This is a genomic window from Hylemonella sp. P2_B10 (genome assembly GCF_056404875.1).
The window spans coordinates 171315-225673 of sequence record NZ_JBFUDE010000007.1; the positions used below are offsets into that span (position 1 = coordinate 171315).

The 54359-nt window shown below is 65.6% G+C and carries 56 protein-coding genes (2 of these 56 cut by a window edge); 16 read left to right on the plus strand and 40 right to left on the minus strand.

What is annotated here, in order from left to right; all coding sequences use genetic code 11:
* The 4 genes from AC1DX2_RS25215 to argS form a co-directional block, all read right to left on the minus strand.
* Positions 1-173: the beginning of a thiol:disulfide interchange protein DsbA/DsbL gene (locus tag AC1DX2_RS25215; protein ID WP_477199187.1), read on the minus strand. Its footprint begins 478 nt before the window's first position; the window shows 173 of its 651 coding nt (coding positions 1-173); it begins with the start codon at positions 171-173; its stop codon lies off the left edge, out of view.
* Positions 174-234: 61 nt separating this feature from the next.
* The gene (locus AC1DX2_RS25220; protein WP_477199188.1) at positions 235-885 is read right to left on the minus strand and encodes a thiol:disulfide interchange protein DsbA/DsbL; all 651 of its coding nucleotides are present in this window, start codon (positions 883-885) and stop codon (positions 235-237) included.
* A gap of 72 nt (positions 886-957) precedes the next feature.
* Complete coding sequence (locus AC1DX2_RS25225) at positions 958-1638, minus strand: SPOR domain-containing protein (RefSeq protein ID WP_477199189.1); 681 nt, start codon at positions 1636-1638, stop codon at positions 958-960.
* Positions 1639-1646: 8 nt separating this feature from the next.
* On the minus strand, positions 1647-3320 hold the full coding sequence (gene argS / locus AC1DX2_RS25230; RefSeq protein ID WP_477199190.1) for an arginine--tRNA ligase: 1674 nt from the start codon (positions 3318-3320) through the stop codon (positions 1647-1649).
* Positions 3321-3426: 106 nt separating this feature from the next.
* Between argS and AC1DX2_RS25235 the strand changes: the two genes are divergently transcribed.
* From AC1DX2_RS25235 to AC1DX2_RS25245, 3 genes are all read left to right on the plus strand, one after another.
* A complete protein-coding gene (locus AC1DX2_RS25235) occupies positions 3427-3771 on the plus strand; it encodes a hypothetical protein (protein ID WP_477199191.1) in 345 nt (114 codons plus the stop codon).
* Positions 3772-3855: 84 nt separating this feature from the next.
* Entirely contained in the window at positions 3856-4866 is a 1011-nt protein-coding gene (locus AC1DX2_RS25240; RefSeq protein ID WP_477199192.1) for a glycosyltransferase family 2 protein, read from the plus strand.
* Between the two features lie 24 nt (positions 4867-4890).
* Positions 4891-5259 carry a GtrA family protein gene (locus AC1DX2_RS25245; protein ID WP_477199193.1) on the plus strand — a complete coding sequence of 123 codons (369 nt, stop codon included), beginning with the start codon at positions 4891-4893 and terminating at the stop codon, positions 5257-5259.
* Here AC1DX2_RS25245 and AC1DX2_RS25250 read toward each other — a convergent pair.
* Genes AC1DX2_RS25250 through AC1DX2_RS25265 form a run of 4 tightly spaced genes read right to left on the minus strand, consistent with a single transcriptional unit; the run spans position 5188 to position 9811 of the window.
* Positions 5188-6792, minus strand: coding sequence for an ArnT family glycosyltransferase (locus AC1DX2_RS25250; RefSeq protein WP_477199194.1), 1605 nt, complete (start codon positions 6790-6792; stop codon positions 5188-5190). The genes AC1DX2_RS25245 and AC1DX2_RS25250 overlap by 72 nt on opposite strands.
* Before the next feature lie 9 nt (positions 6793-6801).
* Positions 6802-7599, minus strand: a complete 798-nt coding sequence (locus AC1DX2_RS25255; RefSeq protein ID WP_477199195.1) for a ChbG/HpnK family deacetylase — start codon at positions 7597-7599, stop codon at positions 6802-6804.
* Between the two features lie 14 nt (positions 7600-7613).
* Entirely contained in the window at positions 7614-8555 is a 942-nt protein-coding gene (locus AC1DX2_RS25260; RefSeq protein ID WP_477199252.1) for a LysR family transcriptional regulator, read from the minus strand.
* 29 nt (positions 8556-8584) lie between these two features.
* On the minus strand, positions 8585-9811 hold the full coding sequence (locus AC1DX2_RS25265; RefSeq protein WP_477199196.1) for a CaiB/BaiF CoA transferase family protein: 1227 nt from the start codon (positions 9809-9811) through the stop codon (positions 8585-8587).
* A 212-nt stretch (positions 9812-10023) separates the two neighbouring features.
* Here AC1DX2_RS25265 and aceB point away from each other — a divergent pair, with 212 nt between their 5' ends.
* Positions 10024-11604: a malate synthase A gene (gene aceB, locus AC1DX2_RS25270; RefSeq protein WP_477199197.1), complete on the plus strand. Its 1581-nt coding sequence runs from the start codon at positions 10024-10026 to the stop codon at positions 11602-11604.
* A gap of 55 nt (positions 11605-11659) precedes the next feature.
* Here aceB and AC1DX2_RS25275 read toward each other — a convergent pair whose 3' ends face one another.
* From AC1DX2_RS25275 to AC1DX2_RS25285, 3 genes are read right to left on the minus strand one after another with little or no spacing between them, the layout of a single operon-like run.
* Positions 11660-12250: a hypothetical protein gene (locus AC1DX2_RS25275; protein WP_477199198.1), complete on the minus strand. Its 591-nt coding sequence runs from the start codon at positions 12248-12250 to the stop codon at positions 11660-11662.
* Entirely contained in the window at positions 12247-13464 is a 1218-nt protein-coding gene (locus tag AC1DX2_RS25280; RefSeq protein ID WP_477199199.1) for a M48 family metalloprotease, read from the minus strand. The genes AC1DX2_RS25275 and AC1DX2_RS25280 overlap by 4 nt, the downstream gene beginning before the upstream one ends.
* The gene (locus tag AC1DX2_RS25285; RefSeq protein WP_477199200.1) at positions 13464-14168 is read right to left on the minus strand and encodes a hypothetical protein; all 705 of its coding nucleotides are present in this window, start codon (positions 14166-14168) and stop codon (positions 13464-13466) included. Before AC1DX2_RS25285 ends, AC1DX2_RS25280 begins: the two co-directional genes overlap by 1 nt.
* 210 nt (positions 14169-14378) lie before the next feature.
* On the opposite strand from AC1DX2_RS25285, the gene AC1DX2_RS25290 reads away from it, so the two are divergent.
* Positions 14379-16649: a carbohydrate binding family 9 domain-containing protein gene (locus AC1DX2_RS25290; protein WP_477199201.1), complete on the plus strand. Its 2271-nt coding sequence runs from the start codon at positions 14379-14381 to the stop codon at positions 16647-16649.
* Positions 16650-16659: 10 nt separating this feature from the next.
* Here the strand turns inward: AC1DX2_RS25290 and AC1DX2_RS25295 are convergent, their stop codons facing one another.
* From AC1DX2_RS25295 to AC1DX2_RS25315, 5 genes are all read right to left on the minus strand, one after another.
* Complete coding sequence (locus AC1DX2_RS25295; protein ID WP_477199202.1) at positions 16660-17148, minus strand: ribosomal protein L7/L12; 489 nt, start codon at positions 17146-17148, stop codon at positions 16660-16662.
* Entirely contained in the window at positions 17145-17861 is a 717-nt protein-coding gene (locus tag AC1DX2_RS25300) for a crotonase/enoyl-CoA hydratase family protein (RefSeq protein ID WP_477199203.1), read from the minus strand. The genes AC1DX2_RS25295 and AC1DX2_RS25300 overlap by 4 nt, the downstream gene beginning before the upstream one ends.
* 53 nt (positions 17862-17914) lie before the next feature.
* Positions 17915-18556: a glutathione S-transferase family protein gene (locus AC1DX2_RS25305; RefSeq protein WP_477199204.1), complete on the minus strand. Its 642-nt coding sequence runs from the start codon at positions 18554-18556 to the stop codon at positions 17915-17917.
* Between the two features lie 27 nt (positions 18557-18583).
* Positions 18584-19357, minus strand: coding sequence for an SDR family oxidoreductase (locus AC1DX2_RS25310; RefSeq protein WP_477199205.1), 774 nt, complete (start codon positions 19355-19357; stop codon positions 18584-18586).
* A gap of 95 nt (positions 19358-19452) precedes the next feature.
* On the minus strand, positions 19453-20319 hold the full coding sequence (locus tag AC1DX2_RS25315; protein WP_477199206.1) for a hypothetical protein: 867 nt from the start codon (positions 20317-20319) through the stop codon (positions 19453-19455).
* 253 nt (positions 20320-20572) lie between these two features.
* Here AC1DX2_RS25315 and AC1DX2_RS25320 point away from each other — a divergent pair, with 253 nt between their 5' ends.
* The 7 genes from AC1DX2_RS25320 to AC1DX2_RS25350 all read left to right on the plus strand — a co-directional run bounded on the left by AC1DX2_RS25320 (position 20573) and on the right by AC1DX2_RS25350 (position 25399).
* Entirely contained in the window at positions 20573-20884 is a 312-nt protein-coding gene (locus AC1DX2_RS25320) for a DUF2917 domain-containing protein (protein ID WP_477199207.1), read from the plus strand.
* Positions 20881-21567 carry an N-acetyltransferase family protein gene (locus AC1DX2_RS25325; RefSeq protein WP_477199208.1) on the plus strand — a complete coding sequence of 229 codons (687 nt, stop codon included), beginning with the start codon at positions 20881-20883 and terminating at the stop codon, positions 21565-21567. The genes AC1DX2_RS25320 and AC1DX2_RS25325 overlap by 4 nt, the downstream gene beginning before the upstream one ends.
* Before the next feature lie 108 nt (positions 21568-21675).
* Positions 21676-22503, plus strand: a complete 828-nt coding sequence (locus tag AC1DX2_RS25330) for a M90 family metallopeptidase (protein ID WP_477199209.1) — start codon at positions 21676-21678, stop codon at positions 22501-22503.
* A gap of 62 nt (positions 22504-22565) precedes the next feature.
* The gene (locus AC1DX2_RS25335; protein ID WP_477199210.1) at positions 22566-22826 is read left to right on the plus strand and encodes a cysteine-rich CWC family protein; all 261 of its coding nucleotides are present in this window, start codon (positions 22566-22568) and stop codon (positions 22824-22826) included.
* Between the two features lie 20 nt (positions 22827-22846).
* Entirely contained in the window at positions 22847-23035 is a 189-nt protein-coding gene (locus AC1DX2_RS25340; protein ID WP_477199211.1) for a 4-oxalocrotonate tautomerase, read from the plus strand.
* A 61-nt stretch (positions 23036-23096) separates the two neighbouring features.
* Positions 23097-24566: an MFS transporter gene (locus AC1DX2_RS25345; RefSeq protein ID WP_477199212.1), complete on the plus strand. Its 1470-nt coding sequence runs from the start codon at positions 23097-23099 to the stop codon at positions 24564-24566.
* 11 nt (positions 24567-24577) lie between these two features.
* The gene (locus tag AC1DX2_RS25350; protein ID WP_477199213.1) at positions 24578-25399 is read left to right on the plus strand and encodes a class II glutamine amidotransferase; all 822 of its coding nucleotides are present in this window, start codon (positions 24578-24580) and stop codon (positions 25397-25399) included.
* Here the strand turns inward: AC1DX2_RS25350 and gshB are convergent.
* The 15 genes from gshB to AC1DX2_RS25425 form a co-directional block, all read right to left on the minus strand.
* Positions 25396-26340 (minus strand): glutathione synthase, encoded by a 945-nt coding sequence (gene gshB, locus AC1DX2_RS25355; RefSeq protein ID WP_477199214.1) that lies wholly within the window; start codon positions 26338-26340, stop codon positions 25396-25398. The two genes, AC1DX2_RS25350 and gshB, sit on opposite strands and share 4 nt — an antisense overlap.
* Before the next feature lie 304 nt (positions 26341-26644).
* Complete coding sequence (locus AC1DX2_RS25360; RefSeq protein WP_477199215.1) at positions 26645-28489, minus strand: potassium transporter Kup; 1845 nt, start codon at positions 28487-28489, stop codon at positions 26645-26647.
* Between the two features lie 214 nt (positions 28490-28703).
* Entirely contained in the window at positions 28704-30005 is a 1302-nt protein-coding gene (gene gshA / locus AC1DX2_RS25365; RefSeq protein WP_477199216.1) for a glutamate--cysteine ligase, read from the minus strand.
* A gap of 154 nt (positions 30006-30159) precedes the next feature.
* Positions 30160-31443, minus strand: coding sequence for a glutamate-5-semialdehyde dehydrogenase (locus AC1DX2_RS25370; protein ID WP_477199217.1), 1284 nt, complete (start codon positions 31441-31443; stop codon positions 30160-30162).
* Between the two features lie 359 nt (positions 31444-31802).
* Entirely contained in the window at positions 31803-32903 is a 1101-nt protein-coding gene (gene holA, locus AC1DX2_RS25375; RefSeq protein ID WP_477199218.1) for a DNA polymerase III subunit delta, read from the minus strand.
* Positions 32904-33030: 127 nt separating this feature from the next.
* Positions 33031-34089, minus strand: a complete 1059-nt coding sequence (locus AC1DX2_RS25380) for an ornithine cyclodeaminase (protein WP_477199219.1) — start codon at positions 34087-34089, stop codon at positions 33031-33033.
* Between the two features lie 155 nt (positions 34090-34244).
* A complete protein-coding gene (locus AC1DX2_RS25385; protein ID WP_477199220.1) occupies positions 34245-35027 on the minus strand; it encodes an ABC transporter ATP-binding protein in 783 nt (260 codons plus the stop codon).
* 43 nt (positions 35028-35070) lie between these two features.
* Entirely contained in the window at positions 35071-36186 is a 1116-nt protein-coding gene (locus AC1DX2_RS25390; protein WP_477199221.1) for a succinylglutamate desuccinylase/aspartoacylase family protein, read from the minus strand.
* Between the two features lie 42 nt (positions 36187-36228).
* Positions 36229-36693, minus strand: a complete 465-nt coding sequence (locus AC1DX2_RS25395; RefSeq protein ID WP_477199253.1) for an Lrp/AsnC family transcriptional regulator — start codon at positions 36691-36693, stop codon at positions 36229-36231.
* Between the two features lie 18 nt (positions 36694-36711).
* Positions 36712-37266, minus strand: a complete 555-nt coding sequence (locus AC1DX2_RS25400; RefSeq protein ID WP_477199222.1) for an LPS-assembly lipoprotein LptE — start codon at positions 37264-37266, stop codon at positions 36712-36714.
* Positions 37266-39896 carry a leucine--tRNA ligase gene (gene leuS / locus AC1DX2_RS25405; protein ID WP_477199223.1) on the minus strand — a complete coding sequence of 877 codons (2631 nt, stop codon included), beginning with the start codon at positions 39894-39896 and terminating at the stop codon, positions 37266-37268. The genes AC1DX2_RS25400 and leuS overlap by 1 nt, the downstream gene beginning before the upstream one ends.
* A gap of 61 nt (positions 39897-39957) precedes the next feature.
* On the minus strand, positions 39958-40386 hold the full coding sequence (locus AC1DX2_RS25410; RefSeq protein ID WP_477199224.1) for an ExbD/TolR family protein: 429 nt from the start codon (positions 40384-40386) through the stop codon (positions 39958-39960).
* Positions 40383-41063 carry a MotA/TolQ/ExbB proton channel family protein gene (locus AC1DX2_RS25415; protein WP_477199225.1) on the minus strand — a complete coding sequence of 227 codons (681 nt, stop codon included), beginning with the start codon at positions 41061-41063 and terminating at the stop codon, positions 40383-40385. The genes AC1DX2_RS25410 and AC1DX2_RS25415 overlap by 4 nt, the downstream gene beginning before the upstream one ends.
* Before the next feature lie 18 nt (positions 41064-41081).
* Positions 41082-41900, minus strand: coding sequence for a 4-hydroxy-tetrahydrodipicolinate reductase (gene dapB, locus AC1DX2_RS25420; protein WP_477199226.1), 819 nt, complete (start codon positions 41898-41900; stop codon positions 41082-41084).
* A gap of 17 nt (positions 41901-41917) precedes the next feature.
* A complete protein-coding gene (locus AC1DX2_RS25425; protein ID WP_477199227.1) occupies positions 41918-42469 on the minus strand; it encodes an outer membrane protein assembly factor BamE in 552 nt (183 codons plus the stop codon).
* An 88-nt stretch (positions 42470-42557) separates the two neighbouring features.
* Here AC1DX2_RS25425 and fur point away from each other — a divergent pair, with 88 nt between their 5' ends.
* Positions 42558-43016 carry a ferric iron uptake transcriptional regulator gene (gene fur, locus AC1DX2_RS25430; RefSeq protein ID WP_477199228.1) on the plus strand — a complete coding sequence of 153 codons (459 nt, stop codon included), beginning with the start codon at positions 42558-42560 and terminating at the stop codon, positions 43014-43016.
* On the opposite strand, the gene hprK is transcribed toward fur, so the two are convergent.
* From hprK to hpf, 3 genes are all read right to left on the minus strand, one after another.
* Complete coding sequence (gene hprK / locus AC1DX2_RS25435; protein WP_477199229.1) at positions 43013-43966, minus strand: HPr(Ser) kinase/phosphatase; 954 nt, start codon at positions 43964-43966, stop codon at positions 43013-43015. The two genes, fur and hprK, sit on opposite strands and share 4 nt — an antisense overlap.
* A gap of 33 nt (positions 43967-43999) precedes the next feature.
* Entirely contained in the window at positions 44000-44467 is a 468-nt protein-coding gene (locus tag AC1DX2_RS25440) for a PTS sugar transporter subunit IIA (protein WP_477199230.1), read from the minus strand.
* A gap of 178 nt (positions 44468-44645) precedes the next feature.
* Positions 44646-44975: a ribosome hibernation-promoting factor, HPF/YfiA family gene (hpf, locus tag AC1DX2_RS25445; RefSeq protein WP_477199231.1), complete on the minus strand. Its 330-nt coding sequence runs from the start codon at positions 44973-44975 to the stop codon at positions 44646-44648.
* A 387-nt stretch (positions 44976-45362) separates the two neighbouring features.
* Between hpf and AC1DX2_RS25450 the strand changes: the two genes are divergently transcribed.
* On the plus strand, positions 45363-46565 hold the full coding sequence (locus AC1DX2_RS25450) for a patatin-like phospholipase family protein (protein ID WP_477199232.1): 1203 nt from the start codon (positions 45363-45365) through the stop codon (positions 46563-46565).
* A 171-nt stretch (positions 46566-46736) separates the two neighbouring features.
* The gene (gene corA / locus AC1DX2_RS25455; RefSeq protein WP_477199233.1) at positions 46737-47726 is read left to right on the plus strand and encodes a magnesium/cobalt transporter CorA; all 990 of its coding nucleotides are present in this window, start codon (positions 46737-46739) and stop codon (positions 47724-47726) included.
* Between the two features lie 60 nt (positions 47727-47786).
* Here the strand turns inward: corA and AC1DX2_RS25460 are convergent, their stop codons facing one another.
* The 5 genes from AC1DX2_RS25460 to AC1DX2_RS25480 form a co-directional block, all read right to left on the minus strand.
* Entirely contained in the window at positions 47787-48545 is a 759-nt protein-coding gene (locus tag AC1DX2_RS25460; protein WP_477199234.1) for a 5'-methylthioadenosine/adenosylhomocysteine nucleosidase, read from the minus strand.
* 79 nt (positions 48546-48624) lie between these two features.
* A complete protein-coding gene (locus tag AC1DX2_RS25465) occupies positions 48625-50298 on the minus strand; it encodes a long-chain-fatty-acid--CoA ligase (RefSeq protein WP_477199235.1) in 1674 nt (557 codons plus the stop codon).
* Between the two features lie 136 nt (positions 50299-50434).
* The gene (locus AC1DX2_RS25470; protein ID WP_477199236.1) at positions 50435-51853 is read right to left on the minus strand and encodes an NAD(P)(+) transhydrogenase (Re/Si-specific) subunit beta; all 1419 of its coding nucleotides are present in this window, start codon (positions 51851-51853) and stop codon (positions 50435-50437) included.
* Positions 51850-52170, minus strand: coding sequence for an NAD(P) transhydrogenase subunit alpha part 2 (locus AC1DX2_RS25475; protein ID WP_477199237.1), 321 nt, complete (start codon positions 52168-52170; stop codon positions 51850-51852). The genes AC1DX2_RS25470 and AC1DX2_RS25475 overlap by 4 nt, the downstream gene beginning before the upstream one ends.
* 34 nt (positions 52171-52204) lie before the next feature.
* Positions 52205-53332, minus strand: a complete 1128-nt coding sequence (locus tag AC1DX2_RS25480) for a Re/Si-specific NAD(P)(+) transhydrogenase subunit alpha (RefSeq protein ID WP_477199238.1) — start codon at positions 53330-53332, stop codon at positions 52205-52207.
* A gap of 143 nt (positions 53333-53475) precedes the next feature.
* Here AC1DX2_RS25480 and AC1DX2_RS25485 point away from each other — a divergent pair, with 143 nt between their 5' ends.
* Positions 53476-53985, plus strand: a complete 510-nt coding sequence (locus AC1DX2_RS25485; protein WP_477199239.1) for an NUDIX hydrolase — start codon at positions 53476-53478, stop codon at positions 53983-53985.
* A 27-nt stretch (positions 53986-54012) separates the two neighbouring features.
* Here AC1DX2_RS25485 and AC1DX2_RS25490 read toward each other — a convergent pair whose 3' ends face one another.
* Positions 54013-54359 carry the 3' portion of a GlcG/HbpS family heme-binding protein gene (locus tag AC1DX2_RS25490; RefSeq protein ID WP_477199240.1) on the minus strand. 208 nt of this gene lie beyond the right edge of the window, so only the last 347 of its 555 coding nucleotides appear in the window; the start codon falls outside the window, past its right edge; its stop codon occupies positions 54013-54015.

A 54359-nucleotide genomic window follows, 5' to 3' on the forward strand; every position in this document is an offset into this window, starting at 1 on the left:
AAGAACTCGACCACCTCGATCTTGCCGGGGGTGTCGGTGGGCTGGCGCTGGTCCAGCTTCTTGAACTGCGCGCCCTCGCGCGGCTGGGCCAGCACTGGGTTGCTGGTCAATCCCAGGCCAGCCGTGGCCAGTGCGCCCATGGACAGGGCCGAGAAATCCCTACGCTTGATCATCTGTGTGTGCTCCGTCAATGCCATGAAATCGGTTGAAATGTGGGGAGGACGTCGCGCGCGCTCAGCGGCCGGCGCGCACCTGCGCCACCAGGAAATCGGCCACCTGCAGCATGCGCGGCATGGTCTTGGAATAGTCGGCGTCCACATAGAAGCGCCCGGCAACGCCAATGGCCGGCACGCCCTCCACCTTGAAGGCGTCCTGCAGCTGACGCACGCGCAACGCCTTGGCATCGGTGGCCGGCGCGTTGTATTGCGCGATGAACTTGGCGCGGTCCACGCCCTGCTTGGCCACCCAGTCGGCGATGGCGCCTTCGCGTTCCAGCACCACGCGCTCGGCATGAATGGCGTGAAAGACCTTGGCGTGCAGGCGGTCGAGCTGGCCCAGCGCCTCCAACGCGAAGAACAGCCGCTGGTGCGGCACCCATTCGTCGCGGAAGGCGGCCGGGATACGGCGCACCACCACATCCTTGGGCACACGGCGTGCCCAGGCGTCGAAACTGGGCTCGAAAGCATTGCAGTGCGGGCAGCCGTACCAGAAGAACTCGACCACCTCGATTCTCCCGGCCGGCACTTCCACCGCCACCGGCTTGTCCAGCGTCAGGTAATCGGTGCCGGATTGGGCTTGCACCTGGGCCAGCGCATTCGCGGCAGGCCAGCACAGCATGGCAACGCCGGCCCCAACGGCCAGCGCGGAAAACTCACGTCGATTCATGTACCCATCTCCAGCAAGGGAACCGGTCAGAGCAAGCGCTGCGTCAAAAAGTTCAACACCGTGGGCCGGCCTTCAGCGGGCCACGCGTATCAGCGCGGTTTCCAACCCCGAGGCCTCCAGCCTTTCCTTGGATTTCTCGCCATCTTCCTTGTGCTCAAACGGTCCCACGCGCACGCGATACACCGTGCGCCCGGACTGCTCGCGCTCGGACACCTTGGCCTCCACGCCGGCCAGCGCCAGCTTGGCACGCTGCGCTTCGGCGTCCTCGGCGGTGCGGAAGGCGCCGACCTGCACGTAATAGGTGAAGGGATCGGCGGCGGCACCCATCTTGGCCTTGGCCAGTTCGCCCAGCGGGTCGGCCACCGCAGCCACCACGGCCTTGGAGGCGGCCACGGCCACCGCGGGAGCGACCGGTTGCTTGGCCGGGGCAACGGCCGGCACCACCGCCGAAGCAGCCGGCGCGGGCGTGATGGCACCGGAAGCCGCCTGCGCCGCCTTGGCGGCCTGCTTGCCGTACAGCGGGGCGTTGGGGTCCCAGTCCTTGTTCTTCTTGGCCTCGGCGGCATCCTGGTCCGGGGTGCGGGACTGGCCCTTGCTCATGAAGGGCACCGGCACCTTGGTGACGTAGACCGCCACGGCCAGGGCCGCCGCCAGCCCCACCACCACACCGATGATGAAGCCCAGCAGCGTGTTGCCGCGTTGCGGCTGCGGCTTCATGCGCGGCCCCTTGTTGTCGTCTTGACGTGTCGCCATAAGCTTTCTTACATTTTCTGCGGGGCGCTGACACCCAGCACCGCCAGGCCATTGTGCAACACCCGGGCGGTGGCGGCCACCAGGGCCAGCCGGGCCAGCTTGACCGGCTCCTCGTCCACCAGGATGCGCTCGGCATCGTAGTAGCTGTGGTAGCTGGCGGCCAGTTCGCGCAGGTAGAAGGTGACGTCGTGCGGCGCGAAGCCCTCGGCGGCAGCCTTCAGCATCTCGGGGTACTTGGCCAGCAGCAGCATCAGTGCCAGCGCCTGCGGGCTCTGCAATGGCGACAGGTCCACCTTGGCCAGCGTGGCCGCGTCGCCGCCCCAGGTCGTCAGCACCGAGCAGATGCGGGCGTGGGCGTACTGCACGTAGTACACCGGGTTCTCGTTGTTCTTGGCCAGCGCCAGGTCGACGTCGAAGCTGTATTCGGTATCGGCCTTGCGGCTGAGCACGAAAAAGCGCACCGCGTCCTTGCTGGTCCAGTCGATCAGGTCGCGCAGCGTCACATAGCTGCCGGCGCGCTTGGAGATCTTCACCTCGCTGCCGCCGCGCATCACCCGCACCATGCTGTGCAGCACGTAGTCGGGGTAGCCCTTGGGGATGCCCACATTGGCCGATTGCAGGCCGGCGCGCACGCGCGCGATGGTGCCGTGGTGGTCGGTGCCCTGGATGTTGACCACCTTCTCGAAGCCGCGCTCCCACTTGGCGATGTGGTAGGCCACATCGGGCACGAAATAGGTGTAGGTGCCGTCGCCCTTGCGCATCACCCGGTCCTTGTCGTCGCCAAAGTCGGTGGTGCGCAACCACAGCGCGCCGTCCTTCTCAAAGGTGTGGCCGCCGGCCTGCATGGCCGCCACCGCCTTGTCGACCCGGCCGCTGGAGTACAGGCTGGACTCCAGGTAGTAGTTGTCAAAGCGCACCTCGAAGGCCTGCAGGTCCAGGTCCTGCTCGTGGCGCAGGTAGGCGACGGCGAACTCGCGTATGGCGTCCAGGTCGTCCACATCGCCCTTGGCGGTGACCTCGCGGTCGTCGGCCTTGACGGTTTTCTTGGCCAGGTAGTCGATGGCAATGTCGGCGATGTACTCACCGTTGTAGGCCGACTCGGGCCACAGCGGGTCGCCCGGCTTGACGCCCTTGGCGCGCAGCTGCGTGCACTGGGCCAGCGTGGCGATCTGCACGCCGGCATCGTTGTAATAGAACTCGCGGTACACGTCCCAGCCCTGGGTTTCATACAACGTGCAGATGGCGTCGCCCAACGCGGCCTGGCGCGCGTGGCCCAGGTGCAGCGGGCCGGTGGGGTTGGCGGAGACGAACTCCACCAACAGCTTGTGACCGTTGGCAGCCTGCCAGCCAAAGCGCTCGCCCTGCGCCAGCACCTCGGCCACGATCTGCTGCTTGGCCTGGGCTTTCAGCCGGAAGTTGATGAAGCCCGGGCCGGCGATCTCCACGCTGTCCACCCAGCGGGCAAAGGCGGCGTTGGCCAGCAGCGCGGCACGCAGCGTCTCGGCCAATTGGCGGGGATTGAGTTTGAGCGGCTTGGCCAACTGCATGGCGGCCGTGCTGGCGAGGTCGCCATGCTCGGCCATCTTGGGCGATTCGAAGGCCGCTTTGGCGCCGGCACCGGGCGACAGCTTTTCAAGCTCTTGGCCCAGGGCGGCGAGCAATTCGTTCTTGACAGACAACATAGTCCTGATTTTACGGGCCACGATGTCGTCACAATTGCCAGCAGCGGCGTTATATGCTGGAATCCAGTCGCCAGTCCCTAAAACCACTGTTTCAAAAGGAAACATCATGAAGAAGCTGCTCTCGCTGATCGCCCTGGGCGCCTGCCTGTCCTTTGGTGTCGCGCATGCCGATCCGGCTGCCGACTGCGCCGCCAAGTCGGCCGAGAAAAAGCTGGCTGGCGCAGCCAAGAAGAGCTTTGAGAAGAAGTGCGTCGCCGACGCCGGTGGCGCCGCGGCCACCGCCAGCCCGGCCTGCGAGAAATCCGCCGCCGACAAGAAGCTGGCCGGCGCCGCCAAGAAGAGCCACATCAAGAAGTGCACGGCCGATGAGGCGGCCGCCGCCAAGCCGGCCGCCGCTGCAAAGCCTGCCGATGCCAAGCCTGCAGCCGCCGCATCTGGCGCCAAGAAGTAAGCCAGCCAGCGCCGGCATGTGGCCGGCACAAAAAAACCCCGCCCCCACCGGTGAGCGGGGTTTTCTTTTGGCATGATGCGAGCCATGACGCCGCGTTCCGAAGCCAGCCCCAGCATTTCCTGCGTGATGCCCGCCTACAACGAGGCGCGCAACCTCGCCCGCGTGGTGCCGGAAACACTGGCCGCATTGCGCGCGCTGACCGACCAGGTCGAGCTGATCGTGGTGGACGATGGCAGCCGCGACGACACCACGGCGGTGATGCAGACGCTGTGCGCCGGTCACCCGCAACTGGTGTACCTGAAGCTGTCGCGCAACTTCGGCAAGGAGGCGGCGCTGACCGCCGGCATAGACGCCACCCGGGGCGAGGTGGTGGTGATGATGGATGCCGACGGCCAGCACCCCAGCAGCCTGCTGGCCGACATGCTGGCCAAATGGCGTGAGGGCTTTGACGTCGTCTACGCGGTGCGCAGCACGCGCGACGACCAGTCGCGCCTGCAGGCCAGCCTGACCGGCATGTTCTACAACCTGGTCAACTGGGGCAACCGGGTGCAGATTCCGCCGCACGCCGGTGACTTCCGGCTGATGGACCGCCAGGTGGTGGAAGCCCTCAAGTCCCTGCCTGAGCGCAACCGCTTCATGAAGGGCTTGTATGCCTGGGTGGGCTTCAACAGCACGGCCATGGACTACGAGCCGTTGGCGCGTGCGGATGGCGTCACCAGCTTCGGCTTTCGTGGCGCGATGTCGCTGGCCATCACCGGCATCGTGGCGTTTTCCACCGCGCCGCTGCGCATGCTGACCTTCCTGGGTCTGTTGCTGTCAGTGGGCGCGCTAGGCTACGGCACCTGGGTGGTGGGCGAATACTTCATCACCGGCAGCACGCCGCCGGGTTACCCCACCATCGTGGTGGGCATGATGTTCTTCAGCGGCATACAACTGCTGTCCATCGGCATACTGGCCGAGTACGTGGGCCGCATCTATGAGGAAGTGAAGCGCCGGCCGCCTTACCTGATCAGCCGGCGCAATGGCCAGGGCCTGCCGGCGCCGCAGCCGGTGGAAAGCGCCTGGGCCCACGAGCAGGATGCCTCGCTGCTCTGAGCCGCCGGCAGCGCCCCTTTACGAATGAAGTCTTCCGGTCTCTGGTTCCTGGTGGTGGGTGGCAGCGCCGCGCTGGTGCACATGGGCGTGTTCGAGCTGGCACACCGCGTGATGGTGCCCGAGCTGGCCAATGCGGTGGGCTTTTGCGTCGCTTTTTTCGTCAGCTTTGCCGGCCACCGTTTCTTGAGTTTTCGCGACACCAGCACCGGCGTGAAGGAGAGCTTCGGCCGGTTTCTGGTGACCGCCGTGGCCGGTTTCATCAGCAACGAGCTGGTGTTCAGCCTGCTGCTGCGGGCTGCGGGCTTGCCACCGCTGCTGGCCCTATTTGTTGCGCTGGTGTTTGCAGCCGGCCAGACCTTTGTGCTGAGCCGCTTCTGGGCTTTTAAGCGCTGAACCACCCGACTTGTACAGGTTGAAGCCGGTGCCCTTTTGCATCAGTGCCCAGCCGGCGGGCGGCTGCTCAGTCTGACCCACGTGACGCACCAGCAGCCAGTTGCCAGGCTGGGTGGCGGCCTGCACCAGCACCTCGGGCAGCTGCAACACCTGGGCGGCGCCGGCATCGAAATCCGCACCGTCGAACAACTCTCGCCGCCAATCGTCGCCAGCCTCCTTGCGCTGGCGCGCCCAATCCTGCACCACCACCAGCGGCTTGGCGGCCTGGATGTAGAACGGCAGCTCATACGGGTAGTCGCTGCCAGCCACATAAATGGTATCGGCGGGGCTGGCCTCACAGGCCAGCAGACGGGCCACGTCTTCGGAGCGCCGGTCCTCAGCTACATGCGCCACGGACAGGTCTATGGTCAGCGCGGTACCCATGTTCAGCAGGCACAACGCGGCGAACGCCGGCCCAGCAGCACGCGGCCAGCGCCGGCCCACCACCTGGCGCCAACCCAAAGCACCCAGCAGCGCCAAGGGCGGCACAACCGGCAGGATGTAGCCCACCAACTTGGAGTTGGGCACCGAGAAAAACACCAGGATGGCCAGCAACCAGGACCAGCACAGCGTCCAGGCGGCGTGTGGCAACACATCTTCACCCGGCCGAGGCAGGCCGCGCCGCACCTGGCGCAGCGCAAAGAAAGCCCAGGGAAACAGCAGGCCGGCCAGCACCACGACATAGAACCACCAGGGCTGGGCGTTGTTGAACACCTTGGCCGTGAAGCGGCTGACCTGCTGGTTGACAAACATGTAGTCCAGGAACTGCGGAAAGGCCAGTTGCTCGACCACGAACCACGGCGCGGCGATCAGCACAAACAAGCCCAGGCCGCTGAACCAGGGCAGGTACAGCACTTTCTTGAACTGGCGGCTCCAGATCAGCCAGACGAACAGCGCCAAGCCCGGCAACGCAAAACCGATCATGCCCTTGCTCAACATGCCCAACGCACAGGCCACGAAGCCCCAGCGCGCCAGGGCGGCGTCTGGCTTGTCGCCCGCCAAGAAGGAAAAGCCGAAACACCAGATGGCCACGCCTATCCAGGTGGCCACCACCATGTCGTGGTTGACATACTGGCCGCCAATCAAAAAGGCCAGGCTGCTGCCCAGCATCAGCGCGGCCAGCCGCGCGATGTGCTCACCGCACAGCCGACGCGCCGCCAGGTACAACGCCACCATCATCAGCCCGGCGTGCAGTGCCGGCACCAGGCGCAGCGCCACCTCGTTCACACCGAAAGCACCCAGCGACAGCACCTGCAGCCAATGCACCAGCGGCGGTTTGTGGAAGAAGGGGATGCCGTTGAGCCGTGGCGTCAGCCAGTCGCCGCTTTGCAGCATCCAGCGGCCGATCTCGCCGTAGCGGCCCTCATCGGGCACCGCCAGCGGGCGCAATGAGGCCAGCACCAGCAGCAGCAGCCATAGGCCGGCCATCAGCAGCCACGATGTGCGCTGCCCGCCCGGCGGCAGGGCATTTACAGAAACTTGCTTGTCAGTCACCGGCGGATTTTAGGCGGCAGCGCCACGCACCAGGCGGACAGCGGCCTCTTCCAGCTGGGCGGGAAAGTCGCCGCTGCTGAGGTAATCGAATTCCCACACCCGGGCGACGCCGATCTCATCGTCCTGCTCCAGGTGGGTGGCAGGGTGGCACATCATCAACGCGCGCTGCGGCAAGGCGTGCAGCCACTGCGCCATGTGCTGGGCATACACCCCGCCGCGGGTGGAAAAATCGTACACGCCGGTCAGCGGCTCCAGCACCGGGATGCCGGCCTGGGCCGCCAGCCGCTGCAGCGCCGAGGCCCCCATGGCGGTGATGACCCGGCTCTTGAAACCGGCCTGCTTGTCAACGATGCGCGACACGCGCACATAGGGCTTCTTGCCGGGATAGCGCTTGGCCAGTGCCGCCACCAGCGCCTGGCGTATGCCGGCAAACTGCTGCACATGCTGGTGGCCGTCAATGTGGTCGGGCGGCGCCTTCCATTGCGCCTCAAAAGCGTCCAGCTGGCGCTCGATCACCGTGCGGGCTTGGCGCGCGTCCACGCCGCCCAACAGCGCCTGGCGCATCATCGCGCCCAAAGGCCGACCGTGACCGGCGGCGCGGGCGAAGTCGCTGGTCCAGTCCAGGTGCAGGCCCACGTCCATCCGGCCGCGCAGCTCGCGCAACAGCGCCACGTCCATGCCCCAGCGCGGCGACAGCACCATCACGCTGGTGGCGCTCAGACGACCGACGCGGCCCAATTCAACGATGGCGCGCGACGCGGCTTCGTTCATCGCGTAGTCGTCGGCGCAAAGAACCAGTTGTTTCATGTCAGGGGCAGTGCTCACGCATTGTGCACCGGGGCATGCCAGAAATCCGGCTGGCTGTAATGGTGCTTCAGGAAGTCTATCCACAAGCGCAAGCGCAGTGGCAGGTGTTTGCGCTGCGGAAACACCGCATAGATGCCATTGGGCGGAGCGGCAAACTCCTCCAGCAGCGGCACCAGGCTGCCGGCCGCCACCTCGGCCTGCACCTCCCAGGTGCTGCGCCAGGCAATGCCCCAGCCGGCCAGGCACCAGCCGTGCAACACCTGGCCGTCGGAGCAATCCAGCGGGCCGGCGGGCTTCATGTGGATCAGCTCACGACCCCCGCTTGCGCCCTCTTGCGGAACCTGGAAGGCCCAGCCCCGCGTTTGGGAGGCGTCGCTGGACAGCGTCAGGCAATCGAAGCGGGACAGGTCCTGCGGGTGCTTGGGTGCGCCGTGGCGCTGCAAATAGCTGGGCGCGGCCACGCACAGGCGCCGGTTGTCGGCCAGGCGCACGCTGACCAGCGACGAGTCTGGCATGTCGCCAACCCGCACCGCGCAGTCAAACGCCTCGGCGCCAATGTCCACCACACGGTCGCTCAGGTTCAGCGACAGCGTGACATCTCCATGCTGCTGGCGAAAGCGCGGCACCAGCGGCGCCACGTGGCGACGGCCGAAGCCAGCCGGCGCGGTGATGCGCAAATGCCCGCTGGCCTTGACGCCGCCGGCCGACACGCTGGCCTCGGCATTGCCCAGATCGGCCAACAGGCGCTGGCAATCCTCCAGAAAGGCGCTGCCCTCGTGCGTCAGCGAGATGCGCCGGGTGGTGCGCAGCAGCAGCTTGACGCCCAGGCGCTCCTCCAGCGCATCCAGCCGCCGGCCCATGATGGCCGGCGCCACGCCCTCGGCCTGGGCCGCCGCCGTCAGGCTGCCGCGCGTGGCCACGGCCACGAAGGACTCCAGTTGCTTGAGCTTGTCCACCATGCCGCGCCTAGGTGAGGGTCAATTTTTCAGGCCACCACGCCGTCGGCGTGCAGCTGCGCGATCTGCGGCACCGTGTAACCCAGCGCCTGCAACAGCACCTCGCTGTGTTCGCCCAGGCGCGGCGGGTCCAGCCGCAGCCCGGGGCGGTGGCCGTCCAGTGTGAAGGGGAACAGCGGCACCTTGGTGGTGCGGCCGTCGGGCAGGGTCATGGGCGCCAGGCCGCCGGTGGCGTTCAGGTGCGGGTCGTCCATCAGCTCATGGGGCTTGGTGATGGGCGCGAACGGCAGACCCAGTTGCTCGAACAGCGCGCTCAAGCTCGCGCCGCTCCTGTGCGCCAAGCGCTGGCGCAGGTCGGGCAGCAGCCAGTCGCGGGCGCGCACGCGGTCGTTGTTGCTGGCCAGGCGGGCATCCAGCTTCAGGTCCTCGAAACCAAAGCCCTCGCAGAAGATGCGCCACTGCGTGTCGGTGACCACGGCCAGGAACACCTGGTCGCCCTGGGCCACGGTGAACACATCGTAGATGCCCCAGGGGGAGATGCGCGCCGGCATGGGATTGGCTGGCTGGCCGGTGACGGCGTACTGCATCATGTGCTGGGCCACCAGGAACACGTTGTTCTCGAACAGCGCGGATTGCACCTGCTGCCCCTTGCCGGTCTGCGCGCGCTGCATCAGCGCCGCCAGCACGCCGATGGCGCCGAACATGCCGCCCATGATGTCGTTGACGCTGGTGCCTGCGCGCAGCGGGTCACCGGGGCGGCCGGTCATGTAGGCCAGGCCGCCCATCATCTGCACCACCTCGTCCAGCGCGGTGCGGTGGTCGTAGGGGCCGGGCAGGAAGCCCTTATGGCTGACATAGATCAGCCGCTCGTGCAGGCGGCTCAACGTGGCGTAGTCGAAGCCCAACTTGTGCATGGTTTCGGGCTTGAAGTTCTCATTCACCACGTCGGCCGTCATGATCAGCTTCAGCGCCACCTCCTTGCCGGCGGGCGAGTGCAGGTCCAGCGCAATGCTTTTCTTGTTGCGGTTGAACATGACGAAAAAGCCCGCACCCGCACCCAGCAGCTCACGCGTGCTGTCGCCGCGCAACGGCTCCACCTTGATGACCTCGGCCCCCAGGTCGGCCAACACCATGCCGCAGGTCGGCCCCATCACCATGTGGCTGAACTCCACCACGCGGATACCTGACAGCGGCAGCGCCGTGGGCGGCACGGCGGGCAGGGTGGCGGCAGCGGGGTCGTGGCTGAGGGTGCTCATGTCTGAACCTGTGGGTGGCCGTTCGATTAGGTACTATTTTGTCACTAATCAATGAATTTTTTGCCTCTTAATAAACTATCAAGGATGAAATACAGTCTCTTCATGGGCATCTGGCCAGGCGCATGGGCAACACGCTGCGCGACAGCTTGTCTACGCTGGTCTGATCCGGCCCACCGAATTCGTTTAGTCTATTTTTGATTCAGGAGCACACCATGTCCCATCCCCTGCCCGCCGGCATGCAGATCAATGCACCGATATTGCCCGGCTTCGAATCCATACTGACATTGCCCGCACTGGAATTGGTGGCCAAGCTGCACCGCGCCTTCGAACCGCGCCGCCAGCAGCTGCTGGCCGAGCGCGTGGCCCGCGCCAAGCGCATCGATGCCGGTGAAAAGCTGGACTTCCTGCCGTCCACCAAGGCCATCCGCGAGGGCGACTGGAAGATTGCCCCGATACCGCCAGCCCTGTACTGCCGTCGTGTGGAAATCACCGGCCCGGTGGAAGCCAAGATGGTGATCAACGCCTTCAACTCCGGCGCCGACAGCTACATGACCGACTTCGAGGACAGCAACTCGCCGGTGTGGGCCAACCAGATCCAGGGCCAGATCAACCTGGGCCAGGCGATCCGTCGCACGCTGACGCATGAGAGCAAGGGCAAGAGCTACAAGCTGAACGACAAAATCGCCACGCTGCAGGTGCGCCCGCGCGGCTGGCACCTGGACGAAAAGCACGTGCTGGTGGACGGCCAGCGGGTGCATGGCGGCATTTTCGACTTCGCGCTGTTCATGTTCCACAACGCCAAGGAGCAGATCGCGCGTGGCGCCGGCCCGTTCTTCTACCTGCCCAAGATGGAAAGCCACCTGGAAGCGCGGCTGTGGAACGATGTGTTCGTGATGACGCAAAACGAGTTGGGCCTGCCGCAGGGCACCATCAAGGCCACGGTGCTGATCGAGACCATCCTGGCGGCGTTCGAGATGGAAGAAATTTTGTACGAGCTGCGCGAGCACAGCGCCGGCCTGAATGCCGGCCGCTGGGACTACATCTTCAGCTGCATCAAGAAATTCAAGCTGGACAAAAACTTCTGCCTGGCCGACCGCGCCAAGGTGACGATGACCGCGCCCTTCATGCGTTCGTACGCGCTGCTGTTGCTGAAGACCTGCCACAAGCGCGGCGCGCCAGCCATTGGCGGCATGAGCGCGCTGATCCCGATCAAGAACGACCCTGCGAAGAACGAGATCGCCATGGCCGGCATCATCGGCGACAAGCGCCGTGACGCCACCGATGGCTACGACGGCGGCTGGGTGGCGCACCCGGGCCTGGTGGAAGCGTCGATGAAGGAGTTCGTCGCCGTGCTGGGTGACAAGCCCAACCAGTTTGAAAAACAAAAGCCTGAAGTCAACGTGGTGGCGGCCGACCTGCTGAACTTCCAGCCCGAGACCCCCATCACCGAAGCCGGCCTGCGCATGAACATCAACGTCGGCATCCACTACCTGGGCGCCTGGTTGGCCGGCAACGGCTGCGTGCCCATCCACAACCTGATGGAAGACGCCGCCACCGCCGAAATCTCGCGCAGCCAGGTGTGGCAGTGGATTCGTTCACCCAAGGGCGTGCTGGACGACGGTCGCAAGGTCACCGCCGACATGGTGCGCGCGCTGGTGCCCGAAGAGCTGGCCAAGATCAAGGCCGGCGGCTTCGAGGGCAAGTTCGACCGCGCGGCCGACATCTTCACCACCATGAGCACGCAGGAAGCGTTCGAAGAATTCCTGACGCTGCCGCTGTACGAGGAAATCTGACGACGAGGGGGAGGGGAGCCATCCCCTCCAGCAGCTGGCTGTCCTGGTGGCAGCGCTAGCTGCGTATCGCGGCGGTGTTCACCACGCTCTCTGCCTTGGGCGCCAGGCGCTGAAAGAACGCCAGCCGCGGCGCCACGAAGGAGGCGGCAAACAACTCACCCTTGCGCACGGCCATCCAACCCATGCCGTTGAGGTGCACGCCGTCGCTCTTGCGCGTCAGCGTGAATTCGAAGCGCACCCCTTTTTCACCGGCGAACACGGTGGGCTCGACCTTGCTGATGGTGACGATGGAGCCGTCGTTCGCGTACATGACCTCGAACAGGTTGACCAGCTGGTCGGCCTGCATGCCGGCCTCGAACGTGGGCAGACGGCGCTTCTTCTGCTCCGCCGTGGCGCCGGGGGGCAGGGCGATCAGGCTCTGACCCGACGGCACCGCCGCCCACAGACGCAGGTGGTCCAGCGTCAGGCCTTCCTGCGTCCAGGTTTCATAAGGCTGCGGGTCATTGGGGATGACGACCTTGTTCCAGGCCTCACTGACCCGCACCGTCATGCGGTTGTTGACCAGCTGGTCGCCCTCCACCTTGACCATCTTGGCCGCGCAACCCGCCAGCAGGGCTACCCACAGCAACACCAGGATCTTTTTCACAGCTTCACCTCCGAAATGTAGTTTTTGATGATGCCGGCGTCGGCCGCGTCAGGCGCCACCGCCAGGTATTTTTCGAACGCCTGGGCCGCCCTTGCCGAGTCGGCCTGCTGGCGGTAGACCAGGCCCAGCGAGCGGTAGGCCTGAGCCGGCGGCGTGGCCTGCCGCGTGGCTTCCACCAGGTCGGCCAGCGACTTCTGCGCATCACCGCTGCCGGCGCGCAAGCGGTACACCTCGCCGCGCGCGAACAGAAGCTCGGCGTCACTTCCGTCAGCCTTCAGCAGGCGTTCCAGCAGCACCAGGCTTTCCTCGTACTGGCCGCGCTTGATCTCGTCCTGCAGCCAGGCCAGCCGGTGCGCCGCGATGGCTTGTCGGTACGGCTGCGCCTGGGTAACGCCGGGGCGGTCGCCCGCCAGCCTCAGCAGGTCGTCGCGCCGCGTTTCGGTCGGCGGGTGGGTGGCCATCATCGGGCTGCGGCGGCCGGCGTCCTCGCCGCCGGTGATCTTCAGTTCACCCAGCAGGTTGTCCCAGACCTGAGCCGCCTGCCGGCCGTCGTAGCCGGCCTGCTGCATCAGCTTCATGCCCAACTGGTCGGCCCGGCTCTCGTGCTCGCGGGAAAATGAGAACGACCCCGCCAGCACGCCCAGCTGGCCCAAGGCCCCCACCGCGCCAAACACGCCCAAGAACTGCGCGAAGGCCAGTCGGCTCTTGGCATCGCGCAGGCGCTCCAGCGAATGCCGTTCCAGGTAGTGCCCGATCTCGTGCCCCAGCACCGCCGCCAGCTGGGCCTCGTTTTCGGCCCGCAGCAACAGGCCGCTCCACACCTGCATCATGCCGTTGGGCGCCATGTTGGCGTTGAACAGTGGCGTGCGCACCACGTAGACCCGGATGTCCGAGCAATGGTCGCCGGACAGCCGGCAGCTCAGGTCCTGCACATAGGCGGTCAAGGCCTTGTCGCGCACCACGAATGGACTGCGCCGCAAACGGGTCTCCTCGCGGTCCATCAGCGCCCACAGCCCGCCCTCGTCGGATTCCAGGCTGGGACGGGCGAAGCGCGCGCCGGTCAGCGACGACGCCCCGGCAGGGCTGTCGGTTGCGGTGGGTGGCGCCATCGTTTGGGCCAACGCCGGCATGGCGCCGGCCAGGCCCGCGAAGCCCAGGCAATGCCGGCAGCCCCAGCGCAGCGCGGCGCGGCGGCTCAGGGCCGTGGCGGGCATCACTTCTCGGCGGGGAAGCCGGTCAGCAACGTGCCCACCGTCTCGCGCGCCGACGGCGCGTCGCGCAGGTCGCCGCTGGCGCGGCGCAGCGTGTTGAACCAGACCACGCGCCCGGTGTTCAGGTCCACCAGCGACGCATACCCGACCTGGACCCCACCCGCCACGCCGACGCGCAGGATCGCCATGGCGACCATCGCCATCTTGCGCTCCGCGCTGGCATAGCTGTCGCGAACCCAGATGAACAGCGCATAGTCGGCGCCGGTCTTGTCCTTCAGCGGCTTGACGGCATCGCCCATGGACCAGTCCAGTGTGTCGTTCTTGGTCGGCAGCTTGACGGCGCCCAGCATGTGGTGGAAGAACACCGACTGTGCCACCGCGCCGTGCAGCGCGTTGATTTCGGCCAGATCGTCCAGATCCTTGTCGTCCAGTTCCTGCAGGTTGGCACCCAGTTGGTCCTTGCGCGCGTGCAGCGCCTGGCGAAAGTGCTTGCCCGCCGCCTCGGTCCAGTCGGCGCGCGGTTCCTGCACACCACCCCCGCTGATGGAGAACAGCTCCAGATCCACCGGGACAATGACGAGCTTGGAATTGGTGGCGCGCTGCGTGAACCCCGGCGCCAGATTTTTTGACGACTGCGCGTGCGCCAGACTGGCGAACACGACCATCAGCGCGCACACCACGCGTGCGGCAACACTAGGCTTGACCATGCCTGACCTCCCTGCTTTTTTGATATCTGTCTGTGGCGGATTCTAAGGAACGGGCACCAAGACCGGCAAGAACCGGCGCGTGGCATGACCCCTGAAAACAACAGATGGCGCACCACCGCCCTGCCGCTGGCACCCCACAATCTGCGTTCCGTCGCAGCACCCGGCCTGGGCAATTGACCCTGGCCCAGGTGCGCCGCTATCGTGCCGGCCATGCTTCGCAAACTCCTGCCCATCGGGGTGGCCACACTGCTGTTGGCCGCCCATGCCCTGGCACAACCGCCCACAGCTGGCCAGCAACTGCCGCCACTGCTGTCCATGCCCAGCGCCCGCCTGGCGCCGGGTGAATCCATTGCGCTGGATGGCAGCCTCAGCCACCCGGCCTGGCAGCGCGCGCCGGTGTACAACAGCTTCATCGAGCGCAACCCCACGCTGGGCGCCACGCCGCAATTTGAAACCCGGGTGCAGGTGCTGGTGGGTGAGCACGCGCTGTACGTGGGCGTGACCGCGCTGGACCCGCACCCCGAGCTGATACAGGCGCTGCCGGTGCGCCACGACCAGGTGGACCGCACGCACGATTTCGTTATGGTCTACCTGGACACCATGGGCCGCAAGAAGATGGCGCAGTGGTTCGGCGTCACCGCCGCTGGCAGCACGCTGGACGGCGTCAACACGGCGGAGGACGACAACGAGGACAACTCGCCCGACTTCGACTACGACGCCGCCGTGCAGCGCACTGCCCAAGGCTACACGGCGGTGTTGCGCATCCCCTATTCATCGCTGCGTTACAGCAAAACCACCGGCGTCAATCCCGCCGCGGGCTGGCGCATGATGGTGGTGCGGCGGGTGCCGCGCGAGCAACCGTATCTGCTGATGTCCGTGCCGCTGGGTCGCGACGCCGCCAGTTTCATCGATGCCTTGCAGCCGCTGGACGGCGCGCCGGCACCCAGTAACGACAGCTTCCTGCAATTGCGACCCAACTTCACGCTGCGCCGCAGCACCGATCAGCAGCCCGGCCAACCCATGACGGCCGACAACAGCCTCAACGTGGGGCTGGACATCAAATGGCGGCCGCGCCCCGAACTGGTGGTGGACGCGACGCTGAAGCCCGACTTCAGCCAGGTGGAGCTGGACGTGCCGCAACTGTCGCGCAACACCCGCTTCGCACTGTATTTGCAGGAGAAACGACCCTTCTTCCTGGAAAGCAGCGACCTGCTGCGCTCGCCCACCGACGCGCTGTACACGCGCAGTGTGTCGCAGCCGCGCTGGGGCGTGCGCGCCAGCTGGCGCGACGACAGCCTGGCCGCCACCAGCTTTGCCATCCATGACCTGGGCGGCGGCTTGGTGCTGCTGCCTGGCCCCTACGGCACCGGCACCGCCTGGCAACCGGCTTCTGACAGCGCAGTGGCCCGCTTCCGCCTGGACAGCAGCGACCTGAGCTGGGGTGGCATCGCGTCGCTGCGCAGCTATGACGGCAACCTGGGCCAGAATGCCGTGGCCGGCCCGGACATCAGCTGGCAGGCCACGCCCAACCTGCGGCTGCGCGCGCAGCTGTTGGCCTCGCACACCACGGCACGGCCCGACGCCACCGGCCAGCTGGTGAACGCGCCAGCGCAAGACGGCACGCAGCTGTTCATGAGCGCCTTCTGGCGCTCAGAGCCGTATGAGGCGGGCGCCGTGGTGGAAAACCGCAGCCTGGGCTTTCGCAACGACAACGGCTTTGTGACGCAAACCGGCGTGCGCCGGCTGGCGCTGGATGCGCACCGCGTGTGGCGCAACACCGGGCCGTTCAACGAGATCTGGCTGAACCTGAACTCCGAGAACATCCAGGACCGCGCCACCGGGCACACCATCTCCAGCTCAGTGACGCCGGGCTTCTACTTCAGCACCAGCCAGAACACCGAATTCACGCTGGAGTACCGTGGCCTGTCACGCCAGCGCGTGGCCGCCAACACTGCGTTGCACCAGGAACACTACTGGCATTGGTCCATGACGCGCAACCTGGGCGCGTGGGCGTCCAAGGTGCAGATGGACCTGGACCACGGCCAACTGATGGACGTCACCGCCAACCAGGTGCGCCCCGGCACAAAGCTGACACTGTTGGCCAACCTGCGGCCCTGGCGCACGCTGGAGTTGCTGCCCAACTACTCGCTGGCCCAGCTGCAGGCTCCCGGTGGTGGCCAGGCTTACCGGGAAACCGCAGCGCAATTGCTGACCATCTGGCACCTGGCGCCGCAACAGACGCTGCGGCTGATCCTGCAGCGCAATGGCGCCGACCGCTTGACCGAACCGGCGCTGGGCATCACGGCGTTCAGCGACCGCGACCGCACGCAAAGCCTGACCTACACCTGGCGGCGCAATGCCGGCACCATCTTCTACCTGGGTGCCAGCCGCGGCAACAACGGGGTGGCACCCCTGGAAAGCCGGGGCACCGAGGTGTTTGCCAAGCTGCAGCTGGACGTGGACCAGTGGCTGGGCAAATAGCGCGCGCAGCCTAGGGGTGGCGTAGCCACCAGGCGAAGGCCAGGCCCAGCAGCACCAGCACAACCACTGCACGCAACAGTCCGGTCGAGCGCCGCACCTCGCCCGGCGCCAGGTCGCCAGCCTGCGCTGGCTGCCCTGCCGTCTGCGGCAACGCGTCCACCACGTCCTTGGCCTCCTTCAGGCCCAGGCCACTGTGCTCGCGCAACAGGCGTATGGCTTCAATCTTCTGACCCTGGTGCAAGGCCGCCAGCACCGCCGGCGGCACGCCGGAGAAGCTGGCGCTGCCCGGCGATGACGGCAGGGACGGCGGTGGCCTTCCTTGCAGATGCGCCTCCACGACTTCTTTGGCTTCTTTCAGCCCCAGACCGGTGGCGGCACGCAAATGCTTGATGGCCTGGATGGGGTCGTGCCGCGCCAGTGCCTCCAGCACCTCGGCGGGCAGGGCGGATGTGCCAGACGCCATGGCGCCGGCGCCGGGCGGTGGGTTGGCCTTGCTCATGCCGCACCGCCAAAACGCGCGGCCCACTCGGTGGTGTCCTCGCGTATCGCGTTGTGCAACGCCGCCAGCATGGGCTGGCGCAGGCGCAGCTTGGTGGCGGTGAAGGCGGGCAGGTTCAGTTGCAGCAAGCGGGCAGCGGCGGCACGCGCGGCGGTCGCCAGGTCGTCGGCCGGCACCACCTGGTCCAGAAAACCAGCCTCCACCGCCTCATGCGGTGCATAGGGCCGGGCGGTGACGGCGGTCAGATTGAGATGGGCCGGGCTGAGCCGCTGGCGGCACACCTCGATGGCAAAACGCGGCAATGTCAGGCCGATCTGCACCTCGTTGGCCTGCAAGCGCGTGCCGGACGTGTCCACCCCCAGCCGCACATCGGCGCTGAGCAGCAGGAAAACGCCCATGGCAATGGCGTGGCCGCTGCAGGCCGCTACCAGCGGAAGCGGGAAGGACAGCATCTTTTCGGTGATGCGCGCGCCCGCCTCCAGCATCTGGTATTGCTGCTGCGCGTCGCCTTGTTTGAAAACGCCCAAGTCAAACCCGCCAGAAAACATGCCGGCGCGCCCGGTCAACACCACCGCGGCCTTGTCCACCAGCGCACGGTCCAGCGCGGCACCCAGGGCCTGCAACATGCGCAGGCTCATCACGTTGGCCTTGCCGTCGTCCAGTGTGACGGTGGCAATGCCTTCGCTCAGCGAATAGGTCAACAGGTTGTCCATGCGGGTCTCTCCCTTTCACGTTGCGCCACCCAAACGGGGAGGCTACGCTGCCATCACTTCGGCGGCCAATGCCGCGCAAAGACGGCGGCCACCGCCGGATGTTGCTCTGTGCGCTCCAGCGTGGCGAAAAATCCCGGCCGGTGCTGGCGCAGATGGGGTCGGCTGCCGGCCCATTTGGACACCACCGCCGCCAAAAAATCCAGTCCCCCAGGTTGCTGACCGCTGAGAAACGGTTCGCCGCCAAACTGGTCGGCAAACATCTCCCAGTGCAGGTGCAGGCGCTGTCGCGCACCCTGGCGTATGCGCTCCTTGGTGGCGTCATCGGCGTCCAGACACCAGCGCTCGGGGAAGTCGATCACGCTGACCGCGCTGTAGCAGTTGGCGGCGATGTACACCAGGCCACGTATCGCCTGCGCGCGCTGCACCGGATCGGTGGGCAGGATGCCGGCTTGCGGATGCGCCAGGCCCAGGTGAATGAGAATGGCCGCGCTCTCGGTCAGCACCTGGCCACCAGGCAGCACCAGCGTGGGGATCTGCACCAGCGGGTTGAGCTTTTTCAATTCGTCCAGAGCGGCAAAGCCCGGCTCCCAGGAAGCCGCGTCCACGCAACGGTAGTCGGCGCCGCTGATGGCCAACGCCACCTCCACGGCGGCCGAACCGGCGCCTGGGAAACCGTACAAAGTGTAGTGCGCCATGCTTTTCCCCGTTTGCGGCTGCAGGCGTCAGCCGCCCGTGTGCTTGGCGTACAGCTTTTGCAGCCCGCCCAGCCAGCGGTCGTAGTCTTGCCCCTTGTTACGGAAGTATTGCAACACTTCGGGATGCGGCAACACCAGGAAGGTCTCCTCGCGCATCACATCGACCACGCAGCCGGCCACCTGTTCCGGCGTCAGAATGCCGTCCTTGCCGGCCGAACCGCCATCGCCGGTCACCATGTCGGTCTGCACCGACTGCGGGCACAGGCAGGACACCTTGATGCCGCGCTTGCCATACGCCACGCGCAGCCATTCGGCAAAGGCCAGCGCGGCATGCTTGGTCACCGCGTAGGGGGCGGACTCGACGATCGTCAACAGGCCGGCGGCCGAGGCCGTGACGAGAAAGTAGCCGTCACCGCGCGCCAGCATTTGCGGCAGCACCGCGCGCGCGGCCCACACATGGGCCATGCCGTGCACCTGCCACATCTGCTGCCATAAGGCGTCTTCGAGCTCTATGCCACCGGGCTGGCCCAGGATGCCGGCGTTGGACATGTAGATGTCCACCTGGCCGAAGCGCTGGGTCGCGCCGGCCACCAGCGCCTGAATGTCCGCCTCGACGCTGACGTCACAGCGCACGGCCACCGCCTGCGCGCCTATCTCGTCGGCCACGCCTTGCGCGCGCGCCAGGTTCAGGTCAGCCACCACGATGCCACGCGCGCCATCGCGCGCAAAGCGCAGCGCCAAGCCGCGGCCTATGCCGCTGGCGCCGCCGGTGATGACGGCCACCTTGCCTTGAATGTCCATGTCTGAACTCCTTTGCCGGCGAGTATCGCGGTGGGGGCAAAGCGCGCTTGGCGCGCAGGCGACAGGCTGGCGCGGGCCCGCCCCCTGGCCGGCCTTCAGAACTGGCTGCGCCGCGGATGCGTGGACGGTGCGAAGCGGCGCCGGCGCCGGCGGTTTTCCAGGCCTCGCAGGTAGCGCAGCGTGGTGCGCCAGGCCATGGCGATACCCGCCAGCACCAGCAGGGTGATGGCCCAGGGCCGGATGTCGGCAATCAGTTTTTCCATCCCGGCGGCGGCCATCATGCGGTCGTGCTCGACTTGCGCCGCTGTCCGGGGTGGCGGGAGGAACTCGACGCTTGCGCTGCTGCCAAAGGCCCCGCTGTCACCGGAAGAGGTGTTGGCAGATTCCCCTTCCTTGGACTTGCCAGTTGTCTTCGCGCCATCGGCAGGGGTAGTGCTATCGGCTGCTGGCTTGTCCTTGTCATCGACCAATTGCGCTTTCAAATCCGCCTTCAGGCCACGCACCGCGTCGGCGATGCCGGTTTTGGAAATTTCGTCGTACAGCGGGCGCGCCGCCTCTTTCAGTAGGTCGGGCTCGGTGGGCGCCGGGTTGGCTGCCTCTTTGCCAAGCTGCGCCCCATTGGGCGCCTCACTGATGCCACCACCTGGCTGCCGTGACGGGGACTGGGCTGCTTGTGGGCGCTGCCCCTGCTGAGGCTGCAGGCCCAGGGCCGCCAGCGCGGCACGCCGGTCGGCATTGGCCTTGGCGGCGACGGCAGCTTCCCGGGCCGGGTCTGCGTCGAAGGCGTCAAGGACCGAGCGCTCGCCACCCTCCGACGCGCGGATGGCGGCCGTCACGCTGTCCTTGGTCGACGTCACAGGCGCTGCCGGTGCAACCGACACCGGGTCGGCCAAGGCCACCGGGCCGCACGCCATCGCCCACGCGGCAATCACGGGGATTGCCACCTTTTTCAGCGGGCGCATCAGATCCGTACACATACGAACAATTGGGTTTGAAGTGAAATTATCGCGGGTTTCGCGGCATGTGGGCACAGGCTATGCCCTGGTTTACAGCAATCCGCAGTGCCTGTTGCTGGCCGTGCGAGCTTGCCAGAGCGCACCATGACATGGTTTTCGCATTCCACCAGAGCATGCAAACGATTCCAAATCGTCGTTTGTCAGTGGAGTTCTTTCCGACTACATTCATTCTCAATTCGCATGTAGAAGGGAACCCATCATGATGAACTCAAGCAACCACGTGGAAATCAGCCTGGACGCGCGCGGCATGTTCAGCGTGCCTGACGCGGCAGGTGTGCACTTCACCTGCCGCCAGGGCTCGGTGTGGATCACGCTGGACGGCGACACGCGCGACATCGTGCTGGGCGATGGGCAGGGATTCAGCAGCCCGGAGCACCGGCGCGCGCTGGTGTATGCGCTGTCGGCGTCACAGGTGGGCATGGACGGGCCCGGCGGCGCAGTGGCGCCCGCACCACGCGCCAGCCGGCGGCCAGCCGCCCGCGGCCTGGTGTTCGAGCAGGTACTGGCGTGACATCCGGCACTCCCCACCGCTACCCGGTGGAATGGATTGACCGGCTGACGTTGCCCGATGGGCGGCTGATCACCATACGCCCGGTGCTGCCGCAGGACGACACGCTGGAGCAAGCCTTCGTGGCCCAGGGGATGACGGCGAAGTCGCGCTACCTGCGCTTCCTGATCGGCCTGCACGAACTGCCCGACGCGCTGGCCCAGTCGTTCACGCGCATCGACTACCACAACCACTTCGCGCTGCTGGCCGAGTGGTTCGACAACGGCACCGAGGTACAGATTGGGGACGCCCGCTTCGTGCGTGTGGACCCGGAATCCGGCAGCGCCGAGTTCGCCATCGCCGTGGCCGATGCCTGGCAAGGTTTGGGCATTGGCGGGCACCTGCTGCGCCTGATCGTCAAAGCCGCGCACGCCCATGGCGTGCAGCTGCTGCATGGTGACCTGCTGCACGAGAACCGGGCCATGCTGTCGCTGGCCACCGCCAATGGCTTCACGCAGCGCCGCCATCCCGAAGACGCGCGGCTGGCCCGGGTGCAACGCGACCTGCGCGTGAACCCGCCGGTAAACGAGGGTGACCAGGCCGCGCAGGCGGTGCTGGCCCGCGCCATGCAGGCCCAGATGCCGACGCAGCCAACATCGGCCGAAACCGTGGCGGCGCTGCCCGAGTCGACAGCACGCCGCGATTGACCCGCCGTACGCCCGTCACCATTGAAATCGCGCTAAGCTGCTCCCACTTGCCATGGTGAAGTGGTTGCGGCGGGCATGGGGCCTGAGGCGCGCCGCCGTGGAGCGCGCATGCCGCCGGCCCTGATTGTCATTTTCCTGTTGGTGTTGGTGTACGTGCTGTGGCTGGCCTATGGGCCGGCGCTGGTGCGCTGGCGACGCCAGCGGGTGCGCCGCCAGCCCTTTCCGGATGCCTGGCGCGACATCCTGAAGCGGCGCGTGCCGCTGTTTCGCACGCTGCCGGCAGACTTGCAACTGCAGCTCAAAAAGCACATCCAGGTGTTCCTGGCGGAAAAACCCATCATCGGCTGCCGCGGCCTGGTCATCACCGACGAGATGCGCGTCACCATCGCCGCCCAGGCCTGCCTGCTGCTGCTGAACCGGCGCAACCACTACTTCCCGGGGCTGCGCCAGATCCTGGTCTACCCCGGTGCCTTCATCGTCGACCGCAAGCACATGGACTACGACGGCGTGCTGCAGGAGCAGCGCCAGGTGCTGGAGGGCGAGTCGTGGGAGCAGGGCCAGGTGATCCTGTCCTGGGAAGACACGCTGGAAGGCGCCGCCGTGCCGGACGATGGCCGCAACGTGGTGATCCATGAATTCGCCCACCAGCTGGACCAGGAGAACGGCGAGGCCAATGGCGCGCCGCCCATGGGCCGGCGCAGCCATGTCAAGCGCTGGGCCAGGGTGATGGCGCGCGAATACGCACAACTGCGGCGCGTCAGCCGGCTGCAGGTGGACACGCTGCTGGACCCGTATGGCGCCACCAGCCCGGCCGAGTTTTTCGCCGTCATCTCCGAAACCTTCTTCGAGCAGCCTGGCCCGCTGGCCGAACAGCACCCGGCGCTGTACGAGGAACTGAGCCGCTACTACCGCATCAACCCGCTGAGCTGGCACTGAGTGCCGCTGGCCCGGCCGTACCGGCTGGGCATAATGGCTGCTGGACGCCGCACGCCGCCGCCATGACTGCTGCCACTTCTCCCCCTTCTTCCACCACCTCCGCTGCGTTGAACGCCACGCTGTGCCCCCTGTGCGGCCAGGCCAACCAGTGCGCGATGGAAGTGGAGAAGGCCACCGGCCAGCCGCAACCGCCGTGTTGGTGCACCGCCACCGACCTCAGCTTCAGCGAGGCCCTGCTGGCGCGCGTGCCCGCCGACGCGCGCCGCAAGGCTTGCATCTGCGTACGCTGCGCGCAGGCATCCATCGAATCATCCAACCCCTAACGTTCATTGAGGACCACACCATGCCCACCTACCACGTCGAGATGATGGAAGGCCGCACCCTGGAACAAAAGAAAAAGCTGGTGGAGGAGATCACCCGCGTCAGCGTGGAAGTGCTGGGTGGCAGCCCGGAGTCGGTCGACATCCTGATCACCGACATCAAGCGCGAGAACTGGGCCACCGGCGGCAAATTGTGGAGTGAGCGAACGTGAGACCTTGCGGGACAGACCACCGCGCAGCGGTGCTCTGTCCTCAACTGATCAACGGTTCCCCGTGACCCGCCCCGCCACGCTGGAGGAGCTGACCCGCCACCACGGCGAGCGCTACCGCTGGCTGTTGCTGCTGGCGGTGATGGTGGGCACCATGGCCTCGGTGATGTCGTCCACCATCATCAACGTGGCGGTGCCCGACATGAGCCGGCACTTCGCGCTGGGGCAGGAGCGCGCCCAATGGGCCGCCTCCAGCTTCATGGTGGCCATGACGGTCTCCATGCTGACCACGCCCTGGCTGCTGGGCCGCTATGGCTACCGCCGCACCTACATGGGCACCATGCTGTTGCTGTTGGCCGGTGGCGTGGCCGGCGGCCTGGCCAACGACTACATGCTGGTGCTGGCCGCGCGGGTGGCCGAGGGGCTGGCAGCTGGCGTGGTGCAACCGATACCAGCCATCATCATCATGCGCGCCTTCGAGCCCCATGAGCAGGGCCGCGCCAGCGGCATCTTCGGCATGGGCGTGGTGCTGGCACCCGCCATTGGCCCCAGCGTGGGGGGGTTGCTGGTGGACTGGTTTGGCTGGCGCTCCATCTTCTTCATGGTGGCGCCGTTCTGCCTGGCCTCGCTGTGGCTGGCCAGCCGGCTGGTGCCCGTCACCACCCCCAACGGCACCCCCGCCAACCGCCAAGGCCCGCCATTGGACTGGCTGGGGCTGCTGCTGGCCAGCAGCGCCACGCTGTGCCTGCTCAACGGCCTGGTGCAACTGCATGCCGGCTCCGGGCTGGCCGTCGCGCTGTTGTTCACGCTGTCGGCCACCACCGGCACCGCTTTTGTGGTGTGGCAGCGCCGGCTCAGCCAGCAGCCCGGGCGCCACCGCAGCGAGCCGCTGATGAACCTGGCGCTGTTCGGCTCGCGCACCTTCACCATGGGCAACCTGGTGGCTTTCACCTATGGCATGGCCTTGTTCGGCTCCACCTACCTGCTGCCGGTGTTCATGCAGCAGGCGCTGAACCTGTCGGCCTCTTACGTGGGCACCATCCTGCTGCCGGCCGGCCTGGTGCTGGCCGTCACCATCGCCGGCGTGGGCCGGCTGGCCGACCGCTACCCGGCGCGCTGGCTGGTGTGCACCGGCCTGGCGGCGTTGGCTGCCTCTTTCGCGTTGATGATGCTCGTGGGTACCGCCACCGCGCTGTGGCTGCTGGTGGGCTGCGCCGTGCTGGGCCGCATCGGCCTGGGCTTCATCCTGCCGTCGCTGAACCTGGGCTCGGTGCGCGCGCTCAAGAAAGAGCTGATCTCGCAGGGCGCCAGCGTCATCAGTTTCATCCGCATGCTGGGCGGGGCGGCAGGGGTCAGCCTGTGCGGCATCGTGCTGGAGTGGCGCCTGGGCGTGCATGGCGACTCCCTGGCCAACCCGGCGACCAGCCCGGCGCGGCTGGCGGCTTTTCACGAGTCTTTTGTGTTGTTGGCGGCGCTGTGCACGCTGGCACTTGTTGCGGCCTGGCAATTGCGCGAACCCCTGACCCAGGAGTAAACTCGTCACAAATGTGTCAATTGTTAGGAATGAACAGCCGCTTGCCGGCGAGCCTGACGCTGAGCTTCACCGGTTTCACGCAACGCGGTGGCTGCACCGACCACCATTCCGACGGTTGGGGCATTGCCTTCTTCCAGAGTGATGGCGACCAGCCCGGCAAGGGCGCCCGCTGCTTCGTCGACACTGAAAGTGCCTCCACCTCCGCGCTGGCCGGCATGCTGCGCAGCTACCCCATCAAGAGCCACAACGTGGTGGCCCATGTGCGCAAGGCCACGGTGGGCCATGTGGCGCTGGAAAACTGCCACCCCTTCGTGCGCGAGCTGTGGGGCCGCTATTGGGTGTTTGCCCACAACGGCGACCTGAAAGACTATTGCCCGCGCCTGCATGGCAACTTCAAGCCGGTGGGCAACACCGATAGCGAATTGGCCTTTTGCTGGCTGATGCAGGAGCTGTCCAAATCCCATGCCACCGTGCCCAATGTGGAAGAGTTGACGCACACGTTGCAAGAACTGGTGCCGCACATCGCCAAACACGGCACCTTCAATTTTTTGCTCAGCAACGGCCAGGCGCTGTGGGCCCATGCCAGCACCAAGCTGTGCTACCTGACACGCCAGTACCCGTTTTCCGAGGTGCACCTGAAGGATGAAGACGTCAAGGTCGACCTGGCCGAGTTGAACGGCCCCGAAGACCGCTTCACCATCATCGTCACCGAGCCGCTGACCACCAACGAGAGCTGGACATCCATGTCCCCGGGCGAACTGAAGCTGTTCGTCGAAGGCGAGCCGGTGGCGCTGGCACCGTTGCGACTGCGCGAGAGTCTGCTGGCCGCCTAAGCCGCGGCCGCCTCCAGCGCATCCACAAACATCGCCGGCACATCAAACCCGCTCTGGTCGGTGATCTCCTGAAAGCAGGTCGGGCTGGTGACATTGATCTCGGTCAGCGTGTCGCCAATCACGTCCAGCCCCACCAGCAGCAGGCCGCGCGCCGCGAGGATTGGCCCCAACGCATTGGCAATCTCGTAATCACGCACCGTCAATGGCCGCGCCACACCCTTGCCGCCGGCTGCCAGGTTGCCGCGCACTTCGCCGCCCTGTGGGATGCGTGCCAGGCAATGCGGCACCGGCTTGCCACCGATCACCAGCACACGCTTGTCGCCATCGGCAATGGCCGGCAGGAATTTCTGCACCATCACCGTCTGCGCGCCATCGCGGTTCAGCGTCTCGATGATGGCCCCCAGGTTCAGTCCATCGGCCTTGACGCGGAAGATACCGGTGCCCCCCATGCCGTCCAGCGGTTTGAGGATGATGTCCTGGTGCTCGGCGTGGAAGCGCCGTATCTCTGCCGCATCGCGCGTCACCAGCGTGGGTGCGATGAATTCGGGAAACTCCAAAATCGCCAGCTTCTCCGGGTGGTCGCGCAGCGCACGGGGCTTGTTGAACACCTTGGCACCCTCACGCTCGGCGCTTTCCAGCAGGTGGGTGGCATAGAAATACTCGGTGTCGAACGGCGGGTCCTTGCGCATCACTACGGCGCCGAAGTCCTTCAACGGCCGCTGCGCCTCTTCCACCACGGTGTACCAGTTGTCCGGCTGGCCGGTCAGCTTGAGTTGCTGCACATGGGCCTGCACCAGACCGCCGCGCACCCACAGCATCTGGCGCGGCTCGCAGGCCCACACCGTGTGGCCGCGTCGGTGCGCCTCGCGCATCATCGAGAAGGTGGTGTCCTTGTAGATCTTGAACGTGTCCAGCGGGTCGGCAACGAAGAGGATGTGCATGGCTGTCGGTCTCTGTGGTTTTGCTCAGCCTGGCGGCCGGACCCGTACTGTTGCACAAAATGCGCAGCGGTGCTGGTGGGTGAGGGGAAATCCGGAGGCGAGAGTTGATCTTCAATTGGGCGGCGCCGCCGCATCGGAAATTCTGCTGTTGATCAAGGAGGCGGGATGACGGGTTGGCGATGGTCCGAGCAAATTGCCAACGAAAGAGCTTCACGCCAACAGCGCCACGATAGCCAGGGAGCAGCGTGACAGCGGGGAAGGGACAATTTCCCCGCTGTCGCGCTGCGGAGCCTTCAAGCCGAGATCAGATCTCGATCTTCGAACCCAGCTCAACGACTGAGTTGTTAGGCAGGTTCAGGAAATCCGCCGCCCCGCTGGCGTTGTGGTGCATTTGCGCGAACATCTTCTCGCGCCATGGCGCCATGCCAGTGCCCAGCGTGGGCACCACGGTGTCGCGCGACAGGAAATAGCTGGTCGTCATGGCCTGCAGCTCGCAGCCCCGGCCCTTCATCTGCAGCAGCGCCTTGGGCACATCGGGGTCGTTCTTGAAACCGTAGTTGATCACCACCTGCCAGCAGTCGTGCCCCATGGCCTCGATCTCCAGCCGCTTGTGCATGCCTATCCACGGCACCTCATGGTTTTTGACCGTGACAAACAGGTTGTTCTCATGCAGCACCTTGTTGTGCTTCAGGTTGTGCAGCATCGCATTGGGCACCGTGCCCGGCTCGGCCGTCAGAAACACCGCCGTGCCCTCTACCCGCACGGGCGGGCTGACAAACACCGCCTCGAGGAAACTCTTCAAATCGATCGCGTCGGCCCGCAGCTTCTCATTGAGCAGGCGCCGACCGTCCTTCCAGGTCATCATCAGCGTGAACACGCAGCCGCCAATCAACAGCGGGAACCAGCCGCCTTCCAACAGCTTCAACAGGTTGGAGGCAAAGAAGGCGAAGTCCACCACGAAGAACCAGCCGGTGGCGGCGATGCACAGCGCCAGCGGGTAATTCCAGCCGTAACGGATGACGTAGAACGTCAGGATGGTGGTGATCAGCATGTCGGTGCACACCGCAATGCCGTAGGCCGCCGCCAGGTTGCTGGACGACTTGAACATCACCACCGCCAACACGATGGCGACGAACAGACTCCAGTTGACCAGCGGAATATAGATCTGGCCGGTGTCACGCACGCTGGTGTGCTGGATGTTCAGCCGCGGCAGATAGCCCAGCTGTATCACCTGCTTGGTGACGCTGAAGGCGCCGGTGATCAGCGCCTGCGACGCGATCACCGTGGCCAGCGTGGCCAGCAGTACCAGCGGCACGATGGCCCAGTCGGGTGCCATCATGAAGAAAGGGTTCTTGACGGCTGCCGGGTTCCTCAGCAGCAGGGCGCCCTGACCGAAGTAATTCAGCGTCAGCGCGGGCATGACCACGCTGAACCAGGCCAGGCGTATCGGCTTCTTGCCGAAATGCCCCAGGTCGGCATACAGCGCCTCGGCACCGGTGACGCACAGCACCACCGCGCCCAGGATGATGAAGGTGACCAGCGGGTTGTTCCACATGAACATCACCGCGTAATGCGGGCTCAGCGCCCACAGGATCACCGGGTGATGGGCAATGTGCGATATGCCCAACGCCGCGATGGTGAAAAACCACACCAGCGTGATGGGCCCGAAGAATTTACCTATGCCGCTGGTGCCGCGCCGCTGCACCATGAACAGGCACAGCAACACCACCAGCGTGATGGGGATGACGTACTTGGTGGAGGCGGGCGACACCACCTCCAGGCCTTCCACCGCCGACAGCACCGAGATGGCCGGGGTGATGACGCCGTCGCCGTAAAACAGCGAGGTGCCGAAGATACCCAGGATCAGCAACTTGCGACGCAATTGCGGCTTGCCCTTGACCGCCTGCGAGGCCAGCGCCAGCATGGCGATCAGCCCGCCCTCACCGGCATTGTCGGCGCGCAGCACCAGCACCACGTACTTGATGGAGACGATGACCGTCAGCGTCCAGAAGAAGATGGACAGGACGCCATAGATGTTGTCGGTGGTGAAGGGGACGTGGCCAGCGCCGAAGACCTCCTTGACGGCATACAGGACACTGGTGCCGATATCGCCGTAGACGACACCGATGGCGCCCAGAGTCAGCGCCATGAGGGAAGATTTGCTAGCTGATGCCACACAACAACCCCTGCCAATAAAAGTCTGGCCGGGGTTCCGTTTCTTTAGGGAGTGCTATTGTGCGCCCGCCCACTGGCCGCGCAAGTGGGCTTAGGCACCTAAATGAAGCGCCTTTTGGATTTGTTGCGCCGCAGCAACTGGCCGGCGCCAGCGCCCAAAAGCCGCTTGACGCCCGGTTGATGGGCTGTCAGGCGGCCTCGTAGATCTCGCGCTCGGGATCCGTGGCCTCCAGCTCGTAGCTGGCCGAGACCATGGCCAAACGACCGATGACGCCATACATGTAGAAGCGGTTGGGCGCGCTGGCACCGGGCTTCATACCCGGTTGAGGTAAGTGCGTACTCTCGGCAAAGGCCAGGGGAACAAAGGTAGAGCCCGGAATGTTCAAATTCTCGTCCACGCCGCGATCGGCATGGACGCGGTAGAAGCCGCCGACCACGTAGCGGTCCATCATGTAGACCACCGGCTCGGCCACGGCGTCGTTGATGCGCTCGTTGGTCAGCACACCTTCCTGAACGATGTAGTCGTTCACGTGCAGGCCATCCTTGGTCACGGCCATCTTGCTGCGGGCCTTTTTCGTCAACGCCTCCAGGTCCTTGACGTCGCGCACCGTGATGACGCCCATGCCATAGGTGCCGTTGTCGGCCTTGACGACGGCAAACGGCTTTTCCTTGATGCCGTATTCCTTGTACTTGCGCCGCACCTTGGCCAGCACGCTGTCCACCTGGGCGCTGAGGCGCTCCAGACCGGTGCCTTCGTCGAAGTTCACGTCGGCGCACTTCTCGAAGATGGGGTGGATCAGCCAGGGATCCACACCGATCAGCTTGCCAAAGCGCTTGGACACCTCTTCGTAGCTCTTGAAGTGGTTGCTCTTGCGCCGCGTGGACCAGCCGGCATGCAACGGCGGCAGCAGGTATTGCTCGTGGATGTCTTCCAGGATGCCGGGCACGCCGGCGGACAGGTCGTTGTTCAGCAGAATGGTGCAGGGGTCGAAGTCCTTCAGCCCCAGCCGGTGTTTGCCGCGAATCACCGGCTCCAGCGTGATGCTGTCGCCATGCGGCAGCTCGATGGTGGTGGCCTTTTTGACCTCGGGGCTGATGGAGCCCACGCGCACGTTCAGCCCCGCCATGTGGAAGATGCGGCGCAGCTGCGCCACATTGCTCAGGTAGAAGGTGTTCTTGGTGTGGTTCTCGGGGATCAGCAGCAGGTTGCGCGCTTCTGGGCAGATCTTTTCGATGGCGGCCATGGCCGCCTGCACTGCCAGCGGCAACATGGCCGGCGTCAGGTTGTTCCAACCGCCAGGGTACAGGTTGGTGTCCACCGGCGCCAGCTTGAAGCCAGCGTTGCGCACGTCCACCGAGCTGTAAAAGGGCGGGGTGTGCTCCATCCACTCCAGGCGGAACCAACGCTCGATGGCCGGCATGGAGTCCAGCACACGCTGCTCAAGTTCGCTGATGGGCCCGGTCAGGGCGGTGATGAGGTGGGGAACCATACGGTCCTTTGCGGGCGGGAGGAAGGGAGGCTGATGAGAATTCTAGGGACATTTAAGGGCGGCCACTTCCCTTTGCAAGCCGCTGGGGGCCGTTTCCGGCCGGATTTCCGTCAATTGCCGCCAGGTTTACAAAGTCCCGGGCGGGTGCGAACCGTCAGCTGCGGATTTCACCATCGCCCAGCACCACATACTTCAGCGACGTCAACCCTTCCAAACCCACCGGCCCGCGGGCGTGGAACTTGTCGGTGCTGATGCCGATTTCGGCCCCCAGCCCAAACTCGAAGCCATCGGCAAAACGCGGGCTGGTGTTGACCATCACGCTGGCCGAGTCCACCTCGCGCAGGAAGGCCTGGGCGTGCATGTGGTCGCGGGTGATGATGGCATCGGTGTGGTGGCTGGAGTAGTGGTTGATGTGGGCAATGGCCTCGTCCAGCCCAGTCACCAGCTTGATGCTGATGATGGGCGCCAGGTACTCTTCAAACCAGTCCTGCTCGCTGGCGGCAACCAGCTTGGCGGCGGGAACGGCGGCTTGCAGCAGGGCCAGCGACTCGGCGTCGCAGCGCATCTCCACCCCTTTGGCGGCAAAGATGGCGCCAATCTGCGGCAAAAACTCGGCTGCCACGCTCTTCGCCACCAACAGGCCCTCGATGGCGTTGCAGGGGCTGTATTTCTGCGTCTTGGCGTTGTCCGCCACACGCACCGCCATGGCGATGTCGCAGGGGTCGTCCACATACACATGGCAGTTGCCGTCCAGGTGCTTGATCACCGGCACCTTGGCCTCGGCGCTGATGCGCTCAATCAGCCCCTTGCCGCCGCGCGGGATGATCACATCCACATACTGCGGCATGGTGATCAACTGGCCCACCAGCGCGCGGTCAGTGGTCTGCACCAGTTGCACACCATCCACCGGCAAGCCGGCTTGCGCCAAGGCCTGCTGCACCAGCAGCGCCAGCGCCTTGTTGGATTCGATGGCCTCGGAGCCGCCGCGCAGGATGCAGGCGTTACCACTCTTGATGGACAGGCTGGCCGCTTCAATCGTCACGTTGGGCCGGCTCTCGAAAATCATGCCAAACACGCCAATCGGCACGCGCATCTGGCCCACGCGTATGCCGCTGGGCTGCTGCTTCATGCCGATGATTTCGCCGATGATGTCCGACATGGCGGCCAATTGCTCGCAGCCCAGCGCCATGGTCTCGATGATCTTCGGCGTCAGCTTCAGCCGGTCCACCATGGGGGCAGCCAGGCCGGAAGCCTGCGCGCGCTCCAGGTCCTTGGCATTGTCGGCCTGCAAGGCGGCTACATTGGCGCGCAACAGGCCAGCCAGGTGTTTCAACACCGCATTCTTGCTGGCTGACGAAGCCTTGGCCATAAGCGCCGAGGCAGCCTTGGCCTGCAGACCCAGGGTCTGCGCGTATTCGGTCAGGTTCAGCGCGTTCATGGCGTGATTTTCTCATGCCCGCCGGAAACTGCCCTGAGACACCTTTGGCGATCTGCCGACGCCGCTGAGGCGCGTGACTCCGCGAATGTCCTCCGGCCCTGCGGGCCTCCCCCTTGATTTCGCTACGTCACGCGCCCCAGCGACATCGGAGCCGTTCGCAGGCGCAACGCTCGAATGCCGAATACCAGATTCCGCAAGTCAACCATGTTCGCTGGATCAGGTCGTCATGGCACTCTGCGCAGCGGCATCAAGGAGGAGGCCCGAAGGGCCGGGGGACAGCCGCGGAGCAGAGCGCCGTGGCGGCCTGATCCCCGCCAATGCCGGTGGCAATGCTCGGATATTTCCGGGCTTCAGGGAGCCTAGCGAGCCCGCTGCGTTGCCGGCGCCGCGCACTGCTGACACAGCTGCATGGCCAGCCGGTGCAGCGCCTGCCAGCCGTTGGCCGGCCAGTCGGGCTGCTTCAGGCCCTTGACGATGCCATCCACCTGGTGGGCCGCGTGCAGCAAGTTGTCCAGCATGGTGTCGGTCAGGCGTGGCAGCACCCGTTCGTACAGCCGCTCCTTGATGCCCCAGACGCGTTGCTCGCGCAGCGCCATGGGAAGCGGGCGGCCGGCAGCCATCGCGTCTTTCACGCGCTTCAAGGCGCGGATGTCCTCGCTCAGCGTGTAATGCACCAGCACCTCGGCCTCGCCCTCGGCCTGCAGGCCGTCCAGCATGCGCTGCACGCGCACGCTCTGGCCGGCCAGCACCGCCTCAGACAGCTTGAAGACGTCGTAGCGCGCCACGTTCAGCACGGCGGTCTCGATCTGCTCGAAACTCAGCGTGACGGGTGCCTGCTCCCTGCTGCCCGGCGCGGCGCCACCATGCAGCAAGGCCAGTTTCTGGATCTCCTGGTGCGCCGCCAGCAGGTTGCCCTCCACCCGGTCGGCAAAGAACTGCAGGCTGCGCTGGCCTTCCTCGCCATCGGCCACACGCAGGCCCTGCTGGGCCAGACGCTGGGCGATCCAGGGCGGCAGTGCCGCGCGCTCCACCGGGTCGATCTGCACCGTGACGCCGTGGCCGTCCAGCGCGGCGAACCAGGCGGCGCTGCGGGTCATCTTGTCCAGGCGCGGCAGCATCACCAGCGTCAGCGTGCTGTCGTTGCCGTCGGCCGCCTCGGCCAGTTGTTGCAAGGCCGGGCTGCCATCCTTGCCCGGCTTGCCCGAGGGGATGCGGATTTCCAGCATCTGACGGTCGGCAAACAGGCTCATCGAGCCGCCGGCAGCCAGCACCTCGCTCCAGTCGAAGTGCGCGCCAGCCACGGTGTGTGAGGTGCGTTCGGTGTAACCCTGGGCGCGCGCCGTCTGGCGTATGGCGTCGGCCGCCTCTTGCAGCAGCAGCGGCTCGTCGCCGTGCAGGGTGTACAGGCTCTTCAGACCGCGTTGCAGATGCTGGGAGAGCTGGCCGAAGGCAATTTGCATGGGCCGCAGTTTAACGGCTGCTTGGCTGAGTGACGACTCCAAATTCCCGCCGGGCCGCCCCAAGGGAATTTGCGGCCCCCTCGGGGGGCAGGGAGCTACACGGAGTGAGCGACCGTGGGGGCTACATTCAGGCCGCCCGGCGCAGCGTGCGCCGCTTGCCGCGGCCCATGGCGGCGCCAAACAGGTCCTTGGGATCGTCCATGGTCGGCACCAGATCGATCTGCCGACCCACGCCCTTGAGCTTGGCCAATTGGTGCACATAGCGCAGCGCGGACAGGTCTTCCAGCGCGAAACCCACCGAGTCGAACAGCGTGATTTGCGCCGCATGCTCGCGCCCCGGCAGTTCACCGGCCAGCACGCGCCACAGGGGGGTGACGGCAAAGTCGGCCGGCATCTGCTGCAGCTCACCCTCGACCCGGGTTTGCGGTTCGTACTCGACGAACACCTTGGCCGCATGCAGCACGGCGGCCTCCATCTCGGTCTTGCCGGGGCAATCGCCACCGACGCCGTTCAGGTGCATGCCGGGCTCCAGCATGTCGGCGGTGAGTATCGTGGCGCGGGCCTTGTCAGCGGTGACGGTGGTGACGATGTCGGCGCCGTGCACCGCCTCGCGCGTGCTGGCGGCGCGAATGATGCGCAAGCGCCCGGCGTCCACATAGGGCAGCAGGTTGGCCATCAGCTTGTCGGTGGCGGCCGGGTCCACATCGAACACCCGCAACTCGTTGATGCCCAGCAGCGCCATGAAGGCCAGCGCCTGGAATTCGCTTTGCGCGCCGTTGCCGATCAGCGCCATGCTGCGCGCGCCGGGCCGGGCCAGCGCCCGCGCCGCCAGTGCCGAGGTGGCGGCAGTGCGCAAGGCGGTGGTGATGGTCAGCTCACCCAACAGCAGCGGGTAGCCAGTGGCCACCTCTGCCAACACGCCGAAGGCCATCACCGTGGGCAGGCTGCGCAGCGGGTTCTTGGGGTGGCCGTTGACGTACTTGAAGGCGAACAGCCGGTCATCCGCCACCGGCATCAATTCGATGACACCGTCGGCGCTGTGGTTGGCCGTGCGCGGGCTTTTCTGGTAACTGTCCCAGCGCAGAAAATCCTCGTGAATGTACTGCGCCATCTCCACCAGCAGGCGTTCCGGCCCGAGCTGGCGGACCAGCTGCTGCATGTCGGCCACGTCGACATAGCGGGTCATGGGGTTCTCCTGATGCTTAATCAGAAGTCTAGGCCCGGACACGCTCCAGAAAGCGACGTTATCCGCAGCGCAGGGCGCGCTAACGGCAGGTTTCTGCAGTGATTACTACCGTTTCGGAAGTTACTGCCCGCAGTCTGGCGGGCGCCGGGCAACGCCTACTTCAGGCTGTTGGACAGGAAGGCCCGCAGCCGCTCGCTGCGCGGGTTGCCCAGCACCTCGGCGGGCATGCCCTGTTCCTCGATGCAGCCCTTGTGCAGGAACACCAGCTGGTTGCTGACCTCGCGCGCAAAGCCCATCTCATGGGTGACCACGATCATGGTGCGGCCCTCCTGGGCCACCGCGCGCATCACGCGCAGCACCTCGCCCACCAGCTCCGGGTCCAGCGCCGAGGTGGGCTCGTCGAACAGCATCACCTTGGGCTCCATGGCCAGCGCGCGGGCGATGGCCACGCGCTGCTGCTCGCCGCCGGACATGTGGGCCGGGTAAGCGTCCTTGCGGTGGTACACGCCCACCTGCTCCAAATAGTGTTGGGCGCGTTCCAGCGCCTCGGCCTTGCCGAGTTTGAGCACATGCACCGGCGCTTCGATGACGTTTTGCACCGCCGTCATGTGCGCCCACAGGTTGAAATGCTGGAACACCATGGACACCTGGGTGCGCAAGCGCTGCAATTGCGCCGCCTCCCTGGCCTGCAGCAGGCCGGCGCGGTCTGGCACCAGCGCCAACTCCTCGCCATCCAGCACGATGCGCCCGGCATTGGGCTGCTCCAGCAGGTTCAGGCAGCGCAAGAAAGTGCTCTTGCCCGAACCGCTGGAGCCGATCATGGAGATCACATCGCCCTGGTGCGCGGTGATGCTGACGCCCTTGAGCACCTCGTTGGCGCCAAAGCGTTTGTGGATGCCTTCGGCCAGCAGTTGTACGGGCGGTTGCGGTGGGTTCATCGTGGTCGGTATTGTCGCCTGGGCGGCTGCTTCGGGCCGCTGCTCAGGGCGCCAGCAGCTTGCCCGTGCGCGCCAGCGTGGTGCCCGCCACCTTGGCGATAACCTTGCCAGGGGGTGCCCAGCGCGAGGCCACACCGGCATAGAACACACCGGCGGACTGGCAGCGCAAGGGCGTGCAGGCACCGGTTTCGGGGTCCAGCAGGTCGGCGATCAGGTCACCCGCGACCACCCTTTCGCCCACTGCCCGGTGGAACACCACCACGCCCGCATGCGGCGCCACAATGGGCTCAGACGCAACCAGCGGCGTGGGCGCGCACAGTGGCGTCGGCAACACGGGCCGTTCACCGCCCAGCACGCCGCGCAGACGCAGAAAGGCCACCAGGCCCCGGGCATCCTGCTCGGCCAGGTCGTGGCGCACATCGGTTTCGCCACGCAGTTCCACCGTGGTGCTGAAGCAAGCCAGCTCAATGGGGTGGTTGGGAAACAGTTGCTGCAATTGCAACCAGGGCCGGCTGCAGGCCTCGTCGAACGGTGAACCCCCGGATTCTTCCGCCATCAGCATCGCCTGGGCACCCAGCAGCGCACCCAACTCGCGGGTCATTTCCACCTGGGGGCTGAGCGCGTACAGATGCAGCACCGATTCGGAGTCGCAGTGCAGGTCCAGCACCACGTCGGCATCGGCGGCCAGGCGCAGCAAATGGTTCTTCATGTCCTCGGCCGGCGTGTTGGCCGTCCGGGCAGCCATGACGTCGCGCATGGCCTGGCGAATCAGCTGGGTGTTGGCCCGGGCATCGCTGCCCAGTTGCTCAGCCACGCGGGGCGCCACCAGCGCCGCCAGATCGGCGTACTCGCGGTTGAAATTGATGCCGTCACGGACGTCAAAGCGGCCCGCCAGGTAGCCCAGCACCTGCTGCGCCAGACCGATGGGGTTGGCATAAGGCACCAGCACCACCTGGCCCAGCAGCTGGCCCTGCGCTTCCAGTGCCTGCAACTGCTGTTGCAGCTTCTGCGCCACCAGCAATGCCGGCAGCTCGTCGGCATGCAGCGCCGCCTGGATGTAGGCCTTGGGCCGGGCGTCTGCCGCGCCGAAGCGCAGCACCCGCAGGCTGTAGCGCTGGCCCGGGGCGCCGGCTTTGAGCGTCAAGGTGTCGGTCTGCATGGTGCGCGGGGTGTTGTGGGGATGTGAAGGGTGCTGCCGGCCTCAATCGTCGCCCGACGCCGCCAGCGGAAAGCCGGCGAATTCCTTCACCGTCTGCAGCTCGGTGTTGGTGACGATCTTGTCGATGCCCAGGCCCACATTGTCCAGCCAGGCGTCGCTGAGGTCGCGGTAGTGCGCCAGGTCACGGCAGGCCAGGCGCACCAGGTAGTCGTAGCGGCCGCTGAGCAGGTAACAGGCGATCACCTCGGGGCAGGCGACCATGGCCTTCTCAAACCGCTGCACGGTGGCGCGGCGTTGGTCCTTCAGCGCGATCTCGGCGAACACCGACACGTGCGGGTCCAGCGCGTCGCGGCTCAGGATGGCGCGGTAGCTGGCGATCAACCCGTCCTCCTCCAGCCGGCGTATGCGGTTCAGCGTCGCGCGCGCCGACAGGTTGACCGCCTCGGACAGCGCCTGCGCGCTGATGCGGCCGTCACGCTGCAGCAGGTCGAGCAGGGTGCGGTCCACGCGGTCCAAGGTGGCTCCTTACAGCGCTTTGATGGCGGCCAGCCGGCGCATCAACTGCTGCACGATGTCGGCCTGCATGTCCTTGTACAGGTTGTTCTCTTCGGTTTCCTTGGACAGCACGGCCGTTTCGTTGAAGCTGATGTCGCGCTCCTGCAGGATTTCGGTGGGGCCGATCAGCTCCTTGCCCTGCGGCGTGCTCAAGCGGAACTTCAACCGCGTGCGCAGCTGGAATTCACGCACCTGGCCGGCCGCGTTCAGCGCCACCACGGTCTTCTCGCGCTGCTCGCCCAGGATGTCCAGCACCACGTCGGCACCGGGGCGCTGGGCGGCGTCGGTCAGCACCTGCACGCTGCCGATGGCGCGCATGTAGCGCTTGAGTTCATTGGCGATCAGCGACTTCTCACCAACGCCGGTGTACATGGTCTTGAACGCAAATTCGGGCGCCTGGCGCAGCTGAAAACCGCAGCCTGACAGCGCCAGCACGGCCGCACCCAGCACCGCACCCGTCAACCAACGGCGCCGGCCAGCGGCGACGCGCAGGGTGGTCTGCGAAGCCGCCGCGACAGCGCGCATCACAGCACCACGTTGACCAGGCGCCCAGGCACCACGATCACGCGTTTGATGGCCGCACCAGCCGCCTGGCTCTGCACCTGCTCGCTGGCCGCCGCGATGGCCTCGATGGTCTCCTTGCTGGCAGTGGCCGGCACCCGGATGCTGCCGCGCAGCTTGCCATTGATCTGCAGCATCAGCTCCACCTCGTCCTGGTGCAAGGCGCCTTCGTCGGCATGCGGCCAGGGCGCATCCAGCAGGTCGCCCTGCGCCTTGTCGTAGCCCAGCGCCTGCCACAGTTCGTGCGCAATGTGCGGCGTGGCAGGATACAGGCAGCGCAGCAAGATACCCAGGCCCTCGTGCAGCGCAGCCGCGTTGCCGGCAGCGCCATCGTCCTTGAAGTCTTCCAGTGCATTGAGCATCTTCATCGCACCGGAGACCACGGTGTTGTACTGCATGCGCTGGTAGTCGTAATCCACCTGCTTGAGCACGGTGTGGATCTCGCGGCGCAGCGCCTGTGCCGCCTTGCCGTAGCTGGCGGGCGCCTCGGCCGTCACCCCGGCAGCATGCAGCTTAACGCCGAAAGCCCACACCCGACGCAGGAAACGGTAAGAGCCTTCCACCGCAGCGTCGTTCCACTCCAGCGTGGCCTCGGGCGGGGCGGCGAACATGGTGTACAGGCGCGCCGTGTCGGCGCCGTATTTCTCGATCAGCTCCTGCGGGTCGACACCGTTGTTCTTGCTCTTGCTCATGGTGCCCAGGCCTTCGTAGGTCACCAGGCTGCCGTCGCTCTTGAGCTTGGCAGTCGTCACCTTGCCGTTGGCGTCCACCACGTTTTCCACGTCGGCCGGCCAGAAATACTCGATGCCGCCCTTGTCGGTCTTGCGCGAGTAGATGTGGTTCAGCACCATGCCCTGGCACAGCAGCTTGGTGAAAGGCTCATCCACCGTCACCAGGCCGATGTCGCGCATCACCTTGGTCCAGAAGCGCGCGTACAGCAGGTGCAGGATGGCGTGCTCGATGCCGCCAATGTACTGGTCCATCGCCATCCAGTAGTTGGCGCCCTGGGCCACCATGTGCTCGCTGTTGGACGGGTCGCAGTAGCGCATGAAGTACCAGGACGAATCCACGAAGGTGTCCATGGTGTCAGTCTCGCGCCGCGCCGCCTTGCCGCACACCGGGCAGGTGACACCGGCATGGAAGCCCTCATGCTTGGCCAGCGGATTGCCGCTGCCATCCGGCACGCAATCCTGCGGCAGCACCACCGGCAAATCCTTCTCGGGCACCGGCACGGCGCCGTGTTCGTCGCAGTGGATGATGGGTATCGGCGTGCCCCAGTAACGCTGGCGGCTGACGCCCCAGTCGCGCAGGCGCCAGGTGGTCTTTTTCTCGCCCAGGCCGCGCGTTTCCAGCGCGTGGGCCACGGCGGTCACCGCCTCGGTGTAGGACAGGCCGCTGAAGCTGTCGGAATTGATGGTGACGCCGCGCTGTTTGTCACCGTACCAGTCCTGCCAGTGGTCGTAGTCGTATTCCAGGCCGTCCACATGCACCACCTCGAAGATGGGCAGGCCGTATTTCTTGGCGAAGATGAAGTCGCGCTCGTCATGCGCGGGCACGCCCATAACGGCGCCGTCGCCATAGCTCATCAGCACGTAGTTGCCCACCCAGACATCGATCTTGTGGCCGTTCAACGGGTGCGTGACCTGCAGGCCGGTGGCCATGCCTTCCTTCTCGCGCAGTGCCAGCTCGGCCTCGGTGGTGCCGCCCTTTTTGCAGTCCTCGATGAACTGGGCGATGGCGGGGTTGTGCCTGGCAGCGTGCTGGGCCAGCGGGTGCTCCGGCGCCACGGCGCAGAAGGTCACGCCCATGATGGTGTCGGCCCGGGTGGTGAACACGTACATCTTGCCGTCACCGATCAATTGGCCGGCGTCGTCGTGGATGTCGTGCGTGAACGCAAAGCGCACACCCTCGCTCTTGCCGATCCAGTTTTCCTGCATCAGCTTGACGCGCTCTGGCCAGCCGGCCAGGCCACTTTGCACCTGGCCCAGCAACTCGTCGGCGTAATCGGTGATCTTCAGGTAGTAGCCGGGGATCTCGCGCTTTTCCACCGTGGCACCGGTGCGCCAGCCCTTGCCGTCGATGACCTGCTCGTTGGCCAGCACGGTCTGGTCCACCGGGTCCCAGTTGACCACCTGGGTCTTGCGGTAGGCAATGCCCTTTTCCAGCATCTTCAGGAACAGCCACTGGTTCCACTTGTAATAGCTCGGGTCGCAGGTGGCGACCTCGCGGCTCCAGTCAATGGCCAGGCCCATGGACTTCATCTGCCCCTTCATGTAGGCGATGTTGTCGTAGGTCCACTTCGCGGGCGGCACGCCGTTCTTCATGGCGGCGTTCTCGGCCGGCAGGCCAAAGGCGTCCCAGCCCATGGGCATCAGCACGTTGTAGCCGTTCATGCGCAGGTAGCGCGTCAGCATGTCGTTGATGGTGTAGTTGCGCACATGGCCCATGTGCAGCTTGCCGCTGGGGTAAGGCAGCATGGAGCAGGCATAGAACTTCTTGCGGGCGGCGTCTTCCGTCACCCGGTAGGCATCACGGGCGTTCCAATGGCCCTGGGCAGCGGGCTCTACGGCTAAGTGGTTGTATTTATCTTGCATGGCAAAGGGGGTCCAGCGCCCAAAGGGGGCGCGAAAGGACAATTTTAGGGGCAAGGCCTTGCTAAGGCTTGGCAGGGGCCGGCGGTTGCGCCACAAAGCCTATGCGGTTCAGGCCGGCCTGCTGTGCGGCGCCCAGCAATTGCACCACCTGACCGTAGGGCACGGCCTGGTCGGCGCGCAACTGCACTTCGGCCTGCGGATTGGCAGCGCCCAGTTCGGCCAGCCGGCGCTGCAGCTCCGGCCCAGACACCGGCTGATCGCCCCAGTAGGCTTGGCCGGACGCCGTCAACGCCACGCTGGCAAAGGCCGGCGCCTCGCGCGGCACGGCGCCGCCAGCGCGTGGCAGGTCCAGCCGCAGCGTGCTGGCCAGCAGCGGCGCGGTGATGATGAAGATCACCACCAGCACCAGCATGACGTCGATCAGCGGCGTCATGTTGATGTCGCTCATGGGCGTGGCGCCCTGGGCGCGCTCCAGGCGGCCAAAACTCATGATGTGGGCGCCGGGCTCGTTGGCGAGGACGCAGGTGCCAGCAGGTCGCGCAGATCCAGCGCAAAACCTTCCAGATCGGCTTCGATGCGGGCAATCAGGCGGCCCAGCACGTTGTAGGCCAGCACGGCGGGAATGGCCACGGCCAGGCCACCGGCGGTCATCACCAACGCCTCGCCCACCGGGCCGGAAATCTTGTCAATGGTGATCTGGCCGGCGCCGGACATGCCTTCCAACGCATGATAAATGCCCCAGACGGTGCCCAACAGGCCCACAAACGGAGAGGTGCTCCCCACCGTGGCCAGCAGCACCTGGCCAAATTGCAGCCGGTTCAACACGCCGTGCAGCGCATCCCGCAGCACCCGCGTCAGACGTTGTGAGCGTTCACCGACTTGGCCCAGCGTGGTACCGACACCTGTTTGCATGGCGTTCACGCTGGCCACCACCAACGGCAGCACCATGCCACTGCGGTCAAACGCCTGCACACGGGCCTGCGCGGCGTCCAGCGATTCAGCCTGCCAGAAAGCTGCCGTACCGCGTGCCACATCCGCCAGCGCCCGCCGCAGCAGCCAGGCCTTCCACAGCAACACCACCCAACTGCCCACCGACATCAGCAACAGCAGCAGCAGCACGCTCTTGATGACCAGATCACCCTGGGCGAACAGCTGCCAGAAGCTCATGGTGTCAACAGCGGCGCGCTACTTCAGTTGCAGGACGTCAGCCATGTCGTACAGGCCGGGCGGCTTGCCCGCCAGGAAACGCACCGCGCGCAGGCTGCCCTGGGCGTAGCCGGCGCGGCTGGAGGCCTTGTGCGAGATCTCGATGCGCTCGCCGGTGCCGGCGAACAGCACGGTGTGGTCGCCCACGATGTCGCCACCGCGTATGGTGGCAAAGCCTATGCTGGAGGGGTCGCGCTCGCCGGTGACGCCTTCGCGCGCGTACACCGCGCAATCCTTCAGGTCACGGCCCAGAGCATTGGCGACGACCTCGCCCATCTTCAGCGCCGTGCCCGAGGGCGCGTCCACCTTGTGGCGGTGGTGCGCCTCGATGATTTCGATGTCGTAGCCGGTGGACAGCGCCTTGGCGGCCATTTCCAGCAGCTTCAAGGTGACGTTGACGCCCACGCTCATGTTGGGCGCCATGACAATGGCGATGTCCTTGGCGGCGGCGGCGAATTCGGCCTTTTGCGCGTCGGAAAAACCCGTGGTGCCCACCACCAGCGCCACGCCCAGCTCGCGGCACAGCGCCAGGTGCGCCAGTGTGCCTTCGGGGCGGGTGAAGTCGATCAGCGCCTGCGCGCCAGCCAGGCCGGCGCGCACGTCGGCGGTGATGGCCACGCCGCTGTTGCGGCCCAGGAAGGCGGCGGCGTCAAGGCCCAGCGACGGGTTGCCGGGCACGTCCAGCGCGCCACTGAGGCGGCAGTCGTCGGCATGGCTGATGGCTTCCACCAGCATGCGGCCCATGCGGCCGCTGGCGCCGGCCACGGCCACGCGGTGCTGCGCTTGCGGCTGCGTCATGACCATCAGCCCCTGGCTCAGCGCCCGGCGGTGGTTTCGAGCGGCGGGTAGGCGGCCGGCAGCGGCGGCAGCTCAGCCTCGGGCTTCTTCGGGGCCACCGGGAATTTCTTCAGATCTTCTTCGCTGGCCGTCAGGTTGCGGTTGGGGTTGCCCTTGACCTTGATGCGGCCGGAATCCAGCGTGGCGACGAATTCGGCTTCGGTGGGCAGCGCATCGGCCTCGAAACGCTCCATCGCGTCACCCTTGAAGTAGACGGTGACGCGGCGCGACTGCGAGAGCACGCCCTGGCGCTTGAAGGTGAACACGTAGTCCCAGCGGTCGGCATGGAAGACGCTGCTCAGCAAGGACGTACCCAGCAGATCGCGCACCTGCACACGGGTCATGCCGGGCTTCAGGGCTTCGACCTGTTCCTTCGTGACCACGTTGCCCTGCACGATGTCCATCTTGTAGGGCTTGATCACGCCCGCCACGCTGTTACTCATGCTGTCGAAGCTGGTGCAGCCCGCCAACGCCACGCCCATGGCGGCAAGCAGGCAGGTCCGGGTGAAACGGCGTTGGAAATCAGGCATGGGGCAGGCGGTAGCGATATGATCGGCCATTGTAGTAGCGGCGCGGCCCGCGCGGACGTAAAGACGGCCAAAGGCGGAAAGACCCCTCATGAACAGCATAGAAGACCTCAAGAACACTGGCTTGAAGGCCACCCTGCCGCGCCTGAAAATCCTGGAAATCTTCCAAAAGGGCGCGCAACGCCACATGACGGCCGAAGACGTGTTCCGCGTGCTGCTGGACGACCGCTCGGACGTCGGCCTGGCCACCGTCTACCGGGTGCTGACGCAGTTTGAGCAGGCCGGCATCCTGAGCCGCAGCCATTTTGAAGGCGGCAAGGCGGTGTTTGAGCTCAACGAGGGCCAGCACCATGACCACCTGGTGTGCCTGGATTGCGGAAAGGTGGAAGAGTTCTTCGACGCCGAAATCGAAAAGCGCCAACAGGCGGTGGCCAAGGCCAAAGGATTTTCCATCTCGGACCATGCGCTCAGCCTGTATGCCACCTGCACCAAGGACAAGTGCCCCAACCGGCCCGTCAGCGGCCCGCGCGGGCACGCGGCACACGGTTAACTGCCTCCCCGCTCCATCGCCTTGCGGTGGCGCTCGACGAATTCCTGGTAGGTGTCAATGCCGCGCAGCTGCAGGATGGTGTTGCGCACGGCGGCCTCCACCAGCACGGCGATGTTGCGGCCGGCCACCACCTGGATCACCACCTTGCGCACCGGCACGCCCAGCACGTCCTGGGTCAGCGGCTCGTAGGGAATGCGCTCGTATTCGCGCTCCAGGGTCTCGCGGCGCACCAGGTGCACGATCAATTTGAGGCGCATCTTGCGGCGCACCGCCGTCTCGCCAAAGATGCCGCGGATGTCCAGCAGGCCGATGCCGCGCACTTCCAGCAGGTTTTGCAGCAGCTCGGGGCAGCGGCCTTCGATGGTGTTCTGGTTGATGCGGAATAGGTCGACCGCGTCGTCGGCCACCAGGCCGTTGCCGCGTGAAATCAGCTCCAGCCCCAGCTCGCTCTTGCCCAGGCCGGATTCGCCGGTGATCAGCACACCCAACCCCAGGATGTCCATGAACACGCCGTGCATGGAGGTGCGGTCGGCAAAGTGCTTGGACAGGTAGGCGCGCAGCACGTCGATGACAAACGCCGACGAGCCCTGGGTGGCGAACATGGGAATCTGCGCCCGCTCGCACATGGACAGCAGCGCGTCCGGCGCCGACTGGCCGTCGGCCAGGATCAGCACCGGCGGCTCCAGCGTGACGATGCGGGAGATGCGCCGGGCGCAGTCCTCCGGCGTGGCATTGGTCAGGTAGGCGACCTCGCGCTCGCCCAGGATTTGCACCCGATAGGGGTGGATGTAGTTCAGGTAGCCCACCAGGTCGGCGCCAGAGCGGGCGGCACGCACCGCCACCTCGTCAAATCGGCGCTCGGAAGCACCCAGGCCGGCCACCCACTCCCACTTCAGGCTGCCGCGAAATTCCTCAAACAGGACATCGGCACTGACGACGGTGGGTTTCACATCAAATGCGGGTCGCGGCGCGTCAGCGGTGGGTCAGGCCACCTGGGCCGATTGCCAACCAGCAATCAGCCCATGCAGTTCGGCAGCGCTGGCGCTGGCATTGAGCTTGTCGCGCAAGCCGGCATCGCTCAGCAACTCAGCGATCTCGGACAGTATTTCCAGATGCCGCTGCGTCGCCGCCTCGGGCACCAGCAGGAAAATCAGCAAGCCGACGGCCTGTTCGTCCGGTGCATCAAACCCAATCGGGTGGGCCAACTGGAACACCGCGGCCATGGGGTTCTTCAACCCCTTGATGCGGCCATGCGGAATCGCCACGCCATGGCCCAGGCCCGTGGAGCCCAGCCGCTCGCGGGCGAACAGGCTGTCGGTGACCAGGGAACTGTTCAGGCCATGCTGGTTTTCAAACAACAGGCCAGCCTCCTCGAAAGCGCGTTTCTTGCTGGTGGCCTCCAGTTGCGCAAGGACATGCGTAACGGGCAGTATGGATGCGAGACGGTTCATGGTGCAGTACAGCAGAAGATTATGCAAGAAAACCGTCAAATAACGCGCTTGCGCGGTCAGCCGGGGACCGGCTTAGGTAAAACAGTCGAAAAAAAGCCGCACTGGGTGCAGTGCGGCTTGACAAGGGCGAGAACCCTGTCCCTGTCACAAGGTGCCTGTTCACAACAGGCACCTTACATCACATCAAGCGCTTCGGGGCCTCGTGGTGGTGGTCCTTCAGGCGCTGCTTGTGGCGGCCGACCTGGCGGTCCAGCTTGTCCACCAGTTCGTCGACGGCAGCATACAGATCAGCATGGGAGCTTTCAGCAAACATGTCGCTGCCTTTGACATGGATGTTGCACTCCGCACGTTGTCGTCGTTCCTTTTCCTTCTGCTTCTCAATGCACAGCAGGACTTTGACGTCGACAACCTGGTCAAAGTGTCGGGTAATGCGATCAAGCTTGGTCGTAACGTAATTGCGCAGCGCTGGGGTAACTTCTAAATGGTGACCGCTGATCGTCAAGTTCATGAATGACCTCCTGTTGTCATCAGGTTGAGAAAGCCGCCCGCAGAAAAAACGGGGCGACACGGCGAAAAACTTTTGCGATGGGTGTGCTGCGGGCCAACATGCGTTTTACAGGGAGACAGGAGTGGGAAAAGGCAGGATGTGACGCGAAACCGAAACCTGGGAAATGAAAACAAAACCGTTGGGCCGTTGAATTCACTATGCGCCCGAAGCGGTCGAAAAGCAATGGCTTTTGGACTGACGCAAGTCAAAATTTTGTAATAAGTCACGACACGCCGGCAGATTTCATCAATAGTTTTGGATGAATGCACAGCCTGCGCTTGCCAGGGGCCTGTACATATCCGCAAAATCCCTCTGCACCACAAGGTTTGCACCCGATAAGATTTTTCAATGAGCCTGGATACTGTCATTTCTGCCGGATTGACCCGCCCCCAACGGCCGGCCAGCGCCCTGGTGCTGATGGGCGGTGGTGCCCGCACCGCCTACCAAGTCGGTGTGCTGCGCGCCTTGGGCGCGCTGCTGCGCAACGAGGCGCGCGCCCCCAAACACTTTCCATTTCAGATCCTGGTGGGCACCTCGGCTGGCGCCATCAACGCCAGTTTCCTGGCTGGGCAAACCGCACGCGGGCTGGACGCCTTCAGCCTGCTGGCGCAGTTCTGGGGCAACATACGCTCAACCGATGTGTACCGGCTCAACGTGCCCTCCTGGGTGCGCCACAGCAAGGTGGCGGCCGCCTTTGCTCTGTCGCGTCAGGCGCGCTTGCATGGCGCCATCCTGGACACCGCACCGCTGGTCGATACCTTGAAAAAATGCATTGCGCTGGATGGCATCGAGGACGGCTTGCGCAGCCGCACGCTGGCGGCATTGGCCGTCACCGCGTCCAGCTACAGCACCGGCACGCATTGGACGTTTTGCCATACCGCGCAGGACGATCCTTTCCAGGGCTGGACACGGCCTGGGCGGCGGGCCGAGTTCCACGCCATCACCATCGACCACCTGATGGCCTCCAGCGCCATTCCTTTCCTGTTCCCCGCCACCGCCATTGCCATGCAGGGCCGCAACGAATACTTTGGCGACGGCTCCATGCGCCAGGTGTCACCGCTGTCGCCGGCATTGCACCTGGGCGCGCAAAAGGTGCTGGTGGTGGGTGCTGGCCAGCCGGAGCGCTCGGGGCTGGGGGCGGTGGGTGAGGCGTCTGCCCGCCGGCCCACGCTGGCCAATATTGCCGGCCACGCGATGGCCAGCGTGTTCCACGACACGCTGCAGGCCGACGTGGAGCAGACCCAGCGCGTCAGCCAGACCTTGAAGCGCATGCCGCGCGAAAGCGCTGCCGCCATGCCTTACCGCAGTGTGGACGTGATGGCCATCCAGCCTACGCAGTCGCTGGACGCCATGGCCCACCAGCACGTGATGGAGCTGCCCACCGCCACCCGCCACGCACTGGCCGGCCTGGGTGTGCTGCGCGGCGGCGGCGGCGCGCTGGCCAGCTACCTGCTGTTCGAGCCCGGGTTCATCCAGTCGCTGATCGCGATGGGTGAAAGCGACGCCCATGCGCGTAAAGCTGAGTTAATGGCATTTTTCAACACCCCTTGACCGCCGGCCAGTGCGATAATTTCCGCAACGCCACTTCGGGACACTCCCATGGAAACCAGCCCTTCTCGCGGCCGGTAGCGTGACGAATTCAATTGGGGTCAGATTCCAATTATTCGGCAGCGACCGGCCCACCCCCTTCGTTGCCAACAAATAATTGGAATCTGACCCCAAATGCTGAACATTTTCTCGCTGGCCAATGGCCGGCTGTTTCAAGAAGAGATCGAGTCGCTGGAGGAGCTGTCGCGCTTCCAGCCCATCTGGGTGGACCTGGAAGCACCCACGCCCGAAGAAAAGCGCTGGGTCAAACAGTACTACGGCCTGTCCATCCCGGAAGACGCGATGGACGAGGACATCGAGGAATCCGCCCGCTTCTACGCCGAGGACAACGGCGACCTGCACATTCGCAGCGACTTCCTGGTGGCCGACGACGCCGACCCGCGCGCGGTGCGTGTAGCCTTCATACTGAACCTGGCCAATGACGAGCTCAAGAGCAAGGGCGTGCTGTTCTCCATCCACGACGAGGACGTGCCGGTGTTCCGCCTGTTGCGCCTGCGCGCGCGACGCGCGCCCGGGCTGATCGAAGACGCCAAGGAAGTGCTTCTGAAGCTGTTCGACGCCGACGCCGAGTATTCGGCCGACACGCTGGAAGGCATCTACGACGAGCTGGAACTGGTCAGCCGCAAGGTACTGGCCGGCGGCGTCACCGACGCCATCGCCGGCGAGGCGCTGGCGGCCATCGCGCGCCACGAGGACATGAGCGGGCGCATACGCCGCAACGTGATGGACACGCGCCGCGCGGTCAGCTTCATGATGCGCAGCAAGATGCTCAACGCCGAGCAGTTCGAGGAGGCGCGCCAGATTCTGCGCGACATGGACTCGCTGGACTCGCACATCGCCTTCCTGTTCGACAAGATCAACTTCCTGATGGACGCCACCGTGGGTTTCATCAACATCAACCAGAACAAGGTGATCAAGATCTTCTCGGTGGCCAGCGTTGCCCTGCTGCCGCCCACGCTGGTGGCCAGCATCTACGGCATGAACTTCAAGTACCAGTGGCCGGAGACCGATTCGATGTGGGGTTACCCGGTGGCCATCACGCTGATGATCGCTTCCGCCTGGATACCCATGTGGTACTTCGGCAAACGCGGTTGGCTGAAATGACCCCCACGGTCACTCACTGCGTGTAGCTTCCCCTTGGCGGCCCGGCGGGAATTCAGGTCTTCACAACCGCCTTAGCAGGCCTTCGACCGTGGCCAACGCATACCGGCTGGCTACCTCAGCCACAAACTTGGCGAAGTCCAGGTGCGCCTGGTCGTCGGCGCGGTCCGAGATGGTGCGCACGGCGGCGAAAGGTATGCCATAGTCATGGCACACCTGGGCCACGGCGGCGCCTTCCATTTCCACCGCCAGCGGCGCCCAGCCGGCGTTGCGCAGGGATGAGCGCAGCGCCAGCGCCTCTTGTACGCCATTCACAAAGCGGTCGCCGGTGGCCACCAGGCCGCGGTGGACCTGCGGCGGTGCGCTGTTCAGCTGGCTCTGTTGCAGCAGCTCACTGGCGCCCAGGCTTTGCAGCGTGTCCGCCGCCGCCTCGGCCAGCAACTGGGTGAGCGCGGCGTCGCAGTCAAAGCCGGTCTTGTCGTACAGCGGCACCTGGTAGCGCGGAAACAGCGGGGAAGCGTCCAGGTCATGCTGCACGAACGTCTCGGCCACCACCATGTCGCCCACCCGCACGTCTTGCCCTATGCCGCCGGCCACGCCGGTGAAGACGATGCGCTGCACGTCAAACGCCTCGACCAGCGCGGTGGCGGTGGTGGCGGCGGCCACCTTGCCCACGCGCGACAGCGCCAGCACCACCGGCCGGCCATGCAAGTCACCGCGCCAGAAGTCGCGGCCGGCGCGCTGCAACTTTTGCGGCGCGTGCAGCAGTGCCAGCAGGCCGTCCTGCTCCTCGCGCAAAGCGCTCAATATTGCGGTGGTCATGGCATGTACGAAACGGTGTCCAAAAAACAAAAGGCGGCACGTGGCCGCCTCTTGCATGGTACAGGATGGTAGGGGTTGGTTATTTTTCTCGCAGCTCCCGGCGCAGGATCTTGCCCACCGGCGTCTTGGGCAACTCGGTGCGGAACTCCACCACCTTGGGCTGCTTGTAGCCGGTCAGGTTTTCGCGGCAATAGGCGCGCACCTGCTCTTCGGTCAGGTTGGGGTCTTTCTTGACGATGACCAGCTTCACCGCCTCACCGGTCTTGGCGTCGGGCACGCCCACGCAGGCGCATTCCATCACGCCCTCAAGCTGCGCCACCACATCCTCCAGCTCGGTGGGGAAGACGTTGAAGCCGCTGACCAGCACCATGTCCTTCTTGCGGTCGACGATCTTGAAGTAGCCGCGCTCGTCCATCACGCCGATGTCGCCGGTCTTGAAGTAGCCGTCGGGCGTCATCACCTTGGCGGTCTCGTCCGGGCGCTGCCAGTAGCCGGCCATCACCTGCGGGCCCTTGATGGCGATTTCGCCGGACTGGCCCTGCGGCACCTCGTTGCCGTCGTCGTCCAGCAGCTTCAGCCAGGTGTTGGGCATGGGCACGCCGATGGAGCCGCTGTACTCGGTGGCCGTGGCCGGGTTGCCGGTGGCGGTGGGCGAGGTCTCGCTCAGGCCATACCCTTCCAGGATGGGGCGCCCGGTCTTCTCCAGCCACAGCTTGGCCACCGCGCTTTGCACCGCGGTGCCGCCGCCGGTGGCGGCCACCAGGTGGCTCCAGTCCACCAGCTTGAAGTCGGGGTGGTTGGCCAGGCCGTTGAACAGGGTGTTGACGGCAGGGAAGATGTGGATCTTGTGCTTGGACAGCTCTTTCAGCGAGCCGGCCAGGTCGCGCGGGTTGGCGATCAGGATCAACTGGCCGCCCGAGCGCATGGCCAGCATCATGCAGTAGGTGAAAGCGAAGATGTGGTACAGCGGCAGCGCGCACACCTCCACCAGCTGTTGGCCGGCCGGCACCTGGTCCAGCAGCGGCTTGGCCCAGATTTCGTTTTGCAGCACGTTGGCGATCAGGTTCTTGTGCAACAGCACCGCGCCCTTGGACACGCCGGTGGTGCCGCCGGTGTACTGCAGCACGGCGATGTCGTCGGCCTTGATGGCCGGTGCATTCAGCTTGCCGCGCGCGCCGATGGACACGGCGTCGTTGAAGCGCACGGCGCCAGGCAGGTTGTAGGTCGGCACCATCTTCTTGACACTGCGCAGCACATAGTTGACCAGCGCGCCCTTCAGCAGGCCCAGCTGGTCGCCCATGGCGCACAGCACCACGTGCTTGACGGGGGTGTTGGCAATGCACTTTTCCAGCGTGACGCCGAAATTCTCAAGAATGACGATGGCCTTGGCGCCGGAATCCTTCAGCTGGTGCTCCAGCTCGCGCGGCGTGTACAGCGGGTTGATGTTGACCAGCACCAGCCCGGCGCGCAGGATGGCGGCCACCGCCACCGGGTACTGCGGGCAGTTGGGCATCATGATGGCCACGCGGTCGCCGCGTGCCAGGCCCAGGCCCTGCAGGTAGGCGGCAAAGGCCTGGCTCAGCGTGTCGGTCTGCCCGAAGCTGATTTCCTTGCCCATGAAGTTGTAGGCGGTGCGGTCGGCGTACTTCTTGAAGCTTTCCTCCATCAACGCCACCAGCGAGGTGTACTGCGCCACGTCGATGTCGGCGGGCACGTCCTTGGGATAGGCCTTCAGCCAGATGCGTTCTGTCATGCGAGTGTCTCCAATTTTTTTCAGCCAGACTGCGGCATTGTCCCCCGCTGTGCTGGCGGCGCCGGCCTAGGTTTTCCCTAGTTTAGAGGCGCACACCCAGACCCCGGCAACACCGGGGCATGGGGCGCGGCTACGGCTACGCTTCCAGCGCCTTGCCCATGTCCTCGACCACCTTCTTGGCGTCGCCAAACACCATCATGGTCTTGTCCATGTAGAACAGCTCGTTGTCCAGGCCGGCATAGCCTGCCGCCATCGAGCGCTTGTTGACGATCACGGTCTTGGCCTTGTAGGCCTCCAGGATGGGCATGCCGTAAATCGCGCTGCCCTTGGTGTGCGCGGCAGGGTTCACCACGTCGTTGGCGCCCAGGATGATGGCCACGTCCACCTGGCCGAATTCACCGTTGATGTCTTCCATCTCGAACACCTGGTCGTAGGGCACCTCGGCCTCGGCCAGCAGCACGTTCATGTGGCCCGGCATGCGCCCGGCCACCGGGTGGATGGCGTACTTGACGCTGATGCCCTTGTGCGTGAGCTTCTCGGCCAGCTCCTTCACCGCGTGCTGGGCGCGCGCCACCGCCAGGCCATAGCCGGGCACGATGACCACGGTTTCGGCATTGCCCAGCACGAAGGCGGCATCATCAGCGCTGCCGCTCTTCACCGAGCGCTGCACCGCCGCGCCGGCCGCCGCCGTGACGGCCTCGCCGCCAAAGCCGCCCAGGATGACGTTGAAGAACGAGCGGTTCATGGCCTTGCACATGATGTAGCTCAGGATGGCGCCCGACGAGCCCACCAGCGAGCCGGCCACGATGAGCATGGCGTTGTTCAGCGAAAAGCCGATCCCCGCCGCCGCCCAGCCGGAATAGCTGTTCAGCATGGACACCACCACCGGCATGTCGGCGCCGCCGATCGGGATGATGATCAGCACGCCCATCACGAAGGCCAGCGCCAGCATGGCAAAGAAGGCCTCCCAACTGCCGGTGAACATGAAGGTCAGCCCCAGGCCCAGCATGGCCAGGCCCAGCACCAGGTTCAGCGGGTGCTGGCCGGGAAACGTCACCGGCGCGCCCTGGAACAGGCGAAACTTGTAGGTGCCCGACAGCTTGCCAAAGGCGATCACCGAGCCGCTGAAGGTGATGGCGCCAATGGCCGCACCCAGGAACAGCTCCAGCCGGTTGCCGGTGGGGATGGGGTCAGGAATACCAAACGCTTTCGGCTCGGCCACCGCCGCCACGGCGATGAACACCGCCGCCAGGCCGATCATGCTGTGGAAGAAGGCCACCAGCTCGGGCATCTTGGTCATTTCCACCGTCTTGGCACGGTAGGCGCCGTAGCCGCCGCCCACCACCAGGCCGACCAGCACATAGCCCAGGCCTTCCAGGTTGCCCTGCGACAGCTTGAAGATCAGCGCCCCCGTGGTCAGCATGGCGATCGCCATGCCGGTCATGCCGAACACGTTGCCGCGTATCGACGTGGTGGGGTGCGACAGGCCCTTCAGCGCCTGGATGAAGCAGACGCTGGCCAGCAGGTACAGCAGCGTGACAAGGTTCATGCTCATGGCTTGTCTCCTGCGGGCGCTGCTTTCTTTTCTTTCTTCTTGAACATCTCCAGCATGCGCCGCGTGACCAGGAAGCCGCCGAAGATGTTCACGGCGGCGAGTGCCACCGCCAGCACGCCCATGCTCTTGCCCAGCGGCGTGACGGTCATGGCAGCCGCCAGCATGGCGCCGACGATGACGATGGCGGAGATGGCGTTGGTCACCGCCATCAGCGGCGTGTGCAGCGCGGGCGTGACGGTCCACACCACGTGGTAGCCCACATAGATGGCCAGCACGAAGATGATCAGGTTGGTGACGGTGGGAGACAGGATGTCCATGGTGCAGTGATTCCTCGTCCAGTTCTTCTTGGCTTTATTTGCGCTTGACTTCGCCACCCTGCGCCATCAGGCAGGCCACGACGATGTCGTCTTCCAGGTCCACCTTCAGGCCGCCATCCTTGGGCAGGATCAGCTTCAGGAAGTCCAGCACGTTGCGCGCGTACAGCGACGATGAATCCGCCGCCACCCGTGCCGGCAGGTTGGTCTCGCCGATGATGGTCACACCGTGCTTCACCACCGTCTTGTCGGCCTCGGACAGCGGGCAGTTGCCGCCCCCATTGGGTCCCTTGCCGGCGGCGATGTCGACGATCACCGAGCCTGGCTTCATGCTCTTGACCATGTCTTCGGTGATCAGCGTTGGTGCCGGCCGGCCGGGAATCAGCGCGGTGGAGATCACCACGTCGGCCTGGGCCACGCGCTTGGCCACTTCCAGCTTCTGGCGGTCCAGCCAGCTTTGCGGCATGGGTTTGGCATAGCCGCCCACGCCCTGGGCGGCTTCTTTTTCTTCCGGCGTGTCATAGGACACATCGATGAACTTGCCGCCCAGTGACTCCACCTGTTCCTTCACGCTGGGCCGCACGTCGGAGGCCTCGATCACCGCGCCCAGGCGCTTGGCGGTGGCGATGGCCTGCAGCCCGGCCACGCCCACACCCAGGATGACCACGCGCGCCGCCTTGATGGTGCCGGCCGCCGTCATCAGCATGGGGAAGATGCGCTGGTACTTGTCGGCGGCCATCATCACCGCCTTGTAGCCGGCGATGTTGGCCTGCGAGCTCAGCACGTCCATGCTCTGCGCGCGCGTGGTGCGCGGTGCCGCCTCGAGCGCAAAGGCCGTCAGGTTGGCGGCGGCCAGGCGCTGCAGGCCCTCGGCGTCGAACGGGTTGAGCATGCCCACCAGCGCAGTGCCGGCTTTCATCTGGGCAATTTCGTTGTCGAACGGGCTGCGCACCTTCAGCACCAGCTCGCAGCCGAAGGCGCCGACAGCGTCGGTGACCTCGGCGCCGGCGGCGACATAGGCCTCGTCCGTCACACTGGCGGCCAGGCCGGCGCCGCTTTGCACACGCACGGTGTGGCCTTGGGCCTTGAGTTTTTTCGCCGTCTCGGGGGTGACGGCGACGCGGGTTTCTCCCACCGTGGTTTCGGCGGGCACACCAATCAGCATGGGGCGACTCCTGGGGCTGTTTGAATCTTTCGCGAAGCTTACCCGAGTTTTCCAGCCGGTTTGCCGGGAATAACCTGGGGGTATCGCCCAAGCGACTGGTGCTCACCAGGCCTGCACGCGCCGGCACCTGCCCATAATGCTCCATGGACACCCGCTGGAAACCCAACGTCACCGTGGCCGCCATCATCGAGCGCGAAGGCCGCTTCCTGTTGGTGGAAGAGCAGGATGGCACAGCGCTGCTGCTGAACAACCCGGCCGGTCACCTGGACCCGGGCGAGGCACTGGCGGACGCCTGCGCGCGCGAAGCGCTGGAAGAAACCGCGCACCGCTTCACCCCCACCCACCTGGTGGGCGTCTACATGACGCGGCGCCAGCGCGCCGCCACCGATGTGGCAACCGGCGACGACATCACCTACCTGCGCTTCGCTTTCTGCGGCGAACTGGGCGAGCTGGAGCCCGGCCGCGCATTGGACACCGGCATTGTGCGCACCCTGTGGTTGACGCCAGACGAAATCCGCGCCAGCCAGGCACGCCACCGCAGCCCGTTGCTGCTGCGCTGCGTGGAGGACTACCTGACCGGCCAGCGCTTCCCGCTGACGCTGCTGCACACCGAGCCCAGCGTCAGCGCGCAGCCGAAGCCAGCCGGCACCTGAGCCGGCCGCCCGCAAACGCCGCCTTACTTACTTGACCAGCGCCGCCCCCACCCTGGCCGCCACCTCGTCCTGCGAACCCGTGCCGCCGGAGCAGCCTATGGCACCAATCAGCTTGCCGCCTTCCAGCAGCGGAATGCCACCGCGCGAGGCGATGACGTCGTCCAGCGTCACGATGTAGGTCAGGCCGCCCTGCACACCGCTCTCAAACGCCTTGGTCTCGCGACGGAACTTGGCCGAAGTGCGCGCCTTGTGCTGCGCGATGTCGATCGAGGCCAGCTGGGCACCGTCCATGCGCTTGAACGACACCAAGTTAGCGCCGGAATCCATCACCGCGCAGATCAGCTTCCAGTTCTTGGCCTTGGCCTCGCCCAGGG

Excerpts from the sequence above, each read along its gene's own strand:
- AC1DX2_RS25220 (WP_477199188.1), bottom strand. The coding sequence starts at position 885 with ATGAATCGACGTGAGTTTTCCGCGCTGGCCGTTGGGGCCGGCGTTGCC.
- AC1DX2_RS25225 (WP_477199189.1), bottom strand. The coding sequence starts at position 1,638 with ATGGCGACACGTCAAGACGACAACAAGGGGCCGCGCATGAAGCCGCAG.
- argS (WP_477199190.1), bottom strand. The coding sequence starts at position 3,320 with ATGTTGTCTGTCAAGAACGAATTGCTCGCCGCCCTGGGCCAAGAGCTT.
- AC1DX2_RS25235 (WP_477199191.1), top strand. The coding sequence starts at position 3,427 with ATGAAGAAGCTGCTCTCGCTGATCGCCCTGGGCGCCTGCCTGTCCTTT.
- AC1DX2_RS25240 (WP_477199192.1), top strand. The coding sequence starts at position 3,856 with ATGACGCCGCGTTCCGAAGCCAGCCCCAGCATTTCCTGCGTGATGCCC.
- AC1DX2_RS25245 (WP_477199193.1), top strand. The coding sequence starts at position 4,891 with ATGAAGTCTTCCGGTCTCTGGTTCCTGGTGGTGGGTGGCAGCGCCGCG.
- AC1DX2_RS25255 (WP_477199195.1), bottom strand. The coding sequence starts at position 7,599 with ATGAAACAACTGGTTCTTTGCGCCGACGACTACGCGATGAACGAAGCC.
- AC1DX2_RS25265 (WP_477199196.1), bottom strand. The coding sequence starts at position 9,811 with ATGAGCACCCTCAGCCACGACCCCGCTGCCGCCACCCTGCCCGCCGTG.
- aceB (WP_477199197.1), top strand. The coding sequence starts at position 10,024 with ATGTCCCATCCCCTGCCCGCCGGCATGCAGATCAATGCACCGATATTG.
- AC1DX2_RS25280 (WP_477199199.1), bottom strand. The coding sequence starts at position 13,464 with ATGCCCGCCACGGCCCTGAGCCGCCGCGCCGCGCTGCGCTGGGGCTGC.
- AC1DX2_RS25285 (WP_477199200.1), bottom strand. The coding sequence starts at position 14,168 with ATGGTCAAGCCTAGTGTTGCCGCACGCGTGGTGTGCGCGCTGATGGTC.
- AC1DX2_RS25290 (WP_477199201.1), top strand. The coding sequence starts at position 14,379 with ATGCTTCGCAAACTCCTGCCCATCGGGGTGGCCACACTGCTGTTGGCC.
- AC1DX2_RS25295 (WP_477199202.1), bottom strand. The coding sequence starts at position 17,148 with ATGAGCAAGGCCAACCCACCGCCCGGCGCCGGCGCCATGGCGTCTGGC.
- AC1DX2_RS25300 (WP_477199203.1), bottom strand. The coding sequence starts at position 17,861 with ATGGACAACCTGTTGACCTATTCGCTGAGCGAAGGCATTGCCACCGTC.
- AC1DX2_RS25305 (WP_477199204.1), bottom strand. The coding sequence starts at position 18,556 with ATGGCGCACTACACTTTGTACGGTTTCCCAGGCGCCGGTTCGGCCGCC.
- AC1DX2_RS25310 (WP_477199205.1), bottom strand. The coding sequence starts at position 19,357 with ATGGACATTCAAGGCAAGGTGGCCGTCATCACCGGCGGCGCCAGCGGC.
- AC1DX2_RS25315 (WP_477199206.1), bottom strand. The coding sequence starts at position 20,319 with ATGCGCCCGCTGAAAAAGGTGGCAATCCCCGTGATTGCCGCGTGGGCG.
- AC1DX2_RS25320 (WP_477199207.1), top strand. The coding sequence starts at position 20,573 with ATGATGAACTCAAGCAACCACGTGGAAATCAGCCTGGACGCGCGCGGC.
- AC1DX2_RS25330 (WP_477199209.1), top strand. The coding sequence starts at position 21,676 with ATGCCGCCGGCCCTGATTGTCATTTTCCTGTTGGTGTTGGTGTACGTG.
- AC1DX2_RS25335 (WP_477199210.1), top strand. The coding sequence starts at position 22,566 with ATGACTGCTGCCACTTCTCCCCCTTCTTCCACCACCTCCGCTGCGTTG.
- AC1DX2_RS25340 (WP_477199211.1), top strand. The coding sequence starts at position 22,847 with ATGCCCACCTACCACGTCGAGATGATGGAAGGCCGCACCCTGGAACAA.
- AC1DX2_RS25350 (WP_477199213.1), top strand. The coding sequence starts at position 24,578 with ATGTGTCAATTGTTAGGAATGAACAGCCGCTTGCCGGCGAGCCTGACG.
- gshB (WP_477199214.1), bottom strand. The coding sequence starts at position 26,340 with ATGCACATCCTCTTCGTTGCCGACCCGCTGGACACGTTCAAGATCTAC.
- AC1DX2_RS25360 (WP_477199215.1), bottom strand. The coding sequence starts at position 28,489 with ATGGCGCTGACTCTGGGCGCCATCGGTGTCGTCTACGGCGATATCGGC.
- gshA (WP_477199216.1), bottom strand. The coding sequence starts at position 30,005 with ATGGTTCCCCACCTCATCACCGCCCTGACCGGGCCCATCAGCGAACTT.
- AC1DX2_RS25370 (WP_477199217.1), bottom strand. The coding sequence starts at position 31,443 with ATGAACGCGCTGAACCTGACCGAATACGCGCAGACCCTGGGTCTGCAG.
- holA (WP_477199218.1), bottom strand. The coding sequence starts at position 32,903 with ATGCAAATTGCCTTCGGCCAGCTCTCCCAGCATCTGCAACGCGGTCTG.
- AC1DX2_RS25380 (WP_477199219.1), bottom strand. The coding sequence starts at position 34,089 with ATGACCCGCTATGTCGACGTGGCCGACATGCAGCAGCTGGTCCGCCAG.
- AC1DX2_RS25385 (WP_477199220.1), bottom strand. The coding sequence starts at position 35,027 with ATGAACCCACCGCAACCGCCCGTACAACTGCTGGCCGAAGGCATCCAC.
- AC1DX2_RS25390 (WP_477199221.1), bottom strand. The coding sequence starts at position 36,186 with ATGCAGACCGACACCTTGACGCTCAAAGCCGGCGCCCCGGGCCAGCGC.
- AC1DX2_RS25400 (WP_477199222.1), bottom strand. The coding sequence starts at position 37,266 with ATGCGCGCTGTCGCGGCGGCTTCGCAGACCACCCTGCGCGTCGCCGCT.
- leuS (WP_477199223.1), bottom strand. The coding sequence starts at position 39,896 with ATGCAAGATAAATACAACCACTTAGCCGTAGAGCCCGCTGCCCAGGGC.
- AC1DX2_RS25410 (WP_477199224.1), bottom strand. The coding sequence starts at position 40,386 with ATGAGTTTTGGCCGCCTGGAGCGCGCCCAGGGCGCCACGCCCATGAGC.
- AC1DX2_RS25415 (WP_477199225.1), bottom strand. The coding sequence starts at position 41,063 with ATGAGCTTCTGGCAGCTGTTCGCCCAGGGTGATCTGGTCATCAAGAGC.
- dapB (WP_477199226.1), bottom strand. The coding sequence starts at position 41,900 with ATGACGCAGCCGCAAGCGCAGCACCGCGTGGCCGTGGCCGGCGCCAGC.
- AC1DX2_RS25425 (WP_477199227.1), bottom strand. The coding sequence starts at position 42,469 with ATGCCTGATTTCCAACGCCGTTTCACCCGGACCTGCCTGCTTGCCGCC.
- fur (WP_477199228.1), top strand. The coding sequence starts at position 42,558 with ATGAACAGCATAGAAGACCTCAAGAACACTGGCTTGAAGGCCACCCTG.
- AC1DX2_RS25440 (WP_477199230.1), bottom strand. The coding sequence starts at position 44,467 with ATGAACCGTCTCGCATCCATACTGCCCGTTACGCATGTCCTTGCGCAA.
- hpf (WP_477199231.1), bottom strand. The coding sequence starts at position 44,975 with ATGAACTTGACGATCAGCGGTCACCATTTAGAAGTTACCCCAGCGCTG.
- AC1DX2_RS25450 (WP_477199232.1), top strand. The coding sequence starts at position 45,363 with ATGAGCCTGGATACTGTCATTTCTGCCGGATTGACCCGCCCCCAACGG.
- corA (WP_477199233.1), top strand. The coding sequence starts at position 46,737 with ATGCTGAACATTTTCTCGCTGGCCAATGGCCGGCTGTTTCAAGAAGAG.
- AC1DX2_RS25460 (WP_477199234.1), bottom strand. The coding sequence starts at position 48,545 with ATGACCACCGCAATATTGAGCGCTTTGCGCGAGGAGCAGGACGGCCTG.
- AC1DX2_RS25465 (WP_477199235.1), bottom strand. The coding sequence starts at position 50,298 with ATGACAGAACGCATCTGGCTGAAGGCCTATCCCAAGGACGTGCCCGCC.
- AC1DX2_RS25470 (WP_477199236.1), bottom strand. The coding sequence starts at position 51,853 with ATGAGCATGAACCTTGTCACGCTGCTGTACCTGCTGGCCAGCGTCTGC.
- AC1DX2_RS25475 (WP_477199237.1), bottom strand. The coding sequence starts at position 52,170 with ATGGACATCCTGTCTCCCACCGTCACCAACCTGATCATCTTCGTGCTG.
- AC1DX2_RS25480 (WP_477199238.1), bottom strand. The coding sequence starts at position 53,332 with ATGCTGATTGGTGTGCCCGCCGAAACCACGGTGGGAGAAACCCGCGTC.
- AC1DX2_RS25485 (WP_477199239.1), top strand. The coding sequence starts at position 53,476 with ATGGACACCCGCTGGAAACCCAACGTCACCGTGGCCGCCATCATCGAG.